General features: G+C 46.3%; 58 protein-coding genes, 2 rRNA genes and 1 pseudogene. 16 read left to right on the top strand and 45 right to left on the bottom strand.

Translation table 11 applies throughout. From position 1 onward, the window contains the following. Positions 1 to 125: ribosomal RNA gene (locus tag QZW47_RS25990) — 23S ribosomal RNA — on the top strand; the annotation flags it as partial. A 66-nt stretch (positions 126 to 191) separates the two neighbouring features. Next, positions 192 to 309: ribosomal RNA gene (gene rrf, locus QZW47_RS25995) — 5S ribosomal RNA — on the top strand. A gap of 380 nt (positions 310 to 689) precedes the next feature. Here the strand turns inward: rrf and QZW47_RS26000 are convergent. Beyond that, a pseudogene (locus tag QZW47_RS26000) lies at positions 690 to 1523 on the bottom strand (IS630 family transposase). Positions 1524 to 1727: 204 nt separating this feature from the next. Here QZW47_RS26000 and QZW47_RS26005 point away from each other — a divergent pair. Continuing rightward, on the top strand, positions 1728 to 2645 hold the full coding sequence (locus QZW47_RS26005) for a fructosamine kinase family protein (protein ID WP_293133787.1): 918 nt from the start codon (positions 1728 to 1730) through the stop codon (positions 2643 to 2645). 190 nt (positions 2646 to 2835) lie between these two features. Here the strand turns inward: QZW47_RS26005 and QZW47_RS26010 are convergent, their stop codons facing one another. Next, positions 2836 to 4536, bottom strand: a complete 1701-nt coding sequence (locus QZW47_RS26010) for an ABC-F family ATP-binding cassette domain-containing protein (RefSeq protein ID WP_293133790.1) — start codon at positions 4534 to 4536, stop codon at positions 2836 to 2838. A 95-nt stretch (positions 4537 to 4631) separates the two neighbouring features. Here QZW47_RS26010 and QZW47_RS26015 point away from each other — a divergent pair, with 95 nt between their 5' ends. The 3 genes from QZW47_RS26015 to QZW47_RS26025 all read left to right on the top strand — a co-directional run bounded on the left by QZW47_RS26015 (position 4632) and on the right by QZW47_RS26025 (position 5748). After that, positions 4632 to 4811, top strand: coding sequence for a hypothetical protein (locus tag QZW47_RS26015; protein WP_293133793.1), 180 nt, complete (start codon positions 4632 to 4634; stop codon positions 4809 to 4811). A 218-nt stretch (positions 4812 to 5029) separates the two neighbouring features. Then, positions 5030 to 5404 (top strand): XisI protein, encoded by a 375-nt coding sequence (locus tag QZW47_RS26020; protein WP_293133796.1) that lies wholly within the window; start codon positions 5030 to 5032, stop codon positions 5402 to 5404. A gap of 47 nt (positions 5405 to 5451) precedes the next feature. Continuing rightward, complete coding sequence (locus tag QZW47_RS26025) at positions 5452 to 5748, top strand: hypothetical protein (protein ID WP_293133799.1); 297 nt, start codon at positions 5452 to 5454, stop codon at positions 5746 to 5748. Positions 5749 to 6365: 617 nt separating this feature from the next. Here QZW47_RS26025 and QZW47_RS26030 read toward each other — a convergent pair. Continuing rightward, complete coding sequence (locus tag QZW47_RS26030) at positions 6366 to 6722, bottom strand: helix-turn-helix transcriptional regulator (protein WP_293133802.1); 357 nt, start codon at positions 6720 to 6722, stop codon at positions 6366 to 6368. A gap of 50 nt (positions 6723 to 6772) precedes the next feature. Continuing rightward, positions 6773 to 7132, bottom strand: coding sequence for a transcriptional regulator (locus QZW47_RS26035; RefSeq protein WP_293133805.1), 360 nt, complete (start codon positions 7130 to 7132; stop codon positions 6773 to 6775). A 138-nt stretch (positions 7133 to 7270) separates the two neighbouring features. On the opposite strand from QZW47_RS26035, the gene QZW47_RS26040 reads away from it, so the two are divergent. Next, positions 7271 to 7708 carry a hypothetical protein gene (locus QZW47_RS26040; protein WP_293133808.1) on the top strand — a complete coding sequence of 146 codons (438 nt, stop codon included), beginning with the start codon at positions 7271 to 7273 and terminating at the stop codon, positions 7706 to 7708. Between the two features lie 33 nt (positions 7709 to 7741). On the opposite strand, the gene QZW47_RS26045 is transcribed toward QZW47_RS26040, so the two are convergent. From QZW47_RS26045 to rplC, 34 genes are all read right to left on the bottom strand, one after another. Then, a complete protein-coding gene (locus tag QZW47_RS26045) occupies positions 7742 to 8230 on the bottom strand; it encodes a hypothetical protein (protein WP_293133811.1) in 489 nt (162 codons plus the stop codon). Between the two features lie 46 nt (positions 8231 to 8276). Continuing rightward, positions 8277 to 9980, bottom strand: a complete 1704-nt coding sequence (locus tag QZW47_RS26050) for a type II toxin-antitoxin system HicA family toxin (RefSeq protein WP_293133814.1) — start codon at positions 9978 to 9980, stop codon at positions 8277 to 8279. Positions 9981 to 10448: 468 nt separating this feature from the next. Next, the gene (gene prfA, locus QZW47_RS26055; RefSeq protein WP_293133817.1) at positions 10449 to 11546 is read right to left on the bottom strand and encodes a peptide chain release factor 1; all 1098 of its coding nucleotides are present in this window, start codon (positions 11544 to 11546) and stop codon (positions 10449 to 10451) included. 424 nt (positions 11547 to 11970) lie between these two features. Further along, positions 11971 to 12279, bottom strand: coding sequence for a 50S ribosomal protein L31 (gene rpmE, locus QZW47_RS26060; RefSeq protein WP_293133820.1), 309 nt, complete (start codon positions 12277 to 12279; stop codon positions 11971 to 11973). Positions 12280 to 12494: 215 nt separating this feature from the next. Then, a complete protein-coding gene (gene rpsI, locus QZW47_RS26065) occupies positions 12495 to 12908 on the bottom strand; it encodes a 30S ribosomal protein S9 (protein WP_194067224.1) in 414 nt (137 codons plus the stop codon). After that, a complete protein-coding gene (rplM, locus tag QZW47_RS26070) occupies positions 12908 to 13363 on the bottom strand; it encodes a 50S ribosomal protein L13 (RefSeq protein WP_293133825.1) in 456 nt (151 codons plus the stop codon). Before rplM ends, rpsI begins: the two co-directional genes overlap by 1 nt. Before the next feature lie 117 nt (positions 13364 to 13480). After that, a complete protein-coding gene (gene truA / locus QZW47_RS26075) occupies positions 13481 to 14323 on the bottom strand; it encodes a tRNA pseudouridine(38-40) synthase TruA (RefSeq protein ID WP_293133828.1) in 843 nt (280 codons plus the stop codon). Positions 14324 to 14352: 29 nt separating this feature from the next. After that, a complete protein-coding gene (gene rplQ, locus QZW47_RS26080) occupies positions 14353 to 14703 on the bottom strand; it encodes a 50S ribosomal protein L17 (protein ID WP_293133831.1) in 351 nt (116 codons plus the stop codon). Positions 14704 to 14835: 132 nt separating this feature from the next. Continuing rightward, positions 14836 to 15780 (bottom strand): DNA-directed RNA polymerase subunit alpha, encoded by a 945-nt coding sequence (locus QZW47_RS26085; RefSeq protein ID WP_293133983.1) that lies wholly within the window; start codon positions 15778 to 15780, stop codon positions 14836 to 14838. A 174-nt stretch (positions 15781 to 15954) separates the two neighbouring features. Then, positions 15955 to 16356 carry a 30S ribosomal protein S11 gene (rpsK, locus tag QZW47_RS26090; protein WP_265233150.1) on the bottom strand — a complete coding sequence of 134 codons (402 nt, stop codon included), beginning with the start codon at positions 16354 to 16356 and terminating at the stop codon, positions 15955 to 15957. An 87-nt stretch (positions 16357 to 16443) separates the two neighbouring features. Next, positions 16444 to 16827 carry a 30S ribosomal protein S13 gene (gene rpsM / locus QZW47_RS26095; RefSeq protein WP_293133838.1) on the bottom strand — a complete coding sequence of 128 codons (384 nt, stop codon included), beginning with the start codon at positions 16825 to 16827 and terminating at the stop codon, positions 16444 to 16446. Positions 16828 to 16915: 88 nt separating this feature from the next. Next, positions 16916 to 17029 carry a 50S ribosomal protein L36 gene (gene rpmJ / locus QZW47_RS26100; RefSeq protein ID WP_015178722.1) on the bottom strand — a complete coding sequence of 38 codons (114 nt, stop codon included), beginning with the start codon at positions 17027 to 17029 and terminating at the stop codon, positions 16916 to 16918. A 362-nt stretch (positions 17030 to 17391) separates the two neighbouring features. Further along, positions 17392 to 17616: a translation initiation factor IF-1 gene (gene infA, locus QZW47_RS26105; protein WP_006276978.1), complete on the bottom strand. Its 225-nt coding sequence runs from the start codon at positions 17614 to 17616 to the stop codon at positions 17392 to 17394. 416 nt (positions 17617 to 18032) lie between these two features. After that, complete coding sequence (locus tag QZW47_RS26110) at positions 18033 to 18611, bottom strand: adenylate kinase (RefSeq protein WP_293133851.1); 579 nt, start codon at positions 18609 to 18611, stop codon at positions 18033 to 18035. Between the two features lie 5 nt (positions 18612 to 18616). After that, the gene (gene secY / locus QZW47_RS26115) at positions 18617 to 19921 is read right to left on the bottom strand and encodes a preprotein translocase subunit SecY (RefSeq protein ID WP_293133854.1); all 1305 of its coding nucleotides are present in this window, start codon (positions 19919 to 19921) and stop codon (positions 18617 to 18619) included. 102 nt (positions 19922 to 20023) lie between these two features. Beyond that, the gene (rplO, locus tag QZW47_RS26120) at positions 20024 to 20470 is read right to left on the bottom strand and encodes a 50S ribosomal protein L15 (protein WP_293133857.1); all 447 of its coding nucleotides are present in this window, start codon (positions 20468 to 20470) and stop codon (positions 20024 to 20026) included. Between the two features lie 136 nt (positions 20471 to 20606). Then, positions 20607 to 21152 carry a 30S ribosomal protein S5 gene (rpsE, locus tag QZW47_RS26125; protein ID WP_293133860.1) on the bottom strand — a complete coding sequence of 182 codons (546 nt, stop codon included), beginning with the start codon at positions 21150 to 21152 and terminating at the stop codon, positions 20607 to 20609. A gap of 144 nt (positions 21153 to 21296) precedes the next feature. Beyond that, complete coding sequence (gene rplR / locus QZW47_RS26130; protein ID WP_293133863.1) at positions 21297 to 21659, bottom strand: 50S ribosomal protein L18; 363 nt, start codon at positions 21657 to 21659, stop codon at positions 21297 to 21299. A 314-nt stretch (positions 21660 to 21973) separates the two neighbouring features. Beyond that, positions 21974 to 22522 carry a 50S ribosomal protein L6 gene (rplF, locus tag QZW47_RS26135; protein WP_293133866.1) on the bottom strand — a complete coding sequence of 183 codons (549 nt, stop codon included), beginning with the start codon at positions 22520 to 22522 and terminating at the stop codon, positions 21974 to 21976. Positions 22523 to 22771: 249 nt separating this feature from the next. After that, on the bottom strand, positions 22772 to 23176 hold the full coding sequence (rpsH, locus tag QZW47_RS26140) for a 30S ribosomal protein S8 (RefSeq protein WP_194010353.1): 405 nt from the start codon (positions 23174 to 23176) through the stop codon (positions 22772 to 22774). Between the two features lie 22 nt (positions 23177 to 23198). Beyond that, complete coding sequence (rplE, locus tag QZW47_RS26145) at positions 23199 to 23744, bottom strand: 50S ribosomal protein L5 (protein WP_293133873.1); 546 nt, start codon at positions 23742 to 23744, stop codon at positions 23199 to 23201. A gap of 525 nt (positions 23745 to 24269) precedes the next feature. Then, a complete protein-coding gene (rplX, locus tag QZW47_RS26150) occupies positions 24270 to 24632 on the bottom strand; it encodes a 50S ribosomal protein L24 (protein WP_293133876.1) in 363 nt (120 codons plus the stop codon). A 1-nt stretch (position 24633) separates the two neighbouring features. Continuing rightward, entirely contained in the window at positions 24634 to 25002 is a 369-nt protein-coding gene (gene rplN, locus QZW47_RS26155; RefSeq protein WP_193973611.1) for a 50S ribosomal protein L14, read from the bottom strand. Positions 25003 to 25130: 128 nt separating this feature from the next. Further along, positions 25131 to 25379 (bottom strand): 30S ribosomal protein S17, encoded by a 249-nt coding sequence (gene rpsQ / locus QZW47_RS26160; protein ID WP_293133887.1) that lies wholly within the window; start codon positions 25377 to 25379, stop codon positions 25131 to 25133. 71 nt (positions 25380 to 25450) lie between these two features. Next, positions 25451 to 25693, bottom strand: coding sequence for a 50S ribosomal protein L29 (rpmC, locus tag QZW47_RS26165; RefSeq protein WP_293133890.1), 243 nt, complete (start codon positions 25691 to 25693; stop codon positions 25451 to 25453). 147 nt (positions 25694 to 25840) lie between these two features. Next, on the bottom strand, positions 25841 to 26260 hold the full coding sequence (rplP, locus tag QZW47_RS26170; protein ID WP_293133986.1) for a 50S ribosomal protein L16: 420 nt from the start codon (positions 26258 to 26260) through the stop codon (positions 25841 to 25843). Positions 26261 to 26425: 165 nt separating this feature from the next. After that, positions 26426 to 27154, bottom strand: a complete 729-nt coding sequence (gene rpsC, locus QZW47_RS26175; protein WP_293133893.1) for a 30S ribosomal protein S3 — start codon at positions 27152 to 27154, stop codon at positions 26426 to 26428. Between the two features lie 211 nt (positions 27155 to 27365). After that, positions 27366 to 27725 (bottom strand): 50S ribosomal protein L22, encoded by a 360-nt coding sequence (gene rplV / locus QZW47_RS26180; protein WP_193973606.1) that lies wholly within the window; start codon positions 27723 to 27725, stop codon positions 27366 to 27368. A 97-nt stretch (positions 27726 to 27822) separates the two neighbouring features. Then, positions 27823 to 28104 carry a 30S ribosomal protein S19 gene (gene rpsS / locus QZW47_RS26185; protein ID WP_041623488.1) on the bottom strand — a complete coding sequence of 94 codons (282 nt, stop codon included), beginning with the start codon at positions 28102 to 28104 and terminating at the stop codon, positions 27823 to 27825. Next, entirely contained in the window at positions 28089 to 28271 is a 183-nt protein-coding gene (locus tag QZW47_RS26190; protein ID WP_293133904.1) for a hypothetical protein, read from the bottom strand. The genes rpsS and QZW47_RS26190 overlap by 16 nt, the downstream gene beginning before the upstream one ends. After that, positions 28246 to 29109 carry a 50S ribosomal protein L2 gene (rplB, locus tag QZW47_RS26195; protein WP_293133907.1) on the bottom strand — a complete coding sequence of 288 codons (864 nt, stop codon included), beginning with the start codon at positions 29107 to 29109 and terminating at the stop codon, positions 28246 to 28248. The genes QZW47_RS26190 and rplB overlap by 26 nt, the downstream gene beginning before the upstream one ends. A 155-nt stretch (positions 29110 to 29264) precedes the next feature. Further along, entirely contained in the window at positions 29265 to 29573 is a 309-nt protein-coding gene (locus QZW47_RS26200) for a 50S ribosomal protein L23 (protein WP_293133910.1), read from the bottom strand. Next, positions 29566 to 30198 (bottom strand): 50S ribosomal protein L4, encoded by a 633-nt coding sequence (gene rplD, locus QZW47_RS26205; RefSeq protein WP_293133912.1) that lies wholly within the window; start codon positions 30196 to 30198, stop codon positions 29566 to 29568. The genes QZW47_RS26200 and rplD overlap by 8 nt, the downstream gene beginning before the upstream one ends. Positions 30199 to 30335: 137 nt before the next feature. After that, complete coding sequence (gene rplC, locus QZW47_RS26210) at positions 30336 to 30971, bottom strand: 50S ribosomal protein L3 (protein ID WP_293133914.1); 636 nt, start codon at positions 30969 to 30971, stop codon at positions 30336 to 30338. Positions 30972 to 31403: 432 nt separating this feature from the next. Between rplC and QZW47_RS26215 the strand changes: the two genes are divergently transcribed. The 3 genes from QZW47_RS26215 (at position 31404) to QZW47_RS26225 (ending at position 33188) form a co-directional block, all read left to right on the top strand. Next, on the top strand, positions 31404 to 31880 hold the full coding sequence (locus tag QZW47_RS26215; RefSeq protein ID WP_293133916.1) for an NAD(P)H-quinone oxidoreductase subunit N: 477 nt from the start codon (positions 31404 to 31406) through the stop codon (positions 31878 to 31880). A gap of 122 nt (positions 31881 to 32002) precedes the next feature. Further along, complete coding sequence (locus QZW47_RS26220) at positions 32003 to 32608, top strand: VWA domain-containing protein (protein WP_293133918.1); 606 nt, start codon at positions 32003 to 32005, stop codon at positions 32606 to 32608. Positions 32609 to 32684: 76 nt separating this feature from the next. Beyond that, positions 32685 to 33188 carry a hypothetical protein gene (locus QZW47_RS26225; protein WP_293133920.1) on the top strand — a complete coding sequence of 168 codons (504 nt, stop codon included), beginning with the start codon at positions 32685 to 32687 and terminating at the stop codon, positions 33186 to 33188. A gap of 105 nt (positions 33189 to 33293) precedes the next feature. Here the strand turns inward: QZW47_RS26225 and QZW47_RS26230 are convergent, their stop codons facing one another. The 3 genes from QZW47_RS26230 to QZW47_RS26240 form a co-directional block, all read right to left on the bottom strand. Further along, positions 33294 to 33845: a dCMP deaminase family protein gene (locus tag QZW47_RS26230; protein WP_293133989.1), complete on the bottom strand. Its 552-nt coding sequence runs from the start codon at positions 33843 to 33845 to the stop codon at positions 33294 to 33296. Positions 33846 to 34302: 457 nt separating this feature from the next. After that, complete coding sequence (locus QZW47_RS26235; RefSeq protein ID WP_293133922.1) at positions 34303 to 35178, bottom strand: hypothetical protein; 876 nt, start codon at positions 35176 to 35178, stop codon at positions 34303 to 34305. A 38-nt stretch (positions 35179 to 35216) separates the two neighbouring features. After that, positions 35217 to 36737, bottom strand: a complete 1521-nt coding sequence (locus QZW47_RS26240; RefSeq protein ID WP_293133924.1) for a thymidylate synthase — start codon at positions 36735 to 36737, stop codon at positions 35217 to 35219. 574 nt (positions 36738 to 37311) lie between these two features. Between QZW47_RS26240 and QZW47_RS26245 the strand changes: the two genes are divergently transcribed. The 3 genes from QZW47_RS26245 (at position 37312) to QZW47_RS26255 (ending at position 39866) form a co-directional block, all read left to right on the top strand. After that, positions 37312 to 37881, top strand: a complete 570-nt coding sequence (locus QZW47_RS26245; protein ID WP_293133926.1) for an HD domain-containing protein — start codon at positions 37312 to 37314, stop codon at positions 37879 to 37881. Positions 37882 to 37931: 50 nt separating this feature from the next. Next, positions 37932 to 39065, top strand: coding sequence for an ABC transporter ATP-binding protein (locus QZW47_RS26250; RefSeq protein ID WP_293133928.1), 1134 nt, complete (start codon positions 37932 to 37934; stop codon positions 39063 to 39065). A 393-nt stretch (positions 39066 to 39458) separates the two neighbouring features. Beyond that, positions 39459 to 39866, top strand: a complete 408-nt coding sequence (locus tag QZW47_RS26255; RefSeq protein ID WP_293133930.1) for a hypothetical protein — start codon at positions 39459 to 39461, stop codon at positions 39864 to 39866. 62 nt (positions 39867 to 39928) lie between these two features. Here the strand turns inward: QZW47_RS26255 and QZW47_RS26260 are convergent, their stop codons facing one another. From QZW47_RS26260 to rbfA, 3 genes are all read right to left on the bottom strand, one after another. Continuing rightward, positions 39929 to 40159, bottom strand: coding sequence for a DUF4327 family protein (locus QZW47_RS26260; RefSeq protein WP_293133933.1), 231 nt, complete (start codon positions 40157 to 40159; stop codon positions 39929 to 39931). Positions 40160 to 40517: 358 nt separating this feature from the next. Next, positions 40518 to 42164 (bottom strand): glycoside hydrolase family 3 N-terminal domain-containing protein, encoded by a 1647-nt coding sequence (locus QZW47_RS26265; RefSeq protein WP_293133936.1) that lies wholly within the window; start codon positions 42162 to 42164, stop codon positions 40518 to 40520. A 72-nt stretch (positions 42165 to 42236) separates the two neighbouring features. Beyond that, positions 42237 to 42677: a 30S ribosome-binding factor RbfA gene (gene rbfA, locus QZW47_RS26270; RefSeq protein WP_293133939.1), complete on the bottom strand. Its 441-nt coding sequence runs from the start codon at positions 42675 to 42677 to the stop codon at positions 42237 to 42239. Positions 42678 to 42952: 275 nt separating this feature from the next. Here rbfA and sipA point away from each other — a divergent pair, with 275 nt between their 5' ends. Beyond that, positions 42953 to 43192, top strand: a complete 240-nt coding sequence (sipA, locus tag QZW47_RS26275) for a regulatory protein SipA (RefSeq protein ID WP_293133942.1) — start codon at positions 42953 to 42955, stop codon at positions 43190 to 43192. A 537-nt stretch (positions 43193 to 43729) separates the two neighbouring features. Further along, on the top strand, positions 43730 to 44365 hold the full coding sequence (locus QZW47_RS26280) for a class I SAM-dependent methyltransferase (protein WP_293133945.1): 636 nt from the start codon (positions 43730 to 43732) through the stop codon (positions 44363 to 44365). Positions 44366 to 44731: 366 nt separating this feature from the next. Here QZW47_RS26280 and QZW47_RS26285 read toward each other — a convergent pair whose 3' ends face one another. After that, the gene (locus QZW47_RS26285) at positions 44732 to 48067 is read right to left on the bottom strand and encodes an EAL domain-containing protein (protein WP_293133948.1); all 3336 of its coding nucleotides are present in this window, start codon (positions 48065 to 48067) and stop codon (positions 44732 to 44734) included. A gap of 574 nt (positions 48068 to 48641) precedes the next feature. On the opposite strand from QZW47_RS26285, the gene QZW47_RS26290 reads away from it, so the two are divergent. Beyond that, positions 48642 to 49082 carry a pentapeptide repeat-containing protein gene (locus tag QZW47_RS26290; protein WP_293133951.1) on the top strand — a complete coding sequence of 147 codons (441 nt, stop codon included), beginning with the start codon at positions 48642 to 48644 and terminating at the stop codon, positions 49080 to 49082. The last annotated feature ends 515 nt before the right edge of the window (positions 49083 to 49597 follow it).

Genomic DNA, 49597 nt, shown 5'->3' on the forward strand with positions numbered 1-49597 from the left:
CAAGATGAGTCTTCTCATGGAGTTATCCAGTAAGGTCACGGGCAGAACACCCGTTGATAGGCGTTAAGTGGAAGTCCTGAGAGGGATGAAGCTGAGGCGTACTAATAGACCGAGGGCTTGACCTCTATTTTTTGATGGTGTTGATGACTTAATTCTATGCAGTCTTCAGGGTTTTACACCCGACACTCTTTCTAGGTGTCTATGACGCAGTGGCACCACTCCGATTCCATCCCGAACTCGGTTGTTAAACGCTGCGGTGGCGAAGATATTTGGCGGGTCACTGCCTGAGAAAATAGCTCGATGCCTGGGATTTAATTTAAAAAAAACACAGCTCCTTTCTGAATACCAGATTGGGGCTTTGTTGTTTGAATCGATCGCACTTATTACCTCTTTTGTTCTATCAATTTGAAAAAGTTTTGCGACAGTGATTAATTCTATAGAGATTATCGGTCATTTGCATAACTCCGGGTCGGATACGGCAATGCCGTTTCCCTACAGAACAGATGAGATACTCTAATTTAGGTAGTAGCAATATTTTTTATAAATTGTATAAGCAGAGTTTTCTCATGACTAATTTAGATGGCTGAATCTTTAGTCTGTACGATCGCCTTAACACCAGTTACACCCATATATAGCAACCGCCAAGGCGGTTAGGACGCAAGGCGTAACACATCCAAGGGTCGCATCTCTCAAGGAAACTGATTCTTCTGTTTGCGAATTAGACTTTTTAGCCAAGACCAGCATTGTTCAATTTTGTTTAAATCTGGGGAGTATGGTGGTAAATATAACAGTCTACACCCGGCATTTTGAATCAATTCCTGAATCCGACCACCTTTATGAAAAGTAGCATTATCCATCACTATCACCTGTCCTGTAATCAGTGTTGGAACCAAACAAGTTTCCAACCACATTTCAAAAACTGTTCGATTACACGCTCCCTCGATCGTAAAAGGGGCACTCAATTTATGGTTACACAGAGCCGCAATCATATTCATTCGACCCTGGCGTCGCCCAGATTTCAGTGCATGGAACCGTTGACCTCTCTGGTTCCAAGCATAATCATACTGATCTCGATTATCCATCCCCGATTCATCAATATAGACAATCCGCTCCGAAGGAATTGTAGCCAACTCGGCTACAAAAGCCTGCCGCTTTGCTTCATCCCGTTCACGGTAGCCGTAGGTTTTTTTTTTCGAGTAAAACCAATCTTATTCAAGGCTCGTGAAATCGTGCGTGAGCTAATTTCTCCATCCCAAATTGAGGCCATTTCAACTTGAGTTTTATCCCCATTCGTCTCGGCAAATTCACGAAATTTATTCCAATCAGTAATTTTATGACCATTACCGGGAGGTTCATTGGGTAACGCTAAAAAGTCTCCTGTTTCCGTTGGTCGCTTCAACCATAAGCTGATTGTGTTGCAACTGATACGCTCACAGTATACTTGCTTCATAAATCTTTAAGCCATCTAGTTTAATAGCTTGAATGACTTTCTGACGTAGGTCGTAGCTATAGGGTTTGGGCATGAGTTGTGCGATCGCGAAGCAATAAAAGAGACTATTCTCAGTTTACACCCTAACCGCCTTGGCGGTTGCTATAATACTTGAGGCGGCCGTCAGTTATTGGTTACCAAAGCCAAAATGCGATCGACAAATCAACAAAAATATCAATAGCAAAGTGTCGTCAGTCAGATAAACTAATGGCGATCGCCCTCAAAACGATTTGATCCTATGTGGGACAAAATTGCCACGCACATCTGTGAAGCCACCGGAGACACATTTTCGATCAACAACCGCCGTTCAGTCAGCGGTGGCTGTATCAATCAAGGCTATGCTATCAGTAGCAGTACCCGCACATATTTCGCCAAAATCAATCAAGCTTCCCAAGTCGCGATGTTTGAAGCTGAGGCGCTGGGTTTGCAGCAAATGGCCCAAACCCAAACGATTCGCGTTCCTCAAACCATTTGCTGGGGAACAGAAGGCAATTCTGCGTATATTGTGCTCGAATGGCTGGATTTGCGAGGGGGCGGAGGCGAGATAGCCTGGGCAGAAATGGGTCGTAAACTGGCTCAAATGCACAAATACATCCCCCCGAGTCCGCCCTTGCCAATGGGGGGAGAAGATGCTAATGATAGCTTACCGAGGGGACGTTTTGGTTGGAGTGTAAATAATACGATCGGCTCAACTCCTCAAATTAATAACTGGACTGCTGACTGGGCAGAATTTTGGGCCCAACATCGGATTGGTTATCAGTTAAAACTCGCTAGGAGTCAGGGCGGAAATTTCAGTCGGGCGGAAAGCTTGTTAGCAGCTATTCCGAAGTTGTTGGAGGGTTACAAGCCTCAACCTTCTCTAGTGCACGGGGATTTGTGGGGAGGAAATGCGTCGATAACTGCTGCGGGGGAACCAGTATTTTTTGACCCAGCCACTTATTGGGGCGACAGAGAAGTTGATATAGCAATGACGGAACTATTCGGCGGTTTTTCCGCAGCCTTTTATCGTGGTTATAATGAAGTTTGGTTGCTGGACTCAGGCTATGAAAAGCGCAAAATGCTTTACAACTTATATCATATTTTGAATCACTTTAATTTGTTTGGCGGGAATTACGAGTCGCAGGCGAATCAAATGATCAATAAAATTTTGGGTTAAGATTTAAGCAACTCTGGACACGGCAATGCCGTTTCCCTACCTCAAAATAATCATGAGGAGGACACAGAAATGCCGTTTCCCTACCCCAAAATAATCGCGATCCTAATCGAATGATGTAACCATCGCCCAATGAATTAATTGTAGGGACACGGCAATGCCGTGTCCTGATTTCTGCTTGGTGGTTGAGACTTTATTTTTGCTTAGCAGTTGCTTTTTTCTTGGCTTCCTTTTCCGCTTTTTTAGCCGCTTTCTCAGATTCAAATTTTGCGAACTTTGCTGATTCTTTCTCTTCCGCTATTTTGTCCAGATAGTAATGGTAATCTCCGAGATAAGTCCGAAACTCACCATCACGAACTTCGACTATCTTGTTAGCGACTTGGGAGATAAAATAGCGATCGTGCGAAACGATAATTACCGTGCCGTCGTAATTCTTAATTGCCTCTTCCATCATCTCCTTCGCGGGAATGTCGAGGTGATTTGTCGGTTCGTCCAAAATTAGCAAGTTCACAGGTTCCAGCAGCATCTTTGCCAAAGCTAGACGGGCTTTTTCCCCACCGCTTAAAGCACCAACGTGTTTGAATACTGTTTCACCATTAAATAAGAACCGCCCCAACAAAGTCCGAACTTCTTCATTTTTCCAGTCAGGTACTTCGTCGTGAATGGTTTGCATCACGCTCTTATTCAAGTCTAAGGCTTCTGCTTGATTCTGTTCAAAGTAACCAGGAATGACGTTATGTCCTCCCATTTTGACAGTACCTTCGGTGGGAGTTTCTAAACCCATAATCAGGCGCAGTAGAGTTGATTTGCCTGCACCATTGGGGCCAAGAAATGCGATGCGATCGCCTCTTTCAATTAATAAGTCTGCTCCCAAAAATAGGATTTTCTCGCCGTAGGTGTGCACCAAGTTTTCAATTATGGCTACTTCGCGGCCGCTGCGGGGTGCGGGCGGGAACCGGAAATGCAAAGTTTTCAAGCCGCCGGTGGGGGCTTCGATGCGTTCAATTTTATCTAACTGTTTCTCGCGGCTTTTGGCTTGGGTGCTGCGTGTGGCGCTGGCGCGGAATTTTTCAACGAAAGCTTGCTGTTTTTCGAGTTCTTTTTGCTGGCTTTCGTAGGCGCTCAGTTGGGCTTCTCTGGCTTCAGCTTTTTGCAGTAAATAAGAGGAGTAGTTGCCGAGGTAGGTGCTGGAAACGCCGCGTTCGGTTTCGACGATTTGGGTGCAGAGTCGATCGAGAAATTCGCGGTCATGGGATACAATTACCATCGGCGTAGTCAGCCCTTTGAGGTAAACTTCCAGCCATTCGATGGTTTCTAAGTCGAGGTGGTTGGTAGGTTCGTCTAACAGCAGGATGTCGGGTTTTTGGAGGAGGATTTTACCCAAACTCATCCGCATTTGCCAACCGCCGCTAAAGGCGCTAACCAATCGATCGCCATCTTCTTGTTCAAATCCGATTTCTGGTAAGATTTTCTCGATTTGAGCTTCTAAACCGTAGCCATTTAAGCCTTCAAATTGCCGTTGTAGCCGATCCATTTTATGGATCATGTCGTCGAGATTTTCTGGGGTGGCGGCTTCGAGCTCTCGGTGCACTTCCATCAAAGATTCGTGAACTTCGTTAGCTTCGCTGAAGGCGCGCCAAAATTCTTCCTTAACGGTGCGGGTGGGGTCGATTTCAAATTCTTGGGAGAGGTAGGCGATGTGAAGGCTAGCGGGGCGAATGACTTCGCCGGAGGTGGGTTCCATTTCGCCGGCGATGATTTTGAGTTGCGTGGATTTGCCGGCACCGTTAACGCCTACTAAGCCGATGCGATCGCCCGGTTTGACTTCCCAGGTGACATCTTTGAGTACGACGCCTGTGGGGTAAATTTTACTGATGTGTTCGAGTCGCAGCATTGTTGTGGGGGCTGGGGAAGGGGAGGTTTAGCGGCGGATGGGATGCCGGCGCTGAGGTCGAGTTAATCTTAACAAATTTTAATTAAATTTAGTCATTGATAATATTTGGGTTTGGGAGGGCGATCGGATTTTGGATTTTGGATTTTGGATTTTCGATTTTGGACGCAGGGGTAGCGAGAAACCGGGTTTTTGGAGAAAATACTTGGCACAAAGCCCCAGATTCTCGAAAAACCGGGTTTCTGTGGTGTGTGAGGGCGATCGCCTTTGGGATTTGAGATTTTATCGGCGCAGTCAGAAACCGGGTTTTTGACGAAAATACTTCGCACAGAGTCGCAGATTCGCGAAAAAACCCGGTTTCGAGGAGTGTGTGAGTGCGATCGGGAACTGTTTGGTATGGATGCGTAATTCCTCTTGGGTTGTAATTGATATAATTAATGGCGAATAGAAACCCAATAAATGTTGTTTTTAACCCAAAAATAGAGAAGATAATACAATGGATAGCTTAAACAATTATCGCAAACTTGTTAAGCAGCTTGTTACTGAATACGCTGAGCTTCCCGTTTTTGACAGCGGGACGCAAAACGTGACAATTTTTGATGTGGAAAATGACCGCTATATGTTCATCAATATAGGTTGGTCTAAGGAGGGGCGGATTCACCATTGTGTGATTCATATCGATATTATTGATGGTCAGGTGTGGATTCAAGCCAATAATACCGATCGCCTGATTGCTGAGGAGTTAGTTGCAGCGGGTATTCCTCCCAAATCAATTGTTTTGGGGCTGCAACCGCCTGATGTTAGACCTTATACTACTTATGGATTGCCTTCTACGGAAATGCCGATCGCAGCCCAAGAATGTTATGGCTGAGGAGTTAAGAGAGGATGAGAATTTATGATTCGATTCAAATTGCTTAATTGCTGCAAAACTTTGTTTTTCTCGATCGCACTTCCGTCCTTTTCTTCCCCAACTCCAAAGCCCGACTGACAACACCCGCAGGCCGACAAAACCAAGAACCCGACTTCCTCATCTTCCACCAAGGCAAATGGGGTATTCTGGAAATATCGCATCCCGATACAGAAAAAGACGAAACGCGCGATCGCCAGTTTGCATCCCACGGCATCCACATCATCCACTATTGTGACGCTAACAGATGCGGCGAAGAAGCCGATCGCATTGTACAAGAATTTTTAGACCTATTGAGTCAGGCATAGGGCGAGTGGTTTTCTGATAAGGGCGATTAGGGGCCCAGAAACCGGGTTTTTTACCTAATCTGTCGGTGACAACGAAGTATTTTTGTCAAAAACCCGGTTTCTTTGTCGGAGTGCGTCAGTCCATAAGGGCGATCGGACAAACACCGCTCAGCTATATTTCCCTGAAGACTCAGCAGCATTAGCCAACCTCTCCACACCCGCTCGGACAATTACCGCCAAATCTGCGATCGGCATACATTGAATTTTCTTCGGCATACATTGAATTTTCTTAAGCAACTCAATTGTTCCGCGCGCTGTGAATGATAATTTCAGTAAGTTTTTCTCTATTTTGGATGTTGTTCACGACTTAAAAGCTACTCGGCTTTACCAGTCTACTTGCCAACTGATACATCAACTGTACCTACCTAGGGCTTGCTGAATAAAAGTAGAAAGCCGACCAGATAAGGGGTTTAAGCTTTTGAAGCTCAAAGGGGTGCAAGTTATCCGCTCAGGATCGCTCAAAACCCTTGCACCTTCGTTATTCATTTATTGCTAAATTTGGTAATTTAGCAATAAACCTACGATTTTTCAAGCTGTGTAGCCTCATTTTTCCACTACATACACTTTTTCAGCAAGCCCTACCTAGAAGATTCAGCAGCAGCCGCGAGTCTATCCATCACCGCTCGACCAACCACCGCTAACTCACTAATCGGCATACACTGAATTTTTTTCAGCAGCTCGTTGGTATTAACAGGTTCCGGCATTGGCTTGCCTTCTAGATGGGCCATCAACTCTTCCATAGTAAAGCCTGCTCTTGCGGCAATCTGAGTCAAATTTTTCGTATCCGGGAGTACCTGTCCCTTCTCCCAATACTGAACAGCAGACCCAGAGACTCCCAATAGCCTACCAAAAGCACTAAAACTCATGGAGCCACGGGCTAGCTTCACAACCTCAACCAGTTTTTTCCTAGCTTCTGCGTCCACAGTATTAGTCACCAGATAAACACAACTCCTAGTTTACTGCCCAATTGACTTGGACTCCAGCCCTAATTCCCAGAAACCTCAGCAGCAGCCGCCAACCGCTCCACACCGGCTCGAACAATCACCGCTAGCTCACTAATCGGCATACATTGAATTTTCTTAAGCAACTCGTTGGTATTGACAGGTTCCTGCACCGACCTACCTTCAAGATGAGCCATGAGCTCTTCCATCGTAAAGCCTGCTCTTGTCGCAATCTGAGTCAAATTTTTCGTATCTGGAAGTACCTGCCCTTTTTCCCAATACAAAACAGAAGCAGCCGAAACTCCCAACAATCTGCCAAAGGCGCTTAAACTCATCGAGCCACGCGCTAACTTAACAACCTCGCTCAGTTTTTTCTTAGCTTCTGCGTCCACGGTATCAGCCACCAGATCACCATAATTCCTAGTTTACTTGTCTGCAAACAAATTTGTCTTTCTTGCTTGACAGCAGGACTTTTACCAGATACTATTTTAAATAGATTTAAAGATTTTATTTTACTCAAAATAACTTCAGGGGAAGCAAAAATGACCAAAAGACGCAGCCAAAACACCCACAACTCACGTCGCAACCGTCAAAGCCTCACAGCCTCCGGTTGGCTCAAACCCCAGTGCTGGCAAATTTCCAAAACGGAAGCCGCCGAAGCCCTGAGAATGCCCGTCAACCGCATAGTCAAAGTGTATCCCAAACAACATCAGGTAATAGTCGTTTATCTGAACAAGAAAGGGCAAAAATGCAGTTCCTTTTTCAGCTACCGACTATTTGCCAGATGGGAAAAAGAGACGATCGCAGCGATCGCCAGTTGTAGAAACCAGCAAGCCCTCGCGCCTCTAGAAGTCATTGTACAATACGACCTAGAACATTTCAAGTATCCCGTCCAGAGCGCCGACGCAATTTGGGAAGCCCTACTCAACCACATCCGTCAAGTCATCAGAGAACAAAGGCTCAGCCTAGCTTGCGCCTAGTCCCCCATTAACCCCCACCTATGTCGATCATGGTTAATGCTTGGGAAAATCGATTCCTGACATAGATATTCCTTGCATCTTCTGTACATATCGTCCTTGAGCCGCTACACACTCTGCCATTTTTTTAGCCTGTATGGGTTGACTCCTGGGATCTGGTGAGGTGCCTCTATACTCCCATACACCACCACGACCACTATTTATTACTTTTCCATTTTTTTCTAAGATTAACTCTTCTCCGGTAGCATCAATATAGAATTTCCCCTTTTGAAAAGACACGCTGCTAATTGTGATATCTTCCACTCCCTTGTAAGGATTTGCAGGGCCATTGACAATCTTAATACAGATTCTATTGTTTTTATGTGCAATTTCTCTCCGGGAATTATTGAACATGGTTCCTTGAGAGTAGTAAGTTCCTGTGGGTAGAATTGTAGAATCTTGTTGATTACTTTGAGCAGATGACAAGGATGAAATTGATAAAAGAATAGAACTAGCAATTAGTATTTCGAGTACCCTAAATTTCATTTTCTATTAAACTCCATTAAAATTATTTTTTTCCGATTCAACATGATCACAGATTATCTAAAAAATCCTCTCTGGTTATATCCGCTTGCCGAATAATAGCCCTGAGTGTCCCACGCTTTAATGATTGACCCTCATGTATTGGTACGGGGACAGAAATTGTTCGTGTTATCGTTTTTTTCAGGATAACATGGCTGCCTCTTTGCCTATCTTCGGTGAATCCCAAACGCTCTAAAGACCGCACCGCACCTCTGCCTGAAATATTTCTCAATCTAGACCTAGCTCCAGCAGAAGAGGAACTATCTATAACTATCTCTTGATTATCTGATATCAAAGAATTGTTATCATCCATTATATTTTGCAAATAACGGATTTGCTCTTTAGCTGACTTTAGTTTTCGGTCTAAGTCAGCATTTTCCTCTTCTAGCTTGTGATTTTCTTCTAAAGCTGAATTTAGTTCTCGGTTTAAGTCAGCCTTTTTCTCTTCTAGCTTGTGATTTTCTTCTAAAACATAAACTTCAAAATCCCTTGATCCTGCTTTGATCCGCTCTGATTCTGCCCTAGATCCTTCTAGAGCAGCATTGAGTTCATTAATATTAGGTATTGTTTCTAACTGTTGCTCTAGCTGACGAGATTGCTGTTGTATTAAATCTCGATCGCGCTTCAAATCAGCTATTTTCTGATTGAGCGCTTCACTCCGCTGCTTTGCTTCAGATTCTCGCTGATACGTTTCTTGCAACTCTTGCCGTAGTAATTGCAAGTCTTCTAAAGTTTGAGCAGTTTCTTGCTGTTGCTCTTCTTTAAAAGCCAGTTCGCTTTCATAAGATGCAATTTGATTTTCCAGTTCTCTCTTATTTTGCTCCTGTCCTTGCCGATAAGATTCCAGTTCAGCAAGACCTCTCTCTCGCTGGTCAATTAATTCGATAGTTTGCTGGTTTTTCTCTTCTAATTGCAGCTTGATCTGTTGAATTTCCCGCTGTAATTGTTTCTGTTGCTGCTGTGCAAGGCGCTGCTCATATTCTGCTTCCCGCTGTAATTGTTCCCGTTGTTGCTGTGCAAAGCGCTGCTCATTCCGTTTGGTATATAAAACCAGCTCAAGAATTATCCACGCGGTCAAACTACTAACAAAAAATAAAGCGAATGTGGATGTGTAAAGAGTCCGGGAACCTGTTACTTTAAATGGCTCTTTAATCCAATTAGTATAATCTTCAATAAATGTCGGCGGTACTCCCCGGACATAGTACACACGACCGATTATTTCTCCTGAGTTAACTTTACCAGTAGGGATGGGTTTACTATCATCACGTTTAACATATTGCCGCTCTGCTTGCAGCGGAGGTGGATTTTGTAGTAAGTCGTATGGATGATTTGATAAAGTTGCTAATGAAATTTCCTTTGTCCACTTAAGAGAAGATTTTGATTGATAAAGAATTTGCTCGGATAGGCAATCTTTGGTAGCCATTTTGCAATCGGTAACAATCAGCCCAAATAATCCATAGTTGCTGTCTAAAGTTCGCTGCAATTCTCCTATGTTTCCTTCTAATAAGGTATAGGATAGTTTTCCTGGCAGAGTATGAGATAACATATTGAAATCAACTGTTTGCACACGAAAGATTGTGCCATGCCAATAGCTGTTATGATGTCCCCAGTTTTTTAAAGTCCCCAGACTAAAAGAAAAGGTCGCGAGCAGGGTAAATCGCCCCAAACTCTTCATCAGCGTAGTCGGGTTGATTCGGGGAAGTTTTTGCTTCATAATGTGATTCATAAGGTTAACAGCCAAATGAATCTGAGTGAGAATATATCTAATCCCACATTCCGCACTTCAAGATGTAATATGTAGTTATTATATTTATTGAGTAGCTTAGCGAACGCTAAAACAAAAAAGAACTAAGTGTTTATACGCGAACGAGACAAATAAAACGTCAAAAAACTCAGAATTTTCGTATTACTTGGCATACTACAAATTGACGTGCGGAATGTAGGATCTCATATAACTTAAGCTACCGACTATTTGCCAGATGGGAAAAAGAGACGATCGCCACAATTGCCAGTTGTAGAAACCAGCAAACTCTAGCGCCTCTAGAAATCATCGTACAATACGACCTAGAACATTTCAAGTATCCCGTCCAGAGCGCCGACGCAATTTGGGACACCCTACTAAACCACATCCGCCGAGTCATCAGAGAACAAAGGCAGACCCAAAAATGCGCCTAGCGCTCGATCAATTAGAAGTAGAAGCAGCCAATTCAGCCAAACGATCCTGCTGATCCTGAGAAATACAAGTCTGAATAATCTCCTCAATATCCCCTTCCAAAACACTATTGAGCGAAAAATTCTCCCCCAAACGGTGGTCGGTAGCCCGATTATCCTTATAGTTGTACGTGCGAATCTTCTCCGATCGCGAACCAGTACCAACCTGCCCCAAACGCCGCTCCTTCACCTCATCCTGCTGCTCTCGCAACTTAATGTCATAGAGCTTCGCGCGCAAAATCTGCATCGCCCGCTCCTTATTCTGCAACTGACTGCGCTCCTCAGTACAGAAAATCCGAATCCCAGTCGGCTTGTGAAACAAATCCGCCGCAGTTTCCACCTTGTTCACATTTTGGCCGCCAGCACCGCCAGATCGAGCCGTACTCATCTGAATATCCTTCGGATCGATGTGGATCTCCACCTCATCAACCTCCGGCATCACAGCCACCGTCGCCGTCGAGGTATGCACCCGGCCGCCAGCCTCAGTCACCGGCACACGCTGCACCCGGTGAACTCCAGCCTCAAACTTCAGCTTGCTATAAACGCTATCGCCCGTGATTTCCAGAATCACCTCTTTAAAGCCACCCATGTCCGCCAGTGACTCGCTCACCAACTTCACCTGCCATCCTTCAGTTTGAGCGTAGCGCGAATACAGCCGCAGCAAATCACCCGCCCAAATACTAGCCTCATCTCCGCCAGTACCTGCGCGAATTTCCAGCATAATATTCTTGTCATCGTTCGGATCGCGCGGTAGCAGCAACACCTTCAAACGACTTTCCAAATTCTCCAGCTTCGACTCAAGTTCCTCAACTTCCATCCCGGCCATAAGCTGCATTTCTCGATCGCTCGCAGCCTCCTTAAGTACCTGTCGCGCACCCACCAAATCGTCCTGAGTCGTTTTCCACAGATCAAAAGTATCGACTACTGCTTCTAAGGACGATCGAGCTTTTGCCACCCGTTGGAACTCATAATTATCTCTAGCCACATCCGGGTCAGCCATGCGGCGAGTCAACTCATGAAAAGTTTGCTCTACCGACTTCAATTTATCCAGCAAATAAGATTCAGCCATGTCAAATGTCCTCCGTCAATCGATTTTAGATTTTAGATTTTAGATTTTAGATTTTAGATTTGAAGAGAAGTTGGGATAGAATCGCGATCGAACTCAACCGCCAGCCGTAGCAACTCTTCAATCTAAGCTCTCCAATCCGAGGGCGGATAAATTTTAGATTTGAGACTTGAGATTTGAATAGCAGTTGAGATAGAATCGCGATTCTATCTCAACTGCCTGGATAAGCTGTTGCGGCATTTAAATTCTGTATCAAGAATTAGTCCAACTCTTGTTTGTGGGGTGGGCTTTGAGCCTCGCCCCGAATATGCAATTTAAATGTGTAATAGCATAGCAATCTCAAATCTAAAATCTCAAATCCGAGAGCAGTCAGTTACCAGTAGAGAAAAAACTACTCCCAACCAACTGCGGACAAATGACAATCCGGCTACTTCTTCTTTTTGGCTTTAGCAGCAGCTTTAGCAGCATCTGCTTTGGGGTCTTCCATTTTCAGCGGCCCAGACATAGCATCTGCCTTGGGCATTTCTACGTCCGTCATGCCGTATTTGCGCATAAAGCGTTCCACACGACCTTCAGTATCAATAATCTTCTGAGTGCCAGTATAAAAAGGATGATTTCCAGACCAGACATCAACTTGAAGCTTTGGTCTAGTGGAACCAACAGTCATCACGTGTTCGCCGTTGCAATAAACCTGAGCTTCGGGATACCACTCAGGGTGAATACCATCTTTCGCCATTTTTTTTACTCTCTAAATTTTTGACTTTACAACCATTTTAGCTGCCGCAGGACTTGTAGACCAACAACAGCACCAATTTTGTCTTATACCTTGTGGAACCAGGAATCAGGAATCGGAAATAAACTTTAAAAAAAAGCAGATAAAATCTGAACGATTCTTGCCTTTTCTTTCTTCCTTCTTCCTTCTTCCTTCTTCCTTCTGCCTTCTGCCCTCGATTACCGCTTCGAGTATTGAGGAGCCTTGCGAGCTTTCCGCAAACCGTACTTTTTCCGTTCTTTTGCCCGCGGGTCGCGAGTCAAATAGCCCTCAGTCTTCAGAGGCTTGCGGTTGTCGGGGTCTAACTGACACAGTGCTCTAGCGACACCCAACCGAATCGAGTCAGCTTGACCTGTCAAGCCGCCGCCTTCGACTTTCACCAAAATGTCATACTCATTTTCGAGACCCAAAGTTTCCAGAGGAGCCTTAGCGAGTGCCAAATAAGTAGGGTTGAATTGCAGGTACAAATCTCCTTCTTTACCATTGACAGTCAGTATGCCAGTGCCGGGAACCAAACGTACCCGCGCTACGGAACACTTGCGGCGACCGGTACCCCAGTACACAGCGCGGCCGGATGTATCTGTTGCTTGCATTACTCATTTCCTCCCGGAATCGTGTGAACAATTAACTCTTCTGGTTTTTGAGCTTGGTGCGGGTGGTTGGGGCCAGCGTACACCTTCAGCTTAGTAAACAGTTGTCTGCCCAGAGAAGTGTGAGGCAGCATTCCTCGGATAGCTTCTTCGACAATTCTTTCGGGCAAACGTGCTTGCAATTTGGCAAAAGTTTCTGTTTTCATGCCGCCCGGTCTGCCAGAGTGGCGGCGGTAGATTTTTTGGGTGCGTTTTTTGCCAGTAACAGCGATTTTGTCAGCATTGATGACAATTACGAAATCGCCGGTATCCATTGAAGGAGTGTAAGTGGGTTTGTGTTTACCCCGGAGGTACATGGCAACTTCAGTTGCCAGACGGCCCAGCCGCTGGTCGGCGGCATCGACCACGTACCACTTGTGCTCTAGGGAGTCTTTAGTAGGGACGTAAGTTTTGTTCATTGTTAGTTGTCAGTTGTTATTTGTTAATTGTTATTTGTTAATTGTTATTTGTTATTTGTTAGTTGTTATTTGTTAGTTGTTGCCAATAACTAATAACCAATAACTAATAACTAATAACTAATAACCAATAACTAATTTCGGCTGAGTGTCGTACCAAACATCGGTGGGAAAGGGAAAGTCCTGATAGCCAACCCGCAACAGGCATAAACCTTGAGCGGGAGCGGCGTATTTTACCATTTCTCGGCGTTCGTTGACCCAGATATCAGTGAAATTGTCGATCGCCCTTTCCCCCTGACCCACCTGCACCAGCAACCCCACCAGCAGGCGCATCATCCCGTACAGAAACCCGCTCGCCTGAACCTCAATATAGATAAGAGGCCCAGAACGGTGACACTCTGCCGCTTGTACGTCCACCCAAGAATGCGGGCGAGCAGACCCCGCGCGGTGGAAAGCAGCCAAGTGATGCCGCCCGATTAGGGGTGTCAAAGCTGCCTGAATCTTGGATTCATCCACAGGTGCGTGATAGCAGTGCCAAGCATAAGGACGCACAAACAGATTAGGAATCGGGTCTGTATAAAGGGTGTAGCGATAGCGCCGCCAACTGGCTGAGAACCGAGCGTGCCAGGTAGGTTCCACCTTTGCCGAAGCTCGAATTAAAATATCTTTTGCCAGTCGAGAGTTGAGAACGCTTGCCCAGCGGTGAGCCGGAATTGGGCCATCAGCATCAAAATGGGCTACTTGAGCAGCGGCGTGAACTCCCGCATCCGTTCTCCCGGCCGCGTACAGCGTTACCGGGCGTTCCAGCACATTTGATATTGTTGTTTCAATTTCTTCTTGTACTGTACGCTGGTTCGGCTGTCGCTGCCAACCGTGAAAGTCAGTGCCGAGGTATTGGATTACCAAAGCAATGCGTTGTGTCGATCGGGCATTTTCGATTGGGGATTTTGGATTGTCAGTCATAAATCAAAAATCTCCAACCCAAAATTGCATTAAACCAGTTCAACGATCGCCATTTCGGAATTGTCTCCTTGGCGGGGGACAGTTCGCACTACGCGGGTGTAGCCCCCGTTGCGCGAGCCGTAGCGTTCTTGGGCAGCCTCAAACAAGGCGTGTACTAACTGTTTGTCATAGATATAGCCCATAGCTTGCCGGCGAGCGGCCAAGGAGCCATCTTTGGCCAAGGTAATCATTCTGTCCGCTTCTGGACGCAGCGCTTTGGCGCGGGCGAGAGTGGTAGTGATTTTACCGTGGCGGATTAATTCGGTGGTCAGCGAGCGCAACATGGCGCGGCGTTGGTCAGCCGGTTTGTTTAGTTGGGGGACGCGACAGCGGTGACGCATAGCAGTTGGTAATTGGTAATTGGTAATTGGGCGCGGGGATAGACAGTCTGAGAGCTCGGGCGGTGAATTCTTCTTGGTTCTGAAGAACTCACGCACTGAAAATGCAGAACTTTTTTACCCGTTACCCGTTGATTAACTTTTAGCTGATTTTTCCTGTGGCAAGGTAATGCCCAAGCGTTTTTGTAAAGCTTCAATCACTTCTTCTGCGGACTTCTGCCCGAAGTTCTTAATCTCGAGCAAGTCTTCTTGGGTATAATCCAATAAGTCTGCAACTGAGTTGATCTGAGCCCGCTTGAGACAGTTGTAAGCCCGGACTGACAACTGCAATTCTTCGATCGGAATTTGGCTCGTAGGATCGGCCTCACCTGGATACTCGGGTTTGAGAGAATCTTGGGTGATGTCTTTGAGAGGTGCAAATAAATCTACCAGGATGTGTGCAGATTGACTCAGAGCTTCTTGAGGAGTCACGCTGCCATCAGTCCAGATTTCCATAACCAGCCGGTCTTTCTCAGAACTGCCACCGAGCCGAGCATCTTCCACGCTGTAGTTGACTCTGCGAATCGGCATAAAGATAGCGTCAATTTGGAGAAAATCCAAAGCCGACCCATCATCGCGACTGCGGTCTACTGCTCGATATCCGATGCCTTTTTCTATTCTGAATTCCATTTCCAGAACAGATCCCGGTGAGAGAGTCGCAATGTACTGCGATTTATCGATCAATTCCACCTCAGAGGGCAAATCGAATCGATCGGCAGTAACTGTGACTGGCCCCTCAATCCGCAACCTACCGATTTGTGGCTGCTGGGAATGAGTTTTGAGAACAACCTCTTTCATGTTCAGGAGAATTTCCAGAACGTCCTCACGTACCCCTTCGATCGTGGCAAACTCGTGATTGACGCCCGCGATGCGGACTGAAGTTACTGCTGTTCCTTCCAAATTTGACAGCAGAACTCGCCGGAGCGCATTCCCAACAGTTGTTCCCTGACCGCGATCGAGCGGTTCTAGAACAAATTTTCCGTACTGACTGCGGTCTTTGTCAGTATTAGACTCTATACATTCAATTTGAAACTGCGCCACGGAGTGACCTCCCTTTTCCACTTTGGATTTTTGATTTTGGATTTTAGATTGCAGAGCATACCCCTGAACGGATTTCGGATTTTGGATGGACGGGGCAACAGTTAGAACCATTATTTTTTGACTTTAAGCAGTTAGCCAATATCCAAAATCTAAAATCTAAAATCTCAAATCGTTTTAGACTCTACGCCGCTTGGGAGGGCGACAGCCGTTGTGAGGAATTGGGGTAACATCTCTAATTAGGGTAATTTCCAGTCCTGCTCCTTGCAAGGCCCGAATTGCAGTTTCTCGACCTGCTCCCGGCCCGCTTACCATTACTTCTATTTGGCGCATTCCCTGGTCATTGGCTCTGCGAGCTGCACTTTCTGCTGCTGTTTGAGCTGCAAAGGGAGTACCCTTTTTAGCTCCTTTGAAACCGCTGGAACCTGCTGATGCCCAGGATATTACTTCGCCATTTAGGTCGGTAATAGTCACAATCGTATTGTTAAAGGTAGACTGGATGTAGCCTACCCCATTCGGTACGTTACGCTTCTGCTTTTTTGCACCAGATTTCTTGCCTGTTTGTTGTCGTGGCGGCATATTAGTCTCTTTATCGTTTTCATTGAATTACTCTCCCCAAAGCCGGGGAAACAGTCGGCAGGAACATAAATTTCCTGCAAACTGCTGTTATTTCTTGGACGGTGCTTTTTTCTTGCCCGCCACTGTACGGCGGACGCCACGACGGGTTCTAGCGTTGGTACGGGTTCGTTGACCCCGCACAGGCAGACCCAAACGGTGACGCCGACCGCGGTAAGTCCCGATATCCATCAGGCGCTTGATGTTCATTGACTCCCAGCGCCGGAGGTCTCCTTCGATTTGGTAGGTGCTTTCTACATGAGCCCGTAGAGTAGTCACGTCGGCCTCTGTTAAATCCTTGACGCGAGTGTCAGGATTTACGCCTGTTGCAGCGATAATTTTTTTGGCCCGCGACAGGCCTATTCCGAAAATGTATGTCAGACCTATTTCGACGCGCTTATCGCGTGGAAGGTCTACACCGGCAATCCGTGCCACACTTTTTGTCTCCCTAGTTTTCCTATTTGGCTACAATATTGAATTAGGCAGCACCTGCGTGCAGTGCCCAGCCCAATCTTCCTGTTTTCTAACCTTGGCGCTGTTTGTGTTTCGGGTTAGTGCATATCACCATCACTCGACCGCGACGGCGGATGACGCGACATTTCTCACAAATTTTTTTGACAGATGCTCGAACTTTCATCTTTCTTCCTGCCTGGAGAACCCCGCTCTACCGGAGAGCACGCACGCTGACCCGTAGAGCGGTGGGAGGAGAGGCTGGGCAAGGTGTAGGCCTCTCCTCGATTAAATTGTATAAAGTGCGGGTTGTTTTATGAAGGAGCTCGCTTGCACCCACTCCCATTGCTGGGTAAAGTTCGCGTGCGCCAGAATGTTGGCGATCGATACTTAAACGGCGTAGCAATGACTTAACCCGGTACGCCGCTGGGTTGTTGACGCCCTTCTCGGCAACACTACAAACGTAGCATTATAGCATAAATTTGAAGCTTTTTACCAAATTCTCTCTAATTAAACTTAGAATTAGTTTTTAGAAAGTTTTATCTAAGCCTATTTTTTCCGAAGGCGATAAGTAATCCTGCCTTTGGTCAAGTCGTAGGGAGTTAATTCAACTTTGACGCGATCGCCAGGCAGAATTTTGATGTAGTTGCGGCGGATCTTGCCAGAAATGTGAGCTAGCACGTTAAACCCATTATCTAGGTCAACGCGAAACATCGCATTCGGCAGTGATTCCGTCACTGTCCCTTCCATTTCAATTAAATCTTGCTTAGACAATTTGGTATTTACCTCAACTCTACATTTGATTAACTAGGAGTGTCCCGGCGTTTGCTTCAAAACCTATTTACCAAGTAAGGAGGGGCCGATTTTAGATTTTAGATTTTAGATTTACTCCACAGATGCATCAAAGGAGCAGGAACTTCGGTCTAAAATTTGGGATCTCGACGACGATTGTCGGTGGCTTGTCTCCGTTTTGGGCGGGTTGAAGGCGAACGGGGCAATAATTCAGGTAACTCGATCGACTGCTTGACTCAATTAACCGCTTGCTTGAGCTTTACTTGAGTAAAGTTGTGGCAAGTAGAATCGAGTTCAATTTTGTTTCTCGCAACCCTCACAAAACCTGATAGCACAAAAAGCTCCTAGTTAACAGATCTTAGCAAAAGCTGGTGAGTAACAAGCTGTATTGCGAGGGTTCAACAGTCGCCAGAGAGCGCTTGTTGCAGTTCTGCGGTGACTACTTCCATGTCGCGATCGCCATCAACCGCAACTAACTGTTCGCGGGATCTGTAAAACTCAATCAAAGGCTCAGTTTGCTCGCGATAAACTTGCAACCGGCGGCGGATCGTCTCCTCATTGTCATCTTGGCGGCCCCGCGACAGCAGGCGAGTCACCAAAACATTATCAGGGACATCCAAATTGACAGCTCGCAGAGCGCAGTCCTTACCAGAGGTAGCCCCAGTACCAACATCACAAAGCAGTTTGTCAAAAAACGCTGCCTGTGCCACAGTACGGGGAAAGCCGTCGAGAATCCAGCCTGCACCAGCATCTGGTTCATTCATGCGTTCTTGTACGATATCCATCAATAACTCGTCGGGAACCAACTCACCAGCATCCATGTAGGATTTAGCTTTTACACCCAAGGGAGTTTTCGCAACCACGCAGGCGCGGAGGATGTCACCCGTTGAAATGTGGGGTATTTTCCAGAGAGCGGCTAAAAGCTGAGCCTGAGTTCCCTTGCCGGCCCCTGGAGGCCCCATAAAAATCAATTGCATTGCGATTACTTCACCATTCCTTCATATCGCTGGGAGATGACGTAAGTTTGAATTTGCTTGGCAGTTTCGATCGCCACACCCACTAGAATTAGTAGGGAAGTTGCACCAAACCCTCTAAAAGTTTGGACGCCGATCGCGCTTTCTACAGCCGTTGGTACAATGGCCACCAGACCGAGAAAAATCGCTCCCAAGAAAGTCAAACGGTTCAAAACCTTCTCCACATAATCGCTGGTTTTCTGACCGGGGCGAATCCCAGGAATGCTGGCGCCCATTTTCTTCAAGTTCTGAGACATATCTACGGGGTTGACAATCAACGAAGCGTAGAAATAACTGAAGAACAGAATCAAAGTCAGATAAAATAGCGCGTAAGCCCAAGGCGCAGGGCCGTTCGGACTCAACACATTAGCAACTTGAACCAAAAACGGCTGATTGAGAGACTGAGCGAGGAAAGAAGGCACAATCAACACCGAAGATGCAAAAATAATCGGCATCACTCCGCCTTGATTCAAGCGCAGGGGTAGATAGCTGCGACTCTCCCGATAAACTTTGCGACCGACTTGGCGGCGGGCAGAAATAATCGGAATCCGGCGAGTACCTTCCTGAACAAAAACAATCCCGACAATCGTCACCAAAAAGACCAGCAGCAGAACAATTACGCGGCCTACAACTTGCGTGTCGCCACTTTGAGCCAATTCAAAAGTTTGTCCCAAAGAGCGCGGCAAAACCGACACAATGTTGATAAAGATCAGCAGCGATGCTCCGTTCCCGATGCCTCGCTCTGTCACCACTTCCGATATCCACATGACAAACATCGATCCGGCCGTAAGAGCCAAAGCAGTTTGTGGTATGAAGAAAGGCGATGGAGATTGAGCAAAAGGGCTGACCCAAATCGCAATGCCAATGCTTTGCAGAATAGCCCAGCCCAAAGAAACGTAGCGAGTAATTTGAGAAATCTTGCGCCGCCCTGCTTCGCCGTCATTTTTCTGCATATCTTCTAAACTTGGCAGAGCCGCAGTTAGAAGTTGCACAATAATTGAAGCATTAATGTAGGGCAAAATCCCCAGCGCGAAAATCCCCAAAGCTGACAGCCCGCCTCCTGAAAACAAGTCCAAAAAGCCAATTAAAGGGCTATTTTGGACGTTTTGGGCAAAGGCGGCGCGATCGATGCCGGGGACTGGCAAGTGAACACCCAGGCGTACTAAAATCAATAAGCCAATAGTGACGAGGATGCGGCCCCGCAAACCAGCAGCTTGAGCCATCTGCATGAACGTCTCTTGTGCAGTTGGCGCTTTCTCTTTACTAACGTCCATAGTTACGATTTTGGATTTTAGATTTGGGATTTTCGACTAAATCATTTTCTGATAGCAAGCTTGAGGATTTGAGATTTGGACAAACTCTCAAACCTCAAATCTTCACGCAACTACTTCGCAACTTCCGCCGGCGGCTTCAATTTTGGTGCGAGCACCTGCGGTAAAGGCCGCCGCGCGCACTTGCAGAGCCACATTCAGTTCGCCATCTCCTAAGATTTTCAGCGGCCCGTCGTCAGTAGTGACAATTTTTGCTTCGATCAAAGAGGTGAGAGTAACTTCTGTGTTGGCTGGCAGTGATGCTAATTTACTTACATTAATGGTAGTGTACTCTTTCCGGTTCACTAAAGGAAAGCTCTTCAGCTTGGGCAGGCGGCGGTAAAGAGGATTTTGACCACCTTCAAAACCGGGTCTAGTGCCGCTACCGGCTCTAGCTTTTTGACCGCGCATCCCTTTACCGGAACTCGCGCCTTGACCGGCAGAAATACCTCTACCCAAGCGACGCGGGCGTTTTGTGGAACCCGCTTTTGGTCGGGCGTCTTGCAATCTCATAGTTTTGATAGTTGGTAATTGGTAATTGGTAATTGGTAATTGGTAGTTTTGAGTTTTGAGTTTTGAGGAATGAAAGATTTTTATTCAAAACTCAATACTTAATACTCAAAACTGACAATGTCCAGTTCCCTAGTCCTTAACCGTAGAGGTTTTCTACTGGAATTCCGCGCTCTTGAGCAACTTCGGATAAGGTGCGAAGAGTGGAAAGGGCGTTGACTGCGGCTCTAGCGTTGTTTAAAGGATTTCCTGAACCTAGCTGTTTGGCTAAGATGTTGCGGACTCCTGCTAGTTCGAGAACAGTTCGCACTGCTCCCCCTGCAATTACCCCGGTTCCGGGTGCTGCTGGACGCATCATGACTTTGGCTCCGCCACCTGCACCGTTGATGGGGTGAGGGATGGAGTTAGCTTTGGTGAGGGGGACTTCAATTAGGTGCTTTTTGCCGTCAGCGACGCCTTTTTTAACGGCACCGATTACGTCGCTAGCTTTGCCGACTCCCACTCCAACTTGACCGCGTTCGTTGCCGATAATGACTATGGCGCGGAAGCTGAGTTTTTTACCGCCTTTAACTACTTTGGTAACGCGACGAATCTGAACAACCCGTTCTTGCCATTCGGATTCTTTTTCGCGCCCTTTGTTGTTATTGCTTTTTTTCTTGTTGCGCTGTTCTTTTTGTTCTGCCATGTTTTGTCCTTGGGGAATTGAGGATTAGTAACTGGTAGTTGGCATAGAGAAATTAACAATTAGGAATTAAGAATTTTGTTATAGATTCTCTTTTCCTTCTTCCTTCTTCCTTCTTCCTTCTTCCTTCTTCCTTCTTGCTTCTTCCTAAAAGTCTAACCCGGCTTCGCGAGCTGCATCTGCGAGGGCTTTAACGCGACCGTGATAGAGGTTGCCTCCGCGATCGAATACGACTTGAGCTATGCCAGCGCTGGAACACCGTTTGGCAATCAACTGACCGACTTGGACGCTCGCGGAGCAGTTGCCACCAGAAGTGAGATTTGACTTCAATTCTGGATCGAGGGTTGACGCAGCAGCCAAAGTGTGCTGTGCAGTGTCGTCGATTACTTGAGCGTAGATGTGATTGGACGATCGAAATACCGCTAATCTTGGACGTTCGGCAGTACCGAATACCTTGCGCCGCACGCGGCGGTGTCTGCGGTGGACTGATTCCTTGCGAGTAAGCTTCATATAAATACTCGGTAAATGGGAAACTCAGAGTTTTTAGACCTGAGAGAGAAATGACACTTCGGATTTGCTCAATTGAGCCTCCCTTGCGGGGTGATGTTAGCTTCGCCAATGTTTTAAGAGCTTTTTCGACTTGCAACACTGTCTCAGTGACCTTAAGACTGTTTAATTGCAAATGACAGAGCAGGGAACTAGCTACGCATCCACAGGGTGTCGTGACTCCAAAAACGTAGACCTCGAAAGTCTTAGGCTGGTCAGTATGGCTTGTGGGAATTACCCCTACAAGCCCAGTGTCTTTAGACCTGGGTTACCGACTGTTACTTCTTACCTGTTTTGCCTGTTTTACCAGCTTTGCGCCGGACGACTTCGCCGCTGTAGCGAATGCCTTTGCCCTTGTAAACTTCGGGCGGACGCACCGCGCGGATGCGGGCTGCTGTGTTGCCTACGAGTTCTTTGTCAATGCCGGAGACAATGACGTTGGTGTTGCCTTCAACTGCCATGGTGATGCCTTCTGGAGGAGGCATTTCAACGGGCTTGCTGTAACCGACGTTTAAAATCAGGTTCCGTCCTTGAACCTGTGCCCGATAACCTGTGCCGATAATTTCCAGACGACGCTGAAAGCCTTGGGATACACCTTCGACCATGTTGGCGACAAGGGTGCGACAGAGGCCGTGCAATTGTCTGGCGACGCGAGATTCGTCCCGGCGGGTAACGAGTAAAGTCTCGCCTTCCATTCCTAGGAGGATTTCGGCGGGGATTACTCGGGAAAGTTCACCTTTAGGGCCTTTGACGGCTACTTTTTGACCGTCTAGGGTGATGGTGACTTTTGTGGGGATGCTAATCGGACGCTTGCCAATTCGCGACATAGTTTTTGTCCTTTGTTTTTAGTTTTTAGTGTTTGATTATTAGTATCTAGTTATTAGTCTTTAGCGATCGACTTTTGAGTTTTTTTCCATGGTATGCGTAATTAATGACTCGTAATAAACAAGTACAATTCGCCGACACTCATGAGTGGATAATCCCCAAATCTTAGACTTTTGTTTAAGCTTGCAGATTGAATGCTGCAAGTTAATCTAAAATCTAAAATCGACTGACTAATGACTAATGACTAATGACTACCAAACATAACAAAGCACTTCACCGCCTAAACCTTGGCGTCGAGCTTCTCGATCGGTCATAATGCCGCTGGAGGTGGAGATAATGGCAATGCCAATTCCGCCTAATACTCTGGGCAGTTCTTTGCGGTTCGAGTAAACGCGCAGTCCTGGTTTGCTGACTCGCTTAAGTGCCGTGATAATGGGCTTGCGAGTTTTACCTTTGTACTTTAGAGAAAGCACTATAGTTCGCTTTACGCCTTCTGGTTCTGCTTCTTCAAATTCGCTGATAAAGCCTTCGTTTTTGAGAACTTGGGCGATGCTACGGGTCATTTTTGTAGCTGGAATTTGTGTTGTTTGGTGGCGCGCCATGCAAGAATTGCGAATGCGCGTCAACATATCTGCTATGGTATCGTTAGCTGCCATCTTTTGCTTCTTACTCTAGTGCTTAGTTGTCCCGGAACGGCATTCCCATTTCTTTAAGCAAGGCACGTCCTTCTTCGTCGGTATTTGCTGTGGTGATAATTGAAATGTCCATGCCTCGAATTTGATCGATGCGGTCATATTCTATTTCTGGAAAAATTAGCTGTTCTCTCAGGCCCAAGCTGTAGTTTCCGCGCCCGTCAAAGCTTTTGGGACTGATACCGCGGAAGTCGCGGATGCGGGGGAGTGCGAGGTTGATGAGTCGATCGAGAAAATCGTACATCCGATCGCCACGCAGCGTCACCATCACGCCGACTGGTACTCCTTTGCGGATTTTGAAGCCTGCGATCGCCTTTTTCGCTCGCGTCACGACGGGTTTTTGCCCGGTGATGATCGCAATTTCATTCAGCGACGAATCCAATGCCTTAGCATTTTGAGAAGCTTCTCCCAAACCCCGGTTCACGGTGACTTTGATAAGTTTGGGAACCTGATGGATATTAGTATATTTAAACTGATCCATCAGTTTAGGAACGATTTTACCTTGATAAAGAACTTTGAGTTTGTCCGGCATAGTTTTTGTGTTTCGTTAACTGTCCCTGGGCTTGGTCAGGGAATTGTTCTTTTTGATACTCCCCATGGCTAAAGGCGAGGGGATTCTTGAAGAGTCCAGAGTCGGATGTTCAAAGGCGCTATCAAGTCGCCGCTACTCACTCCGTTTAAATTTCTTCAAACATTGCGTATACTTTGTTTTTTGCGAACGCGAGTCCATCGCTAGCCAACAGATACGGTACGCTCTACATCCTGCTATTGTTTGCTATGAGAACTATTCCGAATCTGAGTCGGATCTGTCCGTTGCCGGAATTGCTCGCCCTCTAGGATGTTTCAACACGTAGATGGTTATTCTTACTCGATCGTCTTTTATGATCACATCATTTGCTGACTAACCACGTAAAGAAATATTGAAGGCGGTTGAAACCGCTACCGACTTTTCCCCGTGTCTAAAGCCAGGGGCTTGTATCTCGTTCTTTGTCAGTTGACATTTGTCAGTTGTTAGTTGTTAGTTAGGCACTAATGACTAATAACTAATGACCAATGACTAATTATCGAGGATTTCTCCGGTTTTTTTGAGTTGTCGCAGTTTGCGGCCGTCTTCACTAAATGTATAGCAGACGCGGCTGGCGATTTTCTCTTTTTCGGAATAGTGCATGACATTTGAGCTGTGGATGGGAGCTTCAAAGGTGACGATTTTTCCCGATTCCCCTTCTTGTTGGGGCTTGACGTGCTTGGTTCTGATATTTACGCCTTTAACAATTACTTTGCTGACTTTAGGATATGTCTTTAAGATTTCTCCGACTTTTCCTTTCTCTTTGCCAGTAATTATTTGCACGGTGTCGCCCGCTTTGACGTGCATTCTGTGGCGTTGCGGTTCGCTAGTTGGTTTACCCTTTTTTCCGTACATTTTAAAGTACCTCTGGGGCTAAGGAAACGATTTTAGTAAAGTTTTTGTCGCGGAGTTCGCGGGCGACTGGCCCGAAAACGCGAGTGCCTTTGGGGTTGCCTTCGGGATTGATAATCACGGCGGCGTTGTCGTCAAAACGAATGCTCATGCCGCTGTCGCGACGTAAGGCTTTGCGGGTTCTGACAATGACGGCTCTGACGACATCGGATTTTTTGACTGCCATGTTGGGGATGGCGTCTTTGACGACGGCAATGATGACATCGCCGACTCCGCCGTAGCGGCGGTTGCCGCCTCCCAATACGCGGATGCACATGAGCTTGCGGGCTCCGCTATTGTCGGCGACATTGAGGTATGTCTGGGGTTGAATCATGGTGATTTGGGAAAAGGTAATTTGATGCTTGCTAACTGCTAAGTGCTAATTGCTGCTAATTGATGGTTAATCAAAGGGTCGATCGAGAAAGCCGATTATCGCACTTTCGAGCAATTAGAAATTAACTGTTAACCCTTTGTTGCACCGAAAATCTCAGCAACCGTCCAGCGTTTGGTTTTGCTCAGAGGGCGAGTTTCAGTGATGCGGACGCGATCGCCCGATTTGCACTTATTTTCTTCGTCGTGAGCTTTGTATCGCTTGGTGCGGACTACGATTTTGCCGTATTTGGTGTGGGAGGAGCGGTTTTCGATCGCTACCACGACGGTTTTATCCATTTTGTCGCTGACTACTACGCCAACTCGTTCTTTAACTGCCATACCTACCTATTGTTGTTGTGCAATTGAGTTTTTTTGAACTGCTGTGCGAACCTCGGCTCGGCTGCTGCTGACTACTCGCTGACTGCGGTGGGAGCAGACTTGAGAGCTGCCTCAGCAGCGATTTGGCGTTCGCGTTCAACTGTCATTAATTGAGCCAGCCGGTGTTTGGCGTGCTTGAACAGGTGAGGCTTTTCCATGCGGCCGGTAGCTTGCTGAAGCCGCAAGTCCATTAGTTGGCGCTTGACGGCTAAAATTTGCTCTGCTACTGCTGCATCGCTTAATTCTCTAGCTTCTTTAATCTTGGTCAAAGACATAATTGTGTGCTTTATCGTTAGCGGTCTAGTAGCGGTCTAGTGAAGACAGAATTCTTTCTGATGCTGAAGACCGAAGGGAAAAAAAGTTGTACGTGCCAGATTTTAAATTTCTGACGAATGCAGACTCAATTCTACCTTCGATCGCCACTATGACGGGCTTTCTTCGCGGGTGATGAACTTGGTTTTAATCGGTAATTTGAAAGATGCCAAACGCATTGCTTCGCGGGCAATTTCTTCGCTGACACCACCAATTTCAAACATGATCCGACCGGGTTTGACGACGGCTACCCAAAACTCCGGTGCGCCTTTACCAGAACCCATCCGGGTTTCTGCTGCGCGCTGGGTGACTGGTTTGTCGGGGAAAATGCGAATCCAGATTTTGCCGCCCCGGCGGATATAGCGGGTCATGGCGCGCCGTCCGGCTTCTATTTGGCGGGAAGTGATCCAGGCTGGCTCGATGGCTTGGAGGGCAAAGTCGCCAAAGCTAACTGAGCTGCCGCGGGTGGAAATACCGCTCATTCGCCCGCGCTGTTGTTTGCGGAATTTTGTTCTTTTAGGGCTTAACATGACTGAGGGAATTGGGAATTGGGAATTGGGAATTGGTAATCGGTAATTGGTAATTGGTAATTGGTAATCGGTAATTGGTAATCGGTAACTGGTTACTGCTGCCAAATATCAACTTCCAACTGTCAACTTCCAACTGTCAACTGTCAACTGTCAACTGTCAACTGACTAGCCTTCGTTCGATCGATCTTCAAAGTTCTGGCGGCGGCGCTTTTGTTTGGTGCGGGGCACGGCTGCATTTGGTGCAGCTTCTTGTTCCTGTCCAGGAATAATTTCGCCTTTGAAAACCCAAACTTTAATCCCGAGAATACCGTAGATGGTTTGAGCGGTGCAGTAGGAATAGTCGATGTCGGCCCGCAGGGTGTGCAAGGGGACTCTGCCTTCGCGCGTCCATTCGGTACGGGCGATTTCTGCGCCGTTGAGGCGTCCGCTGACTTGAATTTTGATGCCTTGAATGCCGACTTTTTGAGCGCGGGTGATTGCTTGGCGAACTACTCGGCGGAAGGATACGCGCCGTTCTAGTTGCTGGGCGATATATTCTGCGATCAGTGTGGCATCGGCGTCTACGCGCTGAACTTCAACGACGTTGATGCGAATTTGGCGGTTGTTGCCGAGTTGCTGCTGCAAACCGACGCGCAAAGTTTCGATACCTGCTCCGCCGCGGCCTACGACAACGCCCGGTCTGGCGGTGAAGACTTCTAGGTCGATTTGATCGGCTTTGCGCTCAATTCTGACCGAGGAAATACCAGCATTACTGAGGGTTTTGCGGACGTACTTGCGAATTTTAAAGTCTTCTTGCAAGAGTTCTGGATAGTTTTTCGGGTCAGCAAACCAGCGAGAGCGGTGCTCTTGGGTAATGCCGAGACGAAAACCAATTGGATGTATTTTTTGGCCCATAATATTTGATGAGTTAATTGGTAATTGGTAATTGGTAATTGGTAATTGATAGTTACCTGTTTTTTGAACTTTAAGCTGTCTGTACCTTTTACCAAATATCAAGGATGTAAAGCCCCTGCTCGAAGTCGGTGGATTGTTTGAGCGGCTGGGTTTAAATCCCGCTCTCAAAAACCTCGCTGTCAACTGTCAACTGTCAACTGTCAATTGTTTTTTAGTCTTCTAAGAGCGGAGCAACTATTACCGTAATGTGGCAAGTTGGCTTGCGAATTTGGTAGGCGCGACCTTGAGCGCGGGGTCTAAAACGTTTGAGGACTGGGCCTTGGTCTGCGTAAGCTTGAGAGACTACGAGTTTGGTTTTGTCCAATCCTGCGTTGTGTTCGGCGTTGGCTACTGCCGATCGCAAAACTTTAACGATTGGTTCGCAGGCGCGGTAGGGCATGAATTCGAGTAAAATCAGCGCTTCTTGGTAGCTTTTGCCGCGAATTTGGTCGAGGACTCGGCGCACTTTGAAGGGCGATGTCCGGATATAACGGGCGATCGCCTTAATTTCGGATGTGGTATCTATAACCATTTCGATTTGGGTAAGTAGGTAATTGGCAATTGGGGAAAAGGTAATTGGTAATTGAATGAAAAAATTTCGATTACCTATTACCTGTCACCTAATTTGGCTATCTTTTCGCCTTTTTATCACCACTTTTCGCGTGACCTCTAAAGGTGCGAGTGGGGGAGAATTCTCCGAGTTTGTGACCTACCATTTGGTCTGTCAGGTAGACGGGAACGTGCTGTCTGCCGTTGTGAACTGCGATCGTGTGACCTACCATTTGAGGCAGGATTGTGGAAGAGCGCGACCAAGTTTTAATTACTTGTTTTTGGCCTGCGGCGTTGAGTTTTTCAATCTTTGTCATCAGGTGGTCTGCGACAAATGGGCCTTTTTTTAACGATCGAGACATAATTTTGGGAATTGGGAATTGGGAATTGGGAATTGGGAATTGGGAATTGGGAATTGGGAATTGGGAATTAGAAAAGGTAAAACATTTTTTTCCATTCTTCCTTCCTTCTTCCTTCTTCCTTCTTCCTTCTTCCTTCTTCCATTAACTTTGTCTGCCGCCCTTGCCACGCTTGGAAGATTTGCGGCGGCGCCGGACGATTAAAGCGTCGCTGCGCTTGTTTTTGCGTCGAGTTTTGGCACCCAATGCTGGTTTTCCCCAAGGAGTCATAGGCCCCGGACGCCCGATGGGCGCTCTGCCTTCGCCACCACCGTGCGGGTGATCTACCGGGTTCATGACGCTACCGCGAACGGTTGGTCTGCGACCTTTCCAGCGGGTACGGCCTGCTTTACCGAGGCTGATGTTTCTGGCGTCTGTGTTGCCAACTTGACCGATCGTAGCGTAGCAGTCGGCGCGGACTTTCCGTTGTTCGCCGGATGGCAGTTTGAGGGTGACGTAGCTACCTTCTTTTGCCATTAGCTGAGCGCTGGAGCCTGCGGAACGGACGATTTGTCCGCCTTTTCCTGGTACTAGCTCGACGTTGTGGACGCTGGTACCGAGGGGAATGTTCTTCAGGGGTAGGGCGTTGCCAATTTCGATCGGCGCGTCTGGGCCTGAGACAATTACTGTACCGACGTTTAAGTTGAGCGGGTGCAGGATGTACCGTTTTTCGCCGTCTTTGTAGAACAAAAGGGCGATCCGGGCGTTGCGGTTGGGGTCATATTCGATCGCCTTGACGGTAGCAGGAATGCTGTGTTTGTCGCGGCGGAAGTCGATCGTTCTATAAAGCCGTTTGTGACCGCCTCCCCGGTGGCGGCAGGTAATGACGCCTCGGTTGTTGCGGCCTTGTTTGGTGTGCTTGTTGCCGGTTAGAGACTTTTCAGGCTCTGATTTGGTAATCTCAGCGAAGTCCGAGACGGTATGTTCCCGGGTGCTGGAGGTATAAGGTCGGTAAGAACGGATGCCCATAATCGCTTTTAGATTTTAGATTTTAGACTTGGGATTTTGGACTTGACAGTTTTGGATTTTAGATTTGGGATTAAGTTAACTTGCGAGTTTCCTGGATGGGAAGTTTGCATCAGTTAACTGGAATCTAAAATCTAAAATCTAAAATCCAAAATTGGCTAAACTTCTGGGAATAGGAGTTTGCGGATGGAGTCTCCGTCTAGCAGAGTTACTGTTGCTCGCTTGTAGCAAGGTTTAAAGCCGACGAATTTACCTACTCGGCGCTTTTTGCGCGGCGGGTTTTGGGTGTTGACGCCAATGACTTTGACCTTAAATAGTTCTTCGATTGCAGCTTTGATTTGAGGCTTGGTCGCTTTTGGTGCTACGTCAAATGTGAATTGATTTAATTCCATCATTCGGGTAGCTTTCTCGGTGAGAATCGGACGCTGGATCAAATCTGCGTAGTCGCGGGGGTCGATTTTACTCACCGTAAATCTCCTGAATTTTTGCTATGGCTGTAGAGGTGACGATTATTTTGTCAGCCGCGAGAACGTCGTAAACATTCAGAGAAGTTGCCAAGATGACGTTGACTAATTCGATGTTGCGTCCTGACAGGTAAACGTTGAGTTGCGGTTCTGGCAAGATTAACAGAACTTTTTTATGGGCGTCGATACCCCAACGGGCGATCGCACTTAGCAATTCTTTGCTTTTCGGTCTCGGAAATTGCTCTGCAAATTCTTCAACCACAATGATGTCTTCGGTACGGCTAAAGAATGCTGTCCGCAAAGCGAGACGGCGTTCTTTTTTGTTCATTTTGACTTCAAAGTCTCTCGGCTTCGGCCCGAAGATGACACCGCCGCCCCGCCACAACGGAGAACGGATAGAACCTGCTCTGGCTCGACCTGTGCCTTTTTGACGCCAGGGTTTGCGACCGCCGCCTCTAACTTCCGATCGAGTTTTGGTGCAAGCATTCCCTTGACGGGCGTTGACCATTTGCCGTCTCAAGGCTCTGTGAACGATGTGAGACGCATTTTCTTCTTTGGCTACGCGAAGCTCTAAAGTTGTTTCTCCAACTTCTTCGCCTTGCCAATTTCGCACTACACAGTTAACCATATCTTTTGTCCTTTGTCTGTTGTTAGTTGTCTGTTATTATTTGTTGATTGTCAGTTGTTGGTTGTTATTTGTTGATTGTCAGTTGTTAGTTGTTGCTAATAACAAATAACCAATAACAAATAACCAATAACCAATAACTACCACCCAACTTTTTTCTCAGGAACAACATTGACTAAGGCGCCAGCTTTTCCGGGAACTGCTCCCTTGATCAGCAACAAATTCTGCTCTGCATCCACCCGGACAATTGTCAGTTTGCGGACGGTAACTTGAACGTTGCCCATGCGTCCTGCCATTCTTTTACCGGGATAGACGCGTCCGGGAGTGGTTCCAGGTCCGATCGATCCAGGTTCGCGGTGATTCTTAGAACCGTGAGACATGGGGCCGCGTTTGAAGTTGTGGCGCTTTTGAAAGCCTGCAAAACCTTTACCGATGCTGGTACCGATGACATCTACGATTTGCCCCGGTGTAAAAGCGTCTGCTTTTACTTGTTGGCCTAATTCAAAGGAACTGGTATCTTCCAAGCGGTATTCGTGCAAGTGGCGCAATGGATTCGCCCCCGACTTGGCAAGGTGTCCCAATTCTGGCTTGTTGAGAGCCTTTGGTTTTACTTCTTCGTATCCAATCTGAATGGCAGTGTAGCCATCAGTTTGTTTAGTTTTGATTTGAGTTACTGTACAAGGCCCTGCTTGTATGACGGTGACGGGGATTGCTCTCCCTTCGGCGTCAAACACTTGAGTCATGCCTAGTTTAGTGCCAAGAATGCCTACAGACACGGATTTTTTTCCTTTTATTTACGCAAGAGGTTTCGGATTGCGAAGTTTACGTCAATCCGCTTGCTCTTGTGCAGAAACATCTATTTCAGTGTTCCTGCAATTAACTGTTATCAACCAACAGCCTTCCTCGGTGTTTAAAATTTGAGTTTTAAATTTGGGAGCGAGCTTGTGGAAGTCTTGCAAGGGTTGAGATTCTAGGTTTTTTACCTGTTCGATCTCCGACTTTGATTTCGGTCTTGCTTATTTGGGCTAGGACTTGGATAGCAAGCTACTCAGTATCCTTTGACAGCGCCAGTTCACAATAGTACATGAAGTGTTTGCTATTTGTCAAGGCCTATTTGATAACTTTGTCGCCTCAGCTTTAGCATTTATAATACTTTAAGCTCGCAACGGGCGATCGACCAAATTTAAAACAGCAGGCTAGACAAATTTATGGGACTGATTACAACTGGTGCGGATATGATTCGGGATTTGGAAAAGTCGGGGTCGCTAGCCCTGTACGTTCCTTTAGAGGGAGGATTTGAGGGCCGTTACCTGCGACGGCTGCGGGCTGCCGGCTACGGTGCGTACACAATTACGGCGCGGGGTTTGGGCGATTTGGCGATGTATTTGACCGGAGTTCACGGGGTGCGGCCGCCACATTTGGGCAAGAAAACTACTGGCAATGAAGGGGCTGTGGGTTACACCTACTACGTACCTCCGATGTTGCAAACTCAATTAGATAATTTGCCGCCGAAATCAAAAGGACTGGTGCTTTGGATTATTGAAGGGCAGGTTTTGTCGAGTCAGGAAGTTGAGTATTTGACTGTTTTGCCGACGCTAGAGCCGCGAGTTAAAATAGCAGTAGAGATGGGGGGCGATCGAGCTTTTAGCTGGAAGCCACTTAAAAACGCTTTAGTTGCAGCTTAAATTCGGGTATTTGCGATCGCAAATCAACTAAAAAACGCAGCGAGCAACATCAAGCTCAACCGCTTCGGCTCGCTGGTTTTGCTCTTTTTGGGAAAAACTTCTTAATTAACAGGAAAAATAGTATGCTTCAGAACCGCGATTACACAATCATCATTGACAAAAGCGGCAGTATGTACACCAAAGACCAGATGGGGGGAAAAAGTCGGTGGGCGCTGATGCAAGAATCGACTGTCGCACTGGCGAATAAATGCGAAGAACTTGACCCAGACGGCATCACAGTTTACGTTTTTTCTGGTCGCTTCAAACGCTACGAGAATGTAACATCAGCTAAAGTAGTGCAAATCTTCCAAGAAAACGAACCTTCCGGGACTACAAATTTGGCTGCGGTGCTGCTAGATTCTCTCAACAATTATTTTCAGCGCAAAGCATCCGGTAAGACCAAGCCAAATGGCGAAACCATATTAGTGGTGACGGACGGCGAACCGGACGATCGCAAAGAAGTGATGAAAACGATTATAGAGGCATCGCGGAAGCTCGATCGAGATGAAGAGCTGGCGATTTCCTTCATTCAGGTAGGGAATGCCCCGGAAGCGACTAAGTTTCTCAAGATATTGGATGACGAACTGCAAAGCGCTGGGGCTAAATTCGATATCGTTGATACAGTGACGATGGATGATATCGAAGGAATGACCCTGACGGAAGTATTGCTGAATGCAATAACTGATTGAGGAGGCTGTGCGTTGTTTGCGAGATTATATTTGTGCCTGGTTCCTGGGCAGGATTTTTTAAAGGGGGTTTTAAGTCATGGAATCGATCGATCGCTTGTTAGCTGAACTTAGGGCAGAATATCAAGCATCTCAAAAAAATCGCGACGTGCCAAGTCAGCCGCCAGTGGAAGCACAACCGCTTTCCCAACCAGCAGCAGCACCGTCAAATCAAACATTTAAAACAGCAGATATTAAGTATCCTGGTAATCTTGACAAAGATTTAGCTGAAATTAAGGCTGAATACGCAGCACAAAATAAAGCTCGGGAAGTGGCTGCACAGGAACCGCTTCAGCCTCTGCACGAAGCAGAAAATAAATCTCAGGAAGTGACTGCACTAACACCGAAACCCCCAGAAAAAATTGTGCCGTCAGAGTTAGACGTGCAAACGCACAGGCAAAAAGTTAGGCAAGCTCAGGTTTGGCTGAAAAATTTAGATAAAAATTCCGATGAGAGATATTGGTTCGATCAGTTTGCTTTTAAGTATAGTTCGAGGATAGATGCGGCGATCGACTATTTGCAAGCTGTCAATGAGTTTGATTGATCTGGTTAGTAGTGAGGACTTTAGTCCTGATTGGATGCGGACTAAAGTCCTCACAGGTTAGTAGTGAGGACTTTAGTCCTGATTGGATGCGGACTAAAGTCCTCACTACGAACCGAATGGTCGATCGTCTTTAGGCACAGATGTAGCATTCAGCAGAAATGAAGCCGATCTTTTTGCTGTACTTTCAGATAGCTTAATTTGTTTGAATTCAACAATACCATCGGCAATAAAAGAATCTCTCAACTCAGCTTTTTCTCCGCTGTTAAAAACAGTTTCGTAAAATACTTCGCGAATGCCGGCGGAAATAATTAATTTCAAACAATAAATGCAGGGTTCTAAAGTCACGTAAATACTAGCCCCAGCCGTAGATATCCCGTGTTTGGCAGCAGTGGCGATCGCATTTGCTTCAGCGTGAACCGCCCGCGACGGCAAAGTTTTGCTAGCGTCGCAACTGCTCAAACCCGGATAGCAGAAGCCTTGAGCCGTGCAGTGTACCGTACCTGAGGGGGAACCGTTGTAACCCGTAGCTAAAACTTGCCTGTTTTTAGCGATTACCGCGCCGACGGGAAAAGCCAGACAAGTCGATCGAGTCGCGGCCAATTTTGCCAACATTAAAAAGTATTCGTCCCAATTTGGTCTTTGATAAGTTTTCTTCATAAGCTGCTGTATTTTTTTCTGTTCCAAAACGTTTTTGAGTTGGTTCAAAGCATCTTCATAAGTCTGGAATTGAACTTCAGCAATTAGTGTAGGGATACCAAGTGGAAATCTTGATATAACTTTATCTTTTTCATAAATAATCACAATAGGAATGTTATTCGTTTCAGCATAAGCTAGCTCCATTCCCACACCAAAAGAGAAGGAACCAAGATAAGCAATAACTAAATCTGATGTACTTACCTGATGCTTGTCTCTTTCAAATACTTGGCTAGGACTAACATCAGGGTTATTGATAGGATCGGTATACATATGCGGAACATAAGCTTGAAAACCTATTTCCTGGCAAAGCAAACCAATGGCTTCATAGAAACTCTTGACTTCTGCTGGTTTCTCAATTCCTGTTAAAGCACCAGATATATATACTTTGTTCATTGATTTTTACGCTTTCTCAACAGTATTATTTTGGAACCGAGGTTGCTTTAGGAGTGGGTGCTATTTGTGTCTTTGGTGTGATGATTGGTGTTGGATCAAAAGAAGGTGGCGAAGAAGATCTCACAAATGCTATCCATCCTGGAATACCTGCCACAATTGCTGCTAATGCCCCGATAATCCCAGTCCAAACCATCGGCTCCCACTGTGGCCAATGCTTACCAACTAAACGGTAGCCGATAGATTTTTGTTTAAGCTCATCCTTGGCTGTTTGATATTCTGGTGATGCCTCTAACATTTTCCTAATATCCTCAGGGTGTCCTTGTCGCCAACGATTTTGTGGATCATCGTTGAACAACCAGTCACTAAGTTTTTTCGGTCTTCGACATCCTTCAGGAATAGCATCATTAACCTTGCCAGGAGACTCCCTAGACTGCGACGGAAAAGAAGATTTTGAACTCAACCTATGAATTCTTAAATATGCAATAGTCTCACCTACTTGAATCTGTATCTCATTGTCTGATAAATTATGGAGAGCTATAGCCATAACACCTCCATAATTAGGATTAACTCTTGTTCCAATATGTCCAAGGCCTTGTGATACTAGCTTTACTGTTGAATGAAGAGAGCCACATAAATAATTACCCAGAAATACTGATTCCTCAGTCCATATTATAGCAGTTTTTCGGCTCGGAATTTTAATAAATTTATTATTATCCTGATCTGTAAAAAGCAAGTCTTGTGGCTCTTGAGTCGGTTCAGCTATGTTAAATGTATAAGCATATTCACTTGCCCTGAGGCATAAACAGCAACCTCTGATGCTCTTTCTTCTCTCGTAGAAAGGATAAATCAATATACCTCTACCTAGCTCGTTGATAATATCCCACTCGCTTAGAACCGACATAAACTATTTCCTATGCTTTAACTTTACGACGCTTAGATTTATTGATCCTGAATATATTTTTTGCCAGTTGCAATGCAGCCAAAAGCCTTCTGGATTTCTAGCCCTAAGTAACCTGAATGTTCGGGCTGTATTGCCGGAGAATTAGCACAAATTTCTCGTAATAGCTTGAGAGGATCTCTGCCACTATAATGCTTGGTAATCTCGCCACTGCCAGGAGTTGTTTGGGAAACAACTATTGCTTTATCCTCCACTTTAATTAAGAAGTTTCCGACTGGATCGCAATCAGAATAAGTTGGATCAAAACAACGCCTACGTTCTGTATCAACAATTTTTTGGTAGTGCTGGTTGATAATCCGGTCAACTGAATCGAAAGTATCATCGTAGATATGGGCACTCTGACTAATGGTAATCAGTGGACCCATCTTTAGATCGTACTCCGATCGCTGAGCGATCGCGTCTCGAATATGTTCTTGCAATTTTCGCAATCCTATAGCGTTAGCGGGCCAAGCGCTAAACATATCGTTACTGCGGAAAGTAGCAGTCATTGACAGTTCGTTATCCACAACTCTTAGCCAGATATGGTTAAGGCATGGACTACCACCTGAATCGTGATCGGCTACATCCCACAGCGACATAACTGCACTAGCAGCGTCAATCTCACCTATTAATTTATTAATAACTTGTTCAATCTGGTCGCGTCCACCAAACCAAGAACGAAGACGCTGCCCATAAGTGTATTTAACACCTTCTCGTTTCACTGAATCATCTAATATTTGTGTAATGTATTCTTGAACAAAAGGACGGTCAATGGGCAGATAATTTGGTTCCGGGAAATAAAAACCTAGTGGCTCATTTTTCACCACAGCTATTAAATCAATTAATTCTTGCCATTGGCCATCATAGCCAGTCGGTCGAATTGTACCTGTCGTCTTGATGCGATGAATAATTTTAACCCAAGTTTCTGCAATTGTTGTTCCTTCTATCCTATGACCGTAGCGCGGCCCAGGTTGAATAGTAGGAACGATTTCAGATATAGGGAATGGTGGGTAATCACCCCAAGGTTCAAGTATGTTCTGTTGTGAGTAAGATTTGACAAAAGCTACAGCTTCAGAAATGGATTTTGCTTCTACTGGTTCTTTGATAGATTGCCGTAATTTTTCTAAGGCACTAGCTGGAATTTCAATATCAATATAGCCAGTAATGGGAGACCGAATCACCCAACATCTTCTTCCGGTATCACTGGTACCTTCTGTGAATCCGTGACGGAAGAAGTCTAGTAGGCACTTACCTCCACCAGCATTGAGGTCTTCTTTCGTAGCGTTCATGATTACTAAAAAGTGGACATGGGGATTGAATAAAAGATTCCGAATCAGAAAGCTAATTCCACGAGTTGAACTGTAAAGCTGTCCAATCACAGCAAACTCATGGGGCTGAAGGTGTTTGGCGATCGTTTGCTTTACAGTCCACCCAGTCACTACAGCGGTTTGACCAGTTCCGCAAATCAGTTGGTTTGGCTTGTGTAGTGGTGTGTACTGGAATAGGGTTGCCTGCTGACTCATTACTTTTATGGTTGGCTAGAAATCAAAAAAACTGCTACAACACATTAACAGATTTCAGGATATTTTTACTAAATTTACCAAGATTTTTCTGGATCAACCGCAACGCAGAGCGAGCAGAGAGCGCAAAAGGCTCTCTGGGCGTAGAGGGTTCTCTGGGCCCAGAGGAACAGAATAGAGAGATTAACAAATCATTATTTAAATAAAATATGAATATTTAGCAAAACAATTTAAGTTTTTAGATGAGCCGTTCATTGACTGGCACACTGAATCCTGAAGCAGGATCGCACTTTTGACCGTCCAGCCGCTGACAATCGCTGTTTGCCTGGTACCGCAAATTAATTGATTCGGTTTGTATCGGGGTTTGTACTCAAATTTATTGGCGAGATTTATTGCTGTCATGGTTTACCGTTACTTGCACCGCATACCAATACTTTTACTTGATCGACGCTCAATTACAATCAAGACTTACGGATTAAGCTAAAGAAACCGGGTTTTTTACCGAATATGCTGGCTTGAACCAAGTATTTTCGTAAAAAAACCCGGTTTCTGACCACTCATGCGTCCAAGACTAACAATGATACTCTCAAACCGTTTTTCCGAAGCCCTCACCTATGCCACCCAATTGCACGCAACTCAAATCCGCAAAGGTTCCGGCGTTCCCTATATCGCTCATTTGTTGGGTACTGCTAGTATAGCTTTGGAATATGGGGCAAATGAAGATGAGACGATCGCAGCTTTGCTTCATGATGCGATCGAAGATCAGGGCGGCGCCACCACCCGCGAAGCCATCCGCCAACGCTTTGGCGATACTGTGACAGCGATTGTAGACGGCTGTACCGACAGCGACGCGACGCCGAAACCTCCTTGGCGCGATCGCAAACAAGCTTATATCGATCGCATTCCTCAAGCTTCCCACTCGGTCAGATTAGTGTCGGCGGCTGATAAACTCTATAATGTGCGATCGATCCTCAAAGATTCCCGTCAAGTGGGTGACTCCGTTTGGGAACGCTTCAAAGGCGGCAAAGACGGTTCTCTCTGGTACTATCGTTCTCTAGTAGAAGCATTCCGCCAAGCTGAATCAACGCCCCTAGTTGAAGAATTAGACCGCACAGTTTTAGAATTAGAACAGTTTTCTGAAGGCTGAAGGCTGAAGGTAAAAAGCACTAACTATCAATTACTAATTAGAGTCAAAAAATGGCAAATGTTCGCTTAGAAAATATTACCAGACGCTACCAAAATGTCACCGCGATTGAAAACATCAGTTTCAAAATCCCGGATGGGGAATTTTGGGTATTAGTCGGGCCATCCGGCTGCGGAAAGTCTACAATTATGCGGACAATTGCAGGTTTGGAAACCGCAACTTCTGGCAATCTTTACATCGGAGATAATTTAGTTAACAACATTCCGGCGAGACAGCGGGATGTCGCAATGGTGTTTCAAAATTATGCGCTTTACCCGCACATGACTGTGGCTGAAAACTTGGCTTTTGGATTACGGATGCGGAATGTTGACTCAACAAAAATTCAAGCACGAATCGAAACTGTAGCCCGATCGCTGTCGATCGACCATCTCCTCAATCGCAAGCCCAAACAGCTATCAGGCGGACAGCAGCAGCGCGTAGCACTCGGAAGGGCGATCGCCCGCGAACCGAAAGTTTTCCTCTTAGACGAACCGCTTTCCAATCTCGACGCCCAACTGCGAGACGACACTAGGGCTGAACTCAAACAACTTCATCAACGACTGGGAATTACTACGGTTTATGTCACCCACGACCAAGTGGAAGCGATGACTTTAGCTGATAAGATTGTAGTCTTAAATGGGGGGAAGATTCAGCAAATCGGAGACCCGCAAAGCATTTATGCTAAACCTGCTAACCGGATGGTTGCCACATTTTTAGGCAATCCCGCTATGAATATTTTACCTGCAATTTATGCTAACGAATCTTTTCAGGTGGGAAGTCAATCTTTAGGCTGTCCGCCTTCGATTCAAAAAAGATTGCAGGCGAGAGAAGGACAAGCATTTGATTTGGGAATTCGTCCCGAAAATATAGAAATCTTCACGCCAGAAACAGCAGCAGATGACGATTTTAAAAGAGATTTTTGGGCGTTAGAAAAAGTTCCTCTCGATATAGAGGTAAAAGTGGTGGAACCTTTGGGGCGAGAAATTTTAATTCGGGCGAGTTTACCTGCGTTGAGCGCTGAAACTACTGTACAGTTACAAGTACCCGCGGGTGTTCGCTTGCATCCGGGCGATCGGCTGACGGTGCAGCTTGACTTCGATCGACTATTTATCTTTGACCCATCCACCGGCGAGGCGCTGTATCCGTAAATTGGATTCAACCTCAAATCTCAAATAGATAGTTTGCGATCGCCCGCTGCTTCCTCAGAAACCTGGTTTCTTCCTAGATTTCTCGTAACTCAACGCCTATTTTTCGTATAAACCCGGTTTCTCGCCGCCATGTGTCTTGATAGACGGCTCCTTCTAGTGACGATGTTTCAATCTTTGTCACAAAACTTTACACTTGACGTTTCTTAATTTACGCAGTAATGATACAATGAGTGTATTGGAAAAAAAAATCATCCCTCTAAAGGCGTATTTTTCCTGAGTGGGCGATCGCGACGGACAACTTTGCACCGGCGCTCGAAAAGCGGCAAGCCCGCCGCATATGGATTAAGTGGCGAACCAAAAACTCCGAAAAACGTTCTAGCGGCATTTCTTCAGATGAATCCAGACAACCTGCCTCAAATGCTGCAAACAGGATTTCACCTAACTTTAGGTGCAACTTCCTTTTTACTTGAGACATTGCAAGATGCTCAGAAGCGAGAAGAAAATCTGGATAAACTCAGACAGCCAGATTTCGGCCTACTCGCGGATGAGTTGCTCGAAAAAGGAGAAATGACCGATCGAGAAGCTCGGAATTTTGTCGATACTATTTTCTCTCAACCAGGCGATCGGGAGAATGCCAACAGCGAATCCGGATCGGCAAAGCAATCGGAGACAGCAACTGACACAACTCCCGAGTCGGTTGTACGGCCTGACATAAAGCTAGAGATTCAAGAATTAACTGCACATATGGCAGCGCTGAGATCGGAATTGGAAAATTTGCGCGCTGAAAATTCCCGCGATTAAAGAATCAATCATTTTTAACACAGTCAGATTTTAGTTGGAGACTTATTGAAGAGAACCAAGCTTTAGTCGTTGTCCCAGTTTTCAGTACCGATCAAGTCGGCGATGCGATCGCGTAGCAAGAAGTCGCATTTTTCCAGTTCTCCTTCGACGCAAGCCCATTCTCGGGGCGGGATGAACTGACAAAGCGTGTAGATAGGCTGTTGCCGGCTCAGTACGCCTTCGTGCACGAGGTGGCGTGCTTCATCTTGGATGACATCTAAAGAGTATTGGATTTTGATAGTTGAGTGAATCATAATGCGCCCTCAAGGTTTTACTTAAAAAAATTTATGGCCCTGTTAATAATATAGTCGAAACTTCCAAATATGTTCGTTATTTTTTTTTCTGTATACCCTGATACTTTTTTCTGATATATTAAAAAAGTTATCACAATGATTGGTAAGCGATCGCATCTGTTTTTGGATGTGAAGGCGCAGTTATAATCCAGGATAACAAACTGAGCCGCTGAAAAGCTAAATTTATCACTTTTTGCAGGGCTAGATTCCCGGTTTTTGGAGAGAAACTCTGCCGCGAAAGGCAAAGTTTCTCTCCAAAAACCGGGTGAATCAATTTAACTCCTGACACAGCCAAGAAAAAATTCAGGAGTGGGGCTACTTAAGCATTGCCTGTTTTGTCACTTCCGAACAGCAACTCTAGAGCGAGAGATTGCGCCACAGGCATCTGTCCGAAACAAAATACATAAGGAATACTTGGAGGCAAGTGTGGCAAGAATTGCTCTAAAACGTAGGGACTTCCGTAAATTACCACAGCTTGCAGTTTTTGCGTCCTTAATAAATTATTAAACCAATCTTTAGCTGCTTGAGTCAAGCCAGCACTACCTCGGAAGCAATTACCGCGAATGAAAATTTGCAGCAGTGTCCCAGAAAAATGCTCGGTGCTTGAATTATCACTCACAGCGCCCGTGCGATCGTCAATTAGTTGCAATTCGTAACCCAACTGATCGGGAATGGCGATCGCCGGAGTGTGTTTCCCCAAAAACTCGCAACCCAAAACATCGTCCACCACAATCAAATTCCGCAAAAGCTGGTTCTGAGGGGACTTTTTCGCGACTAAAGGTAGCTTGCCACCAAATTTTAAAGAATCTCGCAAAATATCGGCAGCCGTTGCCCTTGCTTCTGTGGTTGCCAGCAAAATTAAATCGCTGCAACTCACCCCTTTGCTAAGGGCGGGTTGAGGTGGCTCGAATTTGGGATTTGTCGCTGTTTGCTCGATCGACAAACCTACCTTAATTTTTGCTTTCCAAATTCGCTTGACAGATTCCTTAATTTGTGACATAGAAATGCGCCCTTGAGTCACAGCTTCGCAGACAGCAAAAATCGCCCCTTCGGGGTCAAGCGGCATCAGCAAAACATCAGCACCAGCCTCAGCCGCCAAAACAGCAGCTTCATTAGCACCGTACTTATTGGCGATCGCACCCATCACCAAAGCATCAGTTACGATCAAACCATCAAATCCCAACTCTTGTCGCAGCTTCCCAATCAAAATTTTGCGAGAAAGAGTAGCGGGAAACTGGTCATCCCAAGCCGGAATCAGCAAGTGGGCGCTCATCACAGCATCGACCCCAGCGGCGATCGCCTCAACAAAAGGAGGCAACTCAACAGCAGCCAATCGATCGGGCGAATGCGGCAAAACCGGCAATTCCAAGTGAGAATCAACCGCCGTATCTCCATGGCCGGGAAAATGCTTAGCCGTAGTTAAAACCGGATGTTTGAGAGCGCCGCGAATAAAAGCACTTGCCAAATTGCCGACAATTTCCGGTGTCTCGCCAAAAGCGCGGACGTTAATCACCGGATTGTCAGGATTGTTGTTAACATCCACCACCGGTGCGAGAATCCAATTGAGACCGATCGCCCTAGCTTCGATCGCCGTCACAGCGCCCATTTGTTGAGCATAGCGAGTGGCCGCTTCTGGATCGTGCAGCGCAATTTCAGCAATAGCCATCGGCGGCCCGAACCAAGTCGCCCCCGCGAACCGCTGGCCGACACCTTCTTCAATATCAGCAGCCAGCAGCAGCGGAAATTTTGCCGCATTCTGCAATTGGTGCGATCGAACCGCCAATTCCGCAGCACTTCCCCCCACCAAAATCACTCCACCGACGCCCAACTTTTCCAGATAATAGCGAAGTTTGTCGGCCGTAGGTTCCCAGGTCCGATAACGAATTTGGTGGTCGAACAAGTAGCCAGAAGCGCGCACCACGAACATCTGGGCTACCAGTTCGGGTAAGGAAAGATTGTCAATCATGGGTAATTTGAAATTGTTGACTGTTGACTGTTGACTGTTGACTGTTGACTGTTGATTGCCTTCAGATGCTAATTAATCCTCGTCTGCTTCATCATCATCATCATTGGTCAATTTTTCGCCATCACCCGTCAATTCTTCGTCATCAAACATACCTGGTTTGCGATCGGCAGAAAGCTGATTCAGCAGTATCACCATTTTATCACCCCGTTCCAGGGAACCATCTTCTAGAAATGCCACTCCTGGTGTCCGGCGTAGTTGCAACCGCTGCCCCAACTGGTTGCGGACGTAGCTAGTCGCAGATTTCAAACCTTCCATAGTCTCGGCCTTCGCCTCATCAGTACCGTAGATGCTGACAAAAATCTTTGTATGTTGAAGGTCTCCCGAAACAATCACGTCGGTAACGCTAACCATACCCGCACCTACGCGATCGTCCTTGATTCCATTCAGCAACATCAGGCTGACTTCCCGTTTAATCATTGAAGCTACGCGCTCAATGCGACGACTTGTAGCCATACCAACTATCCCCTACTTTCATATCAGCCATTTTTTATCAATTCTTAGTTTGACACAAAGCTGTCAGTCGATTTGAGGTTTTAGATTTGAGATTTGCTGGTGCGTATTTAATCTCGGAGGTTGAACGTTGTTCTCAACTCTTAATCTCTCCCCGACTTAAGTCATGGGTTTGTACCTATTTTTGGGCTGGTAGAAGAGAATTCTGCCAAAAGTGCGCCACAATGAATCTGGGCTGACCTAGCCGTGCCACGATCGCCAATAAAAACATAAAAACTATGGATAAAGAATTTACCATCGGTCAAAAAGTCCGAGTTGTGGCGATGCCGCCATACGTGAAAACTGCCGAACCGATGCCGATGCTGCGGGCTGCGAATGTAATTGCGATCGGGGCCCTGGGTGTTGTGATCGATCGGCGTCCCGGCAATTATTGGGGCATTCGCTTTGAAAAAGGTGCTTTTCTCTTAGACAGTCAGTACATCGAAGCTGTGGAAACTACTGTAGAAGGTAATGTGTAATCGGGAATGGGGAATGGGGAATGGGGAATGGGGAATGGGGAATTGATATCACTTTTGATAGGAGCAGGAAGCCCCGGGCTAACTCTATGGGTCGTCTGCGGTTGCAGTTTCAACCGCCTTTAATATAGATGCTCTCAGAAAAATGAGGTGTTGATTAATTAATTAACTATTCCTCAATTCCCAATTCTTTAATCGTTCTCCTCTCTTCGGCTCCACGCTCGCCCAGCCCGAAGTCTCACGCCGAAGTCGCAAATCTAAAATCTAAATCAGTACCTGATATAGCTGCATAGCTTGGGTTAGCTAAGGGTGTCCCCATAGAACTCTCTAGCGTTAGCTTTTGCGAGGGACACGGAAAGCAATCGCGGAGACTTTCTTTGGTTCTCAATTAACAGCAGGTGCGGGGGAAGCAATTACCTTTTCAACCCAAGCATAGGGTCATATACCTGAGAAAGACTATATTTCTTAAATCCTCTTGACAAACCCCGGATTGTTTTGATATATTTTTCCCAAAGGTAGTTTAAACAAGAAAAATTTACTATGAAACCTATGAAACCTTCAGAGCAGGAATCAGTACCTTCAAGCATTTTTGATGAAATTTTTAGCGCTTCTGCCGATCCGTGGGGATATACATCGCAGTTTAATGAAATCAGTAAATTCCGAGCAACGATCAAAGCTTTGCCAAAAGTTCAATTCAAAAATGCTTTTGAAATCGCCTGTGCGATCGGTGTACTGACAGAGCAACTAGCCAAAAAGTGTGACAGATTGCTCTCAGTAGATTATTCAGAATTAGCATTAGTGGAAGCTAGAAAACGCTGTAGGGATCTCCCACAAGTACGATTTGAGAATATGCAGATTCCCCAACAGTTCCCCACTGAGAGTTTCGATTTGATTTTATTTTCAGAAGTTGGCTTTTTTTTGACGCTCGAAGACCTGCATAAAACCAAAGAAAAAATTATCGATCGATTACTTCCTGGGGGTTATCTCTTAATGGTTCATTATCGGTTGACAGCGGGGGATTATTTTATCCTGGATGGGGAGACAGTTCACGATACTTTTATCCAAAATTCTGCATCGTCTTTAAAACATCTTGGCGACCCGCGCAAAAAGTTTTTGATGCTAGATTTGGCCCGTCATCACAAACGCTATCGGATGGATTTATTTCAGCGATTGTAAATGGCGTAAGTAGACAATTGTGAAAAGCGATCGCCCTTAATTATCCGCTTTGCTGTTCGGTAAAAAAGAGCGCTCGCATTACCCTCAAGCAAATTCCTCAAAGTCGCATCCTCCCCCAAAACCTTCAACACTTGCTTAATTTCCTGCGTCCCCTGTAGAAGGTAATGGGTAATGGAATGGGGAATATCGTGTCCGGTCAATTATCCGACATAAAATATGTTTGATCGTTCGGACGGAGAGTCCTTTCTATACTTTGAAGAAGGAGAAGAAGGACTTGCATTCCTTACTACGAACCTGAGAATGGTTAGATATCCACACAATACAATCCGTTAAATCCGTAAAGAATCCGTTGCCGAACTTCCCTCTTCAAGAAGCCAGCTTGGCCTCAAAAGCTAAAGAATTAACCGGAAAATTTCCCAAAACTTCCTCTAAACTAGGATAGCCGAAATTACAAGATTCAGGCTTTCCCAAAAAATAACCTTGAGCGTAATCTACCCCGAGATCCTTAAGTTTATCCATAACTGCTTGACTTTCCACATACTCCGCTATAGTCTTTATTCCCATAACGTGAGCAATTTTAGTGATAGCTTCCACCATGGCAACATCAATAGGATTGTCCGCAATATTTTTAATAAAATTTCCGTCAATTTTGATATAGTCAACTGGCAAACTTTTGAGGTAAGCAAAAGAAGACATCCCGCTGCCGAAGTCGTCCAAGGCAAACTGGCAGCCGAGTTCCTTGAGCTGCCAAATTAAGCTGGCTGCCTTACTGAGATTGGCGATCGCCACGGTTTCTGTAATTTCAAAACAAATGATTTCCGGCGAGATTTGATGGATGGAAAACTGCTCTTGAATAAACTCGATCAACTTTTCTTCGTTGAGGCTGTCCCCAGAAAGGTTGATTGCATAAAGGCTGGGATGTTTGGCAAATGAGGATTGTGAATTAGACGGGGAAGAGCCAGCAGGTAAGGTAACAATTTTCTCGCTCTCGGCCGCGGGATTTTGGACTAAGAGATTTGCCGTTAAAATTTTAGATAAATTGCTAAATAAAGTGCGAATTACCCAGCGATCGATCGTGTGCATCAAGTTGTAGCGTTCAGCGGCCGGAATAAAAGCCATCGGCGACACTAACTGACCCGTTGCAAGCTGGAGGCGGAGGAGAATTTCGCAGTGGGTGCCGATGGTGGGAGAGTTGAACAAAGGTACGATCGGCTGAGAGTACAAGCGAAAGCGATTCTCTTCTAAAGCTTGATTGATTTGCACTACCCATTGGGTTTCGCCGTGCTGTTTGATTAATTCTCGATCGCCTGCTTGATAAACCTGCACCCGGTTGCGGCCTTTATTTTTAGCAGCGTAGCAAGCAAGATCGGCCGCGCTCAACACCGCAGATGTTGAAGCTGTTTTGGGGTTAATTGCCACCAAACCGATGCTGACGCCGATCGAAAAAGTTTTATCCTGCCACGCAAACCGGAATCCCTGAATGCTGTGCAGCAGCAATTCTGCCACCTCTAAGCCGTGTTCGGGGGAACAGTTGTACAGGAGTACGGCAAACTCATCGCCGCCCAGACGCGCCAAAATATCCGTTTTGCGGATATTGGTTTTAAATAGCTGACTGACTTGGCGCAGCAGTTCGTCGCCGGCAACGTGACCGTTCGTATCGTTAACTATTTTGAAGCGATCGAGATCCAGGTAAAGCATCACGTGTTCTTGCCCGTAACCTTGAGCGCTGTGCAGGGCGTGTTCTAGCTGGTACTCAAATTCGCGGCGGTTGACCAATTGCGTCAGGGGGTCGTGAGTAGCCTGCCAAGTAAGCTGTCGCGCTTGAGTTCGCACTTGAGTCACATCTCGGAACACAACGACGGCCCCGACAATTTCGCCGTTGCAGGCGTGGATGGGGGCGACAGAGTGGTCGATCGCAAATTCGCGGTTGCTGCGAGCAATCAGCAAACTGTTGTAGCCTTGGTCAACAATCCGACCTTCATACAAAGCGATTTGGGCGATATTTTCGATCGGCATCCTGGTAGTTTCGTCAACTATTCTCAGCACGTTGGCCAGCGGCAAACCTTTAGCTTCCCAGGTAGACCAACCCGTGAGTTTTTCAGCAACTGGATTGAGGGTAGAAATGCAGCCGTCGCTGCCAGTAGTGATGACAGCATCGCCGATCGATTGTAGAGTAACCTGAGCTAGTTCTTTTTCCTCAAAAAATGCTTGTTCCATGCGCTTGCGATCGCTAATATTGCGCTGCACAGACACCCAGTGAGTAACGTTTCCCAACTCATCAGCAACAGGTACGCTGTTGAGTTCCACCCAATAAGTGGAACCGTCTTTGCGGTAGTTAATCAATTCCAAGCGCAGCGGTTCTCGGCGAGAAAAAGCGCGCCGAATTTTGGCAACTTGAGCGCCATCGCTGTCGGGCCCCCGCAGACAACTGGGGGTTTGACCGATAATTTCTTCGGGGCGATAACCGGTCATTTGAGTAAAAGCTTCGTTGACGTAGATAATTGTGGGATCGGAGATATTGCTGTATCCCGCATCCATAATCACGATCGCATCGTTAGCGTTAACTACGGCAGATTCTAGCAATTGCAGCCGCACCTCTGCCTGGTGGCGAGTAGCGATTTCCCTTTCTAGTCGGCTGTTAGTCAAGCTGAGGGATGCGATCGCCTTTTGCAACTCGCTAGTCTGTTCTTCGATGCTGGCGTGTAAAATGTCGATCGCCCCGGACATTTCCATCGGGCCAAGTACGCGCAGCAAGGTGCTTTGAGTAACAATTCCCAGCAGTTCTCCGCCTTCTCCAGTTACTACCAACCTGCGGACTAAACGCTGCTGCATTTCCTGATGAGCTACCCACAGCGAGTCTTCAGGCTTAAGACTAAATAAGGGGGTACTCATCACAGTTTGGGCGATCGTCTGCGACAAATCTATATCTAAAGCTTGAAATTCCACAATATCCCGTTCTGTGACCATACCTACGGGAATTGGGAACGGCAAATTCATCGATAATGCTGTTGATGCTGTTGATGCTGTAATTACCACACAGCTAACGCGGTGTCGCGCCATCAACTCAGCCAAACTCATAACCGAAGCTGTGACAGGCGCCTGAATAACTTCAGAAGTCATTACTTCTTTCACGCTGCGGATTTTCAAGATATTTGCCGGTTGCACCATTGCTTGGCGAATGCTTTCCGGGGTTATTACTCCTAGGAGTTTGCCGGAATTATCCAATATTGGCAGGTGGTGAATTCTTTGTTGATCCAGCAGAATTAGGGCGCTGAAAATGTCTTGCTCTTCACCTTTGGTCAGAATTGCCGCAGGCTGCTTCATGACTTCTGCGATGGTGACATTTTTTAACTTTTTGCCCGATGCAATCAAATCGACAAGATCCCTCTCAGTGAAGATGCCTTGCAATTGAGAATTTTGAGCAGAGGGTGTGGACGATGTTTCGAGGGATTGTTCCACCACCAACACGCAGCTACCTGCCGCATCTCTGAACGTGCTTGAGCTGGGGGGATTGGCGATTTGTGTTAGTTGCGGGTAGATATCCGTTGGTAGCATCTCTGGGTTGAGAGAGCAACTGCCGCGCCGTTGGCCCATGAGGATAATTACGTCTGCTAGCGGGGTAGTGGGTGCAACTGTCAAGGGGCAGCGGTCGATTACTCGATCTAAAGTCGGCAGATACTGGGAAGAATCATGTTTGAGCATATTTAATTCATTTTGGCGATCGCGCGTTGACTCTGCAACCTTGCTAAAAAAGTGCTGCTTTCAAAGCAGTACCTGGATTTTTACAGCGCTGCTGAGACGTAATTAAAATTTTTTATTAAAAATGTACCCCGAACTTAGGCAGGGAAGCTTGCCTGTGACGGCTGTGGCTCTACCTATAAAGTTATAACCATATATTGATTTTAGGGGTAAATTTTCTGTCCCGTGACAGTTTTATTATAAATAATTTATTCTTGGGGAACTTTTTTGCCGATAATTAACTTATAGGATGTCGATCGCATCGCTAATCATATCCATCTTCAGCAAGACGCGTATGTTCGCTGTCCGAGCTAAGCTAGAAGAGGTTACTACCAAAAGAGACTGTATTCAGTTCGGTAGTGTTAAGTTTTGCGACCTAGAGTTTTGCGAGCTTTGAGAAACCACCTGTGCGTTGTCCGAGATAATCGATATCACAGCAGGTCTGTGAATTCGATCGCAACTTGCGAAAACCACCGTGGTAAGATTGTAGATATAAACAGAAGAACTAAAACACCAAGTTTGCTGAGGAAAAGGGATTATGAAACGTCATCTATTAACCGCTAGTCTTTTAATTAGTCCCCTACTGTTGGCAGGCCCGGCGGGCGCGGCAAATCCCGCTCACGTCCAACAGTTAATCTCAACAGGCCAATGTTTTCAGTGCGACTTGTCGTCCGCGAATTTGGCCGAAGCTCATTTAATTGGTGCAGATTTGAGAGAAGCAAATTTGCAAGGCGCAAACCTCTCTCACGCCAACCTCGAAGGCGCTGACTTGACGGGCGCTAACTTGACGGGTGCCAACTTAACCGCAGTTTTCCTGACTAATGCCAGTTTAAATGACGCAGACCTCGATCGGGCAAATCTAACCGCCGCCATCATCAACACCGCTGACGTATCCGGCGCATCAATGGAAAATATGACCATTACTAATGCCAAAATCTACAATACCCAAATCGGCGTCGGTGGCAGCTACGACCAATAAACTTTTTTAAAGAATGCAAAGCGCCCATTTTCAGTTACAAAACCCGGTTTATCCCCAGAAACCGGGTTTTTAGTTTTGAGGTTCGTAGTGAGGACTTCAGTCCTATCTTTTTTTGCGGACTGAAGTCCTCACTACAAACTTGTTTTGAGGTTCGTAGTGAGGACTTCAGTCCTATCTTTTTTTGCGGACTGAAGTCCTCACTACAAACTTGTTTTGAGGTTCGTAGTGAGGACTTCAGTCCTATCTTTTTTGCGGACTGAAGTCCTCACTACAAACTTGTTTTGAGGTTCGTAGTGAGGACTTCAGTCCTATCTTTTTTGCGGACTGAAGTCCTCACTACAAACTTGTTTTGAGGTTCGTAGTGAGGACTTCAGTCCTATCTTTTTTTGCGGACTGAAGTCCTCACTACAAACTTGTTTTGAGGTTCGTAGTGAGGACTTCAGTCCTATCTTTTTTGCGGACTGAAGTCCTCACTACAAACTTGTTTTGAGGTTCGTAGTGAGGACTTCAGTCCT

It is taken from the genome of Microcoleus sp. bin38.metabat.b11b12b14.051 (genome assembly GCF_013299165.1).
Classification (GTDB): domain Bacteria; phylum Cyanobacteriota; class Cyanobacteriia; order Cyanobacteriales; family Microcoleaceae; genus Microcoleus.

Coding starts and splice junctions, on each gene's coding strand:
- rpmE (WP_293133820.1), bottom strand. CDS start 12,279: ATGGCGAAAGATGGTATTCACCCTGAGTGGTATCCCGAAGCTCAGGTT.
- QZW47_RS26040 (WP_293133808.1), top strand. CDS start 7,271: ATGACCAAAAGACGCAGCCAAAACACCCACAACTCACGTCGCAACCGT.
- QZW47_RS26225 (WP_293133920.1), top strand. CDS start 32,685: ATGGAATCGATCGATCGCTTGTTAGCTGAACTTAGGGCAGAATATCAA.
- rpsC (WP_293133893.1), bottom strand. CDS start 27,154: ATGGGCCAAAAAATACATCCAATTGGTTTTCGTCTCGGCATTACCCAA.
- QZW47_RS26010 (WP_293133790.1), bottom strand. CDS start 4,536: ATGCTGCGACTCGAACACATCAGTAAAATTTACCCCACAGGCGTCGTA.
- prfA (WP_293133817.1), bottom strand. CDS start 11,546: ATGGCTGAATCTTATTTGCTGGATAAATTGAAGTCGGTAGAGCAAACT.
- rplV (WP_193973606.1), bottom strand. CDS start 27,725: ATGGTTATAGATACCACATCCGAAATTAAGGCGATCGCCCGTTATATC.
- rplQ (WP_293133831.1), bottom strand. CDS start 14,703: ATGCGTCACCGCTGTCGCGTCCCCCAACTAAACAAACCGGCTGACCAA.
- rpsI (WP_194067224.1), bottom strand. CDS start 12,908: ATGCAAGCAACAGATACATCCGGCCGCGCTGTGTACTGGGGTACCGGT.
- rpsQ (WP_293133887.1), bottom strand. CDS start 25,379: ATGGCAGTTAAAGAACGAGTTGGCGTAGTAGTCAGCGACAAAATGGAT.
- QZW47_RS26280 (WP_293133945.1), top strand. CDS start 43,730: ATGAAACCTATGAAACCTTCAGAGCAGGAATCAGTACCTTCAAGCATT.
- QZW47_RS26220 (WP_293133918.1), top strand. CDS start 32,003: ATGCTTCAGAACCGCGATTACACAATCATCATTGACAAAAGCGGCAGT.
- rplO (WP_293133857.1), bottom strand. CDS start 20,470: ATGAGATTGCAAGACGCCCGACCAAAAGCGGGTTCCACAAAACGCCCG.
- QZW47_RS26240 (WP_293133924.1), bottom strand. CDS start 36,737: ATGAGTCAGCAGGCAACCCTATTCCAGTACACACCACTACACAAGCCA.
- rbfA (WP_293133939.1), bottom strand. CDS start 42,677: ATGGCTACAAGTCGTCGCATTGAGCGCGTAGCTTCAATGATTAAACGG.
- rplM (WP_293133825.1), bottom strand. CDS start 13,363: ATGAACAAAACTTACGTCCCTACTAAAGACTCCCTAGAGCACAAGTGG.
- QZW47_RS26290 (WP_293133951.1), top strand. CDS start 48,642: ATGAAACGTCATCTATTAACCGCTAGTCTTTTAATTAGTCCCCTACTG.
- QZW47_RS26255 (WP_293133930.1), top strand. CDS start 39,459: ATGAATCCAGACAACCTGCCTCAAATGCTGCAAACAGGATTTCACCTA.
- rplB (WP_293133907.1), bottom strand. CDS start 29,109: ATGGGCATCCGTTCTTACCGACCTTATACCTCCAGCACCCGGGAACAT.
- QZW47_RS26045 (WP_293133811.1), bottom strand. CDS start 8,230: ATGAAATTTAGGGTACTCGAAATACTAATTGCTAGTTCTATTCTTTTA.
- QZW47_RS26265 (WP_293133936.1), bottom strand. CDS start 42,164: ATGATTGACAATCTTTCCTTACCCGAACTGGTAGCCCAGATGTTCGTG.
- rplR (WP_293133863.1), bottom strand. CDS start 21,659: ATGAAGCTTACTCGCAAGGAATCAGTCCACCGCAGACACCGCCGCGTG.
- rplP (WP_293133986.1), bottom strand. CDS start 26,260: ATGTTAAGCCCTAAAAGAACAAAATTCCGCAAACAACAGCGCGGGCGA.
- rpsH (WP_194010353.1), bottom strand. CDS start 23,176: ATGGCAGCTAACGATACCATAGCAGATATGTTGACGCGCATTCGCAAT.
- secY (WP_293133854.1), bottom strand. CDS start 19,921: ATGGACGTTAGTAAAGAGAAAGCGCCAACTGCACAAGAGACGTTCATG.
- QZW47_RS26235 (WP_293133922.1), bottom strand. CDS start 35,178: ATGTCGGTTCTAAGCGAGTGGGATATTATCAACGAGCTAGGTAGAGGT.
- rpsS (WP_041623488.1), bottom strand. CDS start 28,104: ATGTCTCGATCGTTAAAAAAAGGCCCATTTGTCGCAGACCACCTGATG.
- rpsK (WP_265233150.1), bottom strand. CDS start 16,356: ATGCCGCCACGACAACAAACAGGCAAGAAATCTGGTGCAAAAAAGCAG.
- QZW47_RS26230 (WP_293133989.1), bottom strand. CDS start 33,845: ATGAAGAAAACTTATCAAAGACCAAATTGGGACGAATACTTTTTAATG.
- QZW47_RS26285 (WP_293133948.1), bottom strand. CDS start 48,067: ATGCTCAAACATGATTCTTCCCAGTATCTGCCGACTTTAGATCGAGTA.
- rpsE (WP_293133860.1), bottom strand. CDS start 21,152: ATGGCAGAACAAAAAGAACAGCGCAACAAGAAAAAAAGCAATAACAAC.
- QZW47_RS26250 (WP_293133928.1), top strand. CDS start 37,932: ATGGCAAATGTTCGCTTAGAAAATATTACCAGACGCTACCAAAATGTC.
- QZW47_RS26050 (WP_293133814.1), bottom strand. CDS start 9,980: ATGAAGCAAAAACTTCCCCGAATCAACCCGACTACGCTGATGAAGAGT.
- QZW47_RS26005 (WP_293133787.1), top strand. CDS start 1,728: ATGTGGGACAAAATTGCCACGCACATCTGTGAAGCCACCGGAGACACA.
- truA (WP_293133828.1), bottom strand. CDS start 14,323: ATGACTGACAATCCAAAATCCCCAATCGAAAATGCCCGATCGACACAA.
- rplF (WP_293133866.1), bottom strand. CDS start 22,522: ATGTCGCGAATTGGCAAGCGTCCGATTAGCATCCCCACAAAAGTCACC.
- QZW47_RS26245 (WP_293133926.1), top strand. CDS start 37,312: ATGATACTCTCAAACCGTTTTTCCGAAGCCCTCACCTATGCCACCCAA.
- rplN (WP_193973611.1), bottom strand. CDS start 25,002: ATGATTCAACCCCAGACATACCTCAATGTCGCCGACAATAGCGGAGCC.
- rplE (WP_293133873.1), bottom strand. CDS start 23,744: ATGCCGGACAAACTCAAAGTTCTTTATCAAGGTAAAATCGTTCCTAAA.
- rpmJ (WP_015178722.1), bottom strand. CDS start 17,029: ATGAAAGTTCGAGCATCTGTCAAAAAAATTTGTGAGAAATGTCGCGTC.
- QZW47_RS26020 (WP_293133796.1), top strand. CDS start 5,030: ATGGATAGCTTAAACAATTATCGCAAACTTGTTAAGCAGCTTGTTACT.
- QZW47_RS26215 (WP_293133916.1), top strand. CDS start 31,404: ATGGGACTGATTACAACTGGTGCGGATATGATTCGGGATTTGGAAAAG.
- rplD (WP_293133912.1), bottom strand. CDS start 30,198: ATGGTTAACTGTGTAGTGCGAAATTGGCAAGGCGAAGAAGTTGGAGAA.
- QZW47_RS26110 (WP_293133851.1), bottom strand. CDS start 18,611: ATGCAATTGATTTTTATGGGGCCTCCAGGGGCCGGCAAGGGAACTCAG.
- sipA (WP_293133942.1), top strand. CDS start 42,953: ATGGATAAAGAATTTACCATCGGTCAAAAAGTCCGAGTTGTGGCGATG.
- rplX (WP_293133876.1), bottom strand. CDS start 24,632: ATGTACGGAAAAAAGGGTAAACCAACTAGCGAACCGCAACGCCACAGA.
- QZW47_RS26260 (WP_293133933.1), bottom strand. CDS start 40,159: ATGATTCACTCAACTATCAAAATCCAATACTCTTTAGATGTCATCCAA.
- rpmC (WP_293133890.1), bottom strand. CDS start 25,693: ATGTCTTTGACCAAGATTAAAGAAGCTAGAGAATTAAGCGATGCAGCA.